Genomic DNA, 54,306 nt, shown 5'->3' with positions numbered 1-54,306 from the left:
TGTGGCACTGCTGTCGCCCACCCTGTTCGGTTCCTTGTTGGCCCAGGGCCTTCTGGTCGCCCCCTTCCGTCACGTGCTGAGCGGTCCAGCCTGGCACTATGCGCTGCTACGCACCGACGACCGCCGCATGGCTCCGAGGCATTTCTGCGCCTGGCTGCAGGAGCAGGCTGGCAATCTGCCATGAAGCGAAAGGCGAGCATTGGATGCGCTGGCCAATTTCGTCGACGCCCGGCGCAATGGCAGCACAGGCCGCGGGCTGAAGGCGTCGCTGGTCCGAAGTGGATTTGAGGTCAGGTGCCGCCTGGCGGCGCGCCCTCAATACGTGAGTTGAGTTTCCTGGCCGCGGTCGTATGTTCGTTGACCGGGGTGGAGGAGAACAAATGCCCATTCGACGAAAGGCGACGGAGGCTGGCATTCTGCAGCCACCCGAGCTTGAACTGTTGGGGCGTGTCTTCGAGCAGCTCAAGCTCGACGGTCAATCGCCAGAAGCACGCGAGGCTCTCGCATCCCGGATTATCGCGAACTATATGGCCGGCGTGGTCGACGAAGCCGAGCTCGTCACGCTTTCGAGGCAGCCGCTCGGCCGGTAGTGCGCGTCCAACCCGCGTTCCGGAATGAAGGGTTTCGGTCCGTCAAATCAAAGGAACAAGGCAGTGCCGACTGACCCACCCATAGAGCGACGGTCGCATAGCCGTAACCTTGTTCTGAAGGAAGCGACAATCCACTCCGGCGACGCCAGCATCAATTGTCTGGTCTGTAACCAGCACGCCCACGGTGCGGAGTTGCGGGTGAAGGCCGACATCGCAATTCCCGACCGTTTCGTTCTTCACGTGCCTGTCGATCAGACCAGCTATCGCGCTGTGGTGCGGTGGAGACGGAAGGAGCGGCTTGGGGTGCAGCTTGATGCGGGAAGGCAGACGTAGACGGCGGTAGCCAAGAACGCGCACGAGCGCGCCGGCCATGCCTGGATGTTCCGCGCCGCGCCCGTGTGACGTTCCGCTCAGTGCAGCAGTGGGAAGAGTCCGGATGTGCCCGGCGTCAGAACCTGATTATGCCTTGTGATTGGAGGAAGTAGAGAGCGACCAGGACAATTGCGACGATTGCGATCCAGAGGGATAGTCGGCTCATAAGGCGATCCTCATTACCAAAACCTGGTTGCGTCCGTCATGTCGGCTGCAACCATGAGACGGATCAACGTCGCAAGGTGCGAACTCGTTCCAGCAATGTTCGGCCGGCAGGGCGATCGCGCAGTGGGCAATGGTCTGAGCGGCGCCCAGTCGGCACTGGTCAGGGAGCGTGGGTCAAAGCAACCGCTTGTCAAAGTTGCGCTGTCGTTTGGTGGTTAAGCTGGCCTTAGCTTGATCACGGTGGCAAGTACGATGCCGGCAACGATGAAGGCTGCACCGACAAGGTCGTAATCGTGCAACCCCTCGCCGAGCAGAAGATAGGCGAGGATGGCGACGAACACCGTCTGCAGGTAAAGCAGCATGCTCGCCCGGCTCGCGCCGAGCGTTTCCACGCTTTTGTTGTACAGATAGTACATCAAGGCGCCGCCGGGACCTGCCAGATAGGCGAGCGCGAGAATGCTGTGGACGTTCATGGCGGAGCGTTCGTCGTTGAACAATTCCCACAGATGGAAAGGCAAGGCGACCAGCGCGCCGGCGCCGAGCAGCAGCACGACCATCGGCAGGAGTTCGATGCCGAATTTCGCACGGCGCAAAAGCACGGTGTACAGGCCCCAGCAGAACGCGCTGCCGACGATCCACAGCTCACCGGCGTTGAGCTTGAGTTGCAGCAGCGCCGTCAGGTTCCCGTGGGCAACGATGAAAATCATCCCGGCGAGCGCAACCAGCGCGCCAAGCGACTTCCACAGCCCGAGCGGCTCGCCAAGCACGAAACGGGCGAGCACCATCGTCATGACGGGCGACAGCGCCATGATGATGCCGGCCGTGGTGGCGTCGGTGTCGTTGAGGCCATGGTAGATCATGCCCTGGCACAGCGTGAGACCGATCGCCCCTACGGCGACGACCTCTAAGGCGCGCGTGCGCAAAAGCCCGATCATCGCGTCGTGATGATGGTGCACAATCGGCAGCAGGATGGCGCAAGCAAGCGTCAGCCGCCAGAAACAGAGGCCCCAGGGCGGCATCTCAGGCGCCACCCATTTGGCCGCGATATAGACACCAGCCGAAAGCAGCCAGCACAGGACTGCGGCGGGATAGCCGGTCAAGGAGGATATGGGCCTGGCCTCGGGTTGGCCGGCTTGATGGGCTATCGGCATTGCCTGCATGTCATGCCTCCCCCTCAATGACGTAGGCCCGACGGGGGCAACATAGCCTGCGTCGTTGGGTTGTGCATCCGTTTTGAACGGATGAGGTCAAAAGGAACCTGCGCTCGACCGCCACACGTCCCTGATGGCGAGGAGGTTCTTTCCAGGCTCGGTTTCCCGGTTGAGAAAGCGTGAGTCGGAAAATCTGGAGTCTGCAAGCCGCAAAATGCGTGTATTCGACCCTGCTAACATTGCCCGCCAGCCGAATGGGTCTAACTATCCTGGGGCAACGGGGGGAATCAGGTGGCTGCCAATCGTCGAAACGACATCCCATCGACCGAGCGAGGGCTAGGACGGATCCTTGCGGCCGGGAGCGCCCATCCGAGCACGGCTCTGCCGACCGTCGCAACTGTCGTCACGACGGTTGCTGCCTTGTATTTCGGTCGCGAGGTTTTTCTCCCGATTGCCATCGCGTTACTCTTGACCTTTGCGCTGGCGCCGGTTGTCTCCGCACTGAAGCGCGTCGGATTGCCTCGGCTTCCCGCAGTCCTTCTCAGCGTCATTGGCGCGTTCGCGGCTCTGGGCCTGTTCAGCTTTATTGTGGCGACCCAGGTCAGCGAGCTTGCCCAGAACATTTCAACCTACCAGACAAACATTCTGACCAAGGTTCGCTCGCTCAAGGAAACGGGCGTTGGTGGCGGCATCATTGCCAGACTGAGCAGCGTGATCGAGCGTGTCGGTCAGGAGATCGATAAACAGGACGTGGCGCCGCCTGCGGCGGACAAGCCCCGGCGCGAGCCTGTACCCGTCGAGATCGTCGCGCGTGAGCGACCTCTGGAGGTCTTGCAAAACATTATCGGACCATTGATCAGCCCGCTGGCCTCGGCTGGCCTGATCATCATCGTGGTCATCTTCATGTTGCTCGAGCGCGAGGATTTGCGCGACCGGTTCATCCGCCTGGTCGGTTACGGGGATCTCCATCGCACGACGCAAGCATTGCAGGACGCCGGCAAGCGGGTCGGCCGCTATCTGCTCATGCAATTGGTCGTCAACATCGTCTACGCCATCCCCATTGCGATCGGGCTTTGGGTGCTCGGCATTCCCAACGCGCTGCTGTGGGGATTGCTGGCACTGGCGCTTCGCTTCGTTCCCTATATCGGCCCGGTGATAGGCGCGCTGCTGCCGTTGTTCCTCGCCTTGGCCGTGGCGCCCGGCTGGTCGCTGGTGCTGTGGACCGCTGCACTGTTTATCGTGATGGAAATGGTAACCGGCAATGTCGTCGAACCGTGGCTCTACGGTTCGCGTACGGGACTATCCCCTCTGGCTATCATCGTCGCAGCGATCTTCTGGACATGGCTGTGGGGGCCGCTGGGCCTCGTTCTTTCGACACCGCTGACGGTCTGTCTTGTCGTGCTTGGCCGACACGTTCCGCAGTTCGAATTTCTCGACGTCCTGTTTGGCAACGAGCCTGTGCTTGAACCCCACGCACGGCTCTATCAGCGGCTCCTGGCCGGCGATCCCGACGAAGCCACCGACCATGCAGAGGAAATCCTCGAGGAGAAGTATCTGATCGATTTCTACGACAAGGTCGCCATTCCCGCTCTCCTGCTGGGCGAGCAGGACCGCATGCGTGGCGTGATGGGCGATCAGCAGCGAAGGCAGGTGGCGGCGAGCGCCCAAATTCTTGTCGCAAATCTTGCCGACGATGCGCAGGAGGAAGCAAGCGAGGAAGATGAGCCGACAGCCACCGCGGAAGGGAGCACGAGCAAGGAGCCGGATGGCGTCGAGGAGGAAGAGATCGAGCTGCCCGATGGCAAGGACATGTCGGTGCTTTGTGCCGGCGGCCGCGGGGAACTCGACGACGCCGCAGCCGCCATGCTCGCTCAGGTGCTGGAGGTGCAAGGTGCGACAGTGGCGAAGGCCAGTTTTGTCGATATGGAGCCGGCAGGTATTCGCCGTCTCGAACTAGAGACGATCGACACAGTCGTGGTCGGTTTCCTGAACCGGGATTCTCTCAAGCATGCTCGCTTTCTGGTGCGCCGACTGAAACGCGCCAAGGCAGGTTTGAGAATCGGAATTGTGTTCTGGTCAGACGCGGAGCAGGGCGATGCCGGGCAACAAGGACAAGCTCTGGCCGCCGACATCAGCGCCGATTTCGTAGCCCACGGCATGGTCAACGCTGTGCTTGGTGCGCTGTCTCCAGCGCCGGCGGTTCCCCTCAAAGTCGTTTCGAAACGCCGCGATCGACGCCGACCGGCCCCCCGGAAACGAGCCCCGGCTCAGGCGACGGCGGCAACGGCCTAGCCACGAAGCCGTTTTCACCACTGGTAAAAATGGTTGGGCAAACCAAAGATCCCTCCAGCAATCAGCTGTGACGAAAGGCGGTTACCCTCAGCCTCAACACTCTACATTTCGCTGTTCTCGATGATGCCGGCTTCGCCATCCCCAATGACCGCGCGCGGGACACTTGACTTCCTGAGCCGAACCCCCGGACCGCCTTCGCCGGTCTCGCCATCGCCCAGGAAAGCGACGCCTGCAAGTTCCAACGCCGATTGAATTGCACTGAGCTTGTCGGCAGTGGGGACACGCTTGCCGTTCTCGAAATCGCGAACTGTACCCTCACTTACATTCGACTTTGCGTCCAACCGCGCCTGTGGCCAGTCAAGCAGCCCTCTTGCCGCACGGCATTGTTCCCGAGTCAGTTGGATCATAGAAATCTCCCCGCTTCGGCAGGATTGCGTGCGTTCCTGCCGAGCCTCAACGATGTTTACGAGCGGTCAGATGGGTCCAATGTTGGCCCAGACCGTGGCGTCTTCGTCTCTGCGGCAATCACCAGAAGGGCCTCAAGCGTCAATGCAATGCCCGACATCAGCGCGGAGATATCGCTGTTGCCGTCTGGCAGCGCCAACTCAGTTGCCCTGGCTTGCATACGGGCGCTGTGTTCGATCAATCTCTGTTTTAAATCGTCGTCCATGCCGTCCTCCGGGGTCAAGGTTTGCGACGCGATGCCAGTTCCCGGAAGACTGCCTCTCGATCGCCCATATGCTTATGCAAAAGAGCAACCGCCTCCTCTCGATTGAGACGGCCCACTTTGCTGATGAATTCCAGCTCGTGGCGCGGAACCGACGCCCGGGTCAGGCGCCCGAGGAATGTCTTGGGCGCTCTATCCGCCGGTGCTGTGTTGTGCGTCATCTGTCGTCACCCACTGAATGCTACGCATCAATAGGTGAGACTGTGTTTTGTTCCGGACGGCCGCGTTTACCCGAGGCGAGCAGGACGAACAGGGATGCAAAGTCCGCCGGCTGGGGCTGGGACATGCAACCAGAATTGCACTGACGGGTTCTTGCTATGATTTTGAACGTGGCCGGCTGCGACCGCCGTCCGAAGGGTGGCCAATTTTCATGGACGTATCGGTTTCTCAAGCCGCGGACGACAACATCAAGGCCGGCAAGAGCGGCTTGCTGCTTGTCTCGGACAATTATGACGCTTTCGCCGTGCGCGTACTGGCGGCACGGAGTGCAGAGCGCACCTTAGACCTGATGTATTACCTTTGGCACGACGACCACACCGGTCGCTTGCTCTTGCAGGAGGTCTTTCGGGCCGCTGAGCGCGGAGTGCGGGTCCGCATGCTCCTTGACGACGTCAATCCGCGCAAAAACGATGCTGCTTATCTGGCGCTGAGCAATCATCCAAACATCGAATTGAAGTTGTTCAATCCAAGCGGCATCAGGAGCGGCCGGATCATGCGTGGTGTCGAAGTGCTGTTGCGGCTCTTTGCACTGACAAGACGTATGCACAACAAGGCTTGGATCGCCGACGACAGGTTTGCCATTGTCGGCGGACGGAATGTTGGCGACGCTTATTTCGATGCGGCAGAGACCAATTTCCGCGACCTCGACATGCTGCTCATGGGGCCTGCAGTACAGCAAACGGCGGCGATATTTGATGCCTTCTGGGCATGCGAGGAATCCAAGCCAATCAAGACGCTTGGTTCAGCGACGGAGCATGAGCAGGTCAAACAGTTCGAAGTGAACGAGTCCGAAACCGAGTCAAAATTCTTGAACGGCATAGGGGAGCGAGGCTCTGTCGTAGAATTTATCGCGGCGAGTAACCACGTTCACTGGGTGGAAGGCGTGCGGGTCATTTCCGATCCACCAGAGAAGGTTCGTGGCTGGAGACGTCGCAGCTGGCTTATGAAAGAGCTGCGTCCCATCATTCAATCGACGCGCGAATGTCTGGAAATTGTGTCGCCCTATTTCATCCCCGGCAAAAGGGGTTCCGCGATCCTGTTGGAGCTCGTCGGTGCCGGGGTTGAGGTTTCGGTCCTGACCAATTCCTTGGCCGCCACAGATGTCGCCGCGGTCCATGGCGCCTACGCAAACTATCGCAAGCGGCTGCTAAGGAACGGCGTCAAACTTTTTGAGCTTCAACCATTCAGCCGTCAGCCGGCAATCTCGGTGTTTGGGTCAAAGGGCGCCAGTCTGCATACGAAAGCGTTCACCGTTGACGACAAAACCGGCTTCGTCGGCTCCTTCAATTTCGATCCGCGGTCGGTGTCTCTAAACTCGGAAATGGGCGTGCTCTTTGAAGATGCGGGATTGGTTGCTGAGTTGCGGGATCGATTCCAGTCAGAGATATCTCCAGAAGCGAGCTACCGGCTCGAACTGAAGCACAATGTCTTGCACTGGCACGGCTGCGACGAAGGCAAGCTGCAGGACTATACGCACGAACCAGAAGCTGGATTCTTTCGCCGTATCCTTGCTGCCTTGGTCCGCCATCTTCCGATCGAATCCCAGCTCTAGCCGGCAATACAAGATTGCGCCGCGGGAGGAGTTGCCCGTGTCCTCTCAAGGCATTCGCCTCTAGCATTGAATGCAAGGGAACGGCCCCACCATGCTCATACCTCAGATTGTTGCAGCTTTACTGTCAGCCCTACGTTATCTGATTAATGATGGTGTTCCACAGGGAGTTTTGATCAATTGAGCGTAGCATTTGCCAAGGAGGAAAGCGCCGAGGCAGCGGCGGAAACCATATTGCCGGCTCGGCCTATCACCGATCGGATCAACCTCGTCACTGAGGCGGGGCTTAAGATGCTGCAGGATGAATTGGCTCGCGCCCAGCAGGCGCTCGAGGCTGCAAACGTGGTGGAAGATGTCAATGAAAGGCGGCGGCAGTCGGCGGTTCCGGTTCGGGATATACGCTATTATACCGAACGCGTTCGTACGGCACAGCTTATGTCTGTGCCGACCTCCAATGAAGTGATCACCTTCGGTCACACCGTTACCTTCGCGCGTGATGATGGCCGCACTCAGACCTTCCGCATCGTCGGTGAGGATGAGGCCAACCCGTCTCAAGCTTCCATATCGCATGGTTCACCGGTAGCCATCGCGCTGATCGGCAAAACCGTTGGAGATGTTGTCCATCTAGGGCCGCGCGAACTCGAGATCCTGTCCATATCTTAGTTGGACATCGGGGGAAGGCGCCCGACCGAATAGTGTTGCAGGGCGGCGTCTCAGGGCGACCAAAGGGCCGAGAGCAAATGCTATTTGCGGGGCTGATACGAGGCGCAACGCTGCCGTGCGCGTCGCGGCACAATCTACAACACGAGGTTCAGGAAGCTGGGTCCCTCGGTAGCCTGCCCCGGCACTTCAAAGCGAACAGCCTTTTGGCGGGCCTTAAGATGGGTCTCTGCGTAACAGTTTTCTATCAGGTTGATTTTAATCAGTTTTATTGAAGGGCTGGCGGAGAGAGCGTCCGCCTCTTTCTGTAACGTGTTGAAATTACTAGAGCTTTGACCTTGCTATTTGCCGTATTTTCCCTATTTTCCGTATCGCGGTTATGGCAACGGGAATCGATATGGCCAAGCACCGGCTTTCCGAAACACGCATAAAGACCCTTCCCGTTGGCATCCATTCCGATGGAGACGGCCTATTCCTCCGAGTAAGGAAGGAGGGCAGTCGCCAGTGGTTTTTCATTTATAGGCGAGCGAGCAAACGTACCGAACTTGGCCTTGGAGGCTATGGTCAAGGGACGGCACCAGTCAGCCTGGCTTTGGCGCGGGAGAAGGCGGAGGCGGTTAGGCAGCGTCTGGCGCGGGGTGACGAGCTTTCCGCGAAGAAGACTTTCGCAGATGTCATGGATGACGTGCTCGAAGTGAAATCATCCGGTTTCCGGAACAAGAAGCACAAAGCGCAATGGGCGATGACGTTGCGAGAATACGCTAAGCATCTGCATAAAAGGCCCATAGCGGACATCACGCGCGATGATGTTGTCGAGACCTTGAAGCCTATTTGGGGAACGATACCGGAAACGGCCGATCGGCTCAGGATGCGAATTGCGTCCGTTATGGATCACGCGAAGGCGAGGGGGCTTTACGTTGGCGACAACCCAGCCGACTGGCGTGGTGGTTTAAAGGATCTGCTGCCGCCACGGCAAAAGCTCACGCGGGGTCACCACGCGGCCGTGGGGTATAAGGAACTGCCAGCCGTCATGAAGGCTCTCCGCGCCGCTGCGGGAATATCCGCGCGAGCCGTCGAGTTCTCCTGTCTGACCGCAGCGCGAAGTGGGGAGGTACGCGGCGCGAAATTTGAAGAATTCGATATGAAGCAGGGTCTTTGGGTCATTCCGCCCCAGCGAATGAAAGCCGGACGAGAGCATCGCGTTCCGCTGTGCGACCGGGCAATCGAGATCATCGAGGCGATGAGGGAAGTCGCGACCACTGATGCCGTGTTCCCGATCAGCGACACAGCGATGGTGAAGGCGCTGCGGAAGGCTACGGGCGATGACTCCACACTTCACGGTTTGCGATCAAGCTTCAGAGATTGGTGCGGCGACGAGACGAGTCATCCCCGCGACGTGGCAGAGGCGGCGCTCGCGCACACACTTAAGGACAAGACCGAAGCCGCTTACAGGCGCTCAGATGCGTTGCAAAAAAGACGCATCCTGATGGAAGACTGGTCGAAATACTGCGATAGCGGCCAGTAACCGCATTTACTATATTGACAAAACTTGTGAAAACGCCTATAGGTGGTAGCAAGTCGGCGCTTGTCGCCGGGACTCGCTTCTCCCGCTTAAATTAACGGCGGCCCTAACCCCTCATCATTGTCAGCTTTTGAAGCGCGCTTTGGCGTGCGCAATTTCCGCGCTTATCAGCGTTGGAATAGGGGAGAACTATGGACCATTCGAACGACAATACACCACGCTTGATGGCGCCTAAGGAGGCGGCTCGGGCCACCAGCCTTTCCCGACCACTTTTGAGTTTGATGGCTGACGAGGGCCAATTTCCAAAGGCAGTCAGGCTTGGCGAGCGGCGTGTTGCATATGTGCGGGCCGAGGTGGATGCGTGGATCGATGCCCGCATCGCGGCGAGGGCGGCTTAGCGTACTCCTACAAAAACCCACCGCGGAGCCAACTGCGGTTCTCCAAATCAGGAACAACCCAACTTGCACATTCTGAGTATTCGACCGGAGCCGCCTGGCGCCGGGAGCGTCGTCGCGCGCTTTGATATCGCGATTACAGATGCCTGCCGGCTGTACGGCCTTAAGCTTGTCCAGAAGCCAGACGGCAGACGCATGACATACGGGCCGCAATCGGGCGGACAGCGCGTCGCGACCTTTGCACCACCGCTTGCCAAAGAAATCACGCGCGCCGCTGGCGTAGCCCTTGGAGGCCTGAACGCCCATGACCGCGACGCAGCCTAAGCCATCGCTAACCCGCGAATATTGGACACACAACGTAGGCGAGCCGACCGGCCCGGTTGCGCAGTTTCGAATGTCGCAGCTTGTTGATTATGATATGCGCCTGACCGACCCGGCGCGCATCGTCTATCGGTTCCTCATTGGATGGTACATGCGCAGCAATGGCGACGCGCTTGCATCCGTCCGGCACATCGTTGCGACCATGAGAACACGTGCCCCGGATGGCGCCAGGCACCTTTCTCGCTCTGCGGTGCAGCGGGCGATTATTCTCCTAATCGAAACAGGATGGCTGGTCCGTCGCTTCACGGGAAAGGGCCGCAGCGGATCACGCTATGTGCCGGTGCTCAACGTGCTGGAGCTTGCCGCACAGGGCAACCTGCCATCGGTAAAAGTTGATAGCGTCCCACTCTACCGGGACACAAACGAGGATTCCGAAGCGTCCCACTCTACCGGGACAGAGGTGTCCCACTCTACCGGGACACAAGGCGACGTAGCGTCCCACATGCTGGGACAAAGACCCTCATACATTAACCCGTCGACAGACGGGGTTACATGTAAGGAGGACAATGAATGCGCCGCGCCTTCAGCGCCGCCTTCGTCCGGCCTTGTGGCCGCCGACGCGGGAACGGCGCAAGGGAAAGAGAAGAAGCCATTCGAGCAACTTTATCACCAGTACGGGGTCCGTGCGGAGATCGGTGCAGCTAGGCGCGCGTATGACGACATTGCTCCGGACGCAGATCTTCATGCCAAGATGATGGAGTCTGCGCGTGCCTGGCGCGAAGCAGCCGGTGAAGGCATTGAGCGGATGCATCTGCGGCGCTGGATAACAGAGCAACGATATCTCGAGGATCCAAAGGGCGAAAGAAAGCCGAAAGAGCGCAAGGCCAAGACCGGCGCGCAAAAGGCATCAGCCAACCCTGTATCTCGTGTCGGCGAAATCATCGAGGCTGATGTGTCGAAAGACGTCTATGGTTCGAAACTCGTGCTTAAATTCGGGTTCCCTGGCGAAGCCACCACTGACCATGCCTTTTACATTAATCATTGCGACGTCAAGGTACAGTCGAAAGGCAACGACGAGTTATTGCGTCTCTGCTACGTCATGAACATCAACACACCTGAAGACGCGGACGAACTGTTGTTCCGTCCACTGTTGGTGACTTCCAAGCCAGACGGGACGTTCGAGTACGACTTCGTTCCCGCCAATCACAACTTGGCGGAAGCCGCATAATGGAACCGGAGCAACTCGAGGAAATCGTGCGCGACGTCCTGGGAGGAAGCAGCATGACGACCGAGCCAGTCACAAAGCGCCGCATCACTTGGGCGGAGCTATGGAAGATCCGACCTGACAGGAAGCCGTCGAACGACAATCAGCGGATGGCGGAGGATAGCAGCCAAGCGTAGGTAGCCACCACGGCTCTCCGAAGTACTGAAGAGCCGTGGCTACCCGCCCCCGCCTGCTATCCGCCGCACCAAGAAAAAGCTAGGCTACCTTTATTTCCTTCATCGCCTTCTCGAAGGCGGTCTTCATCGGCTTGGAGACGTCCTCGAAAGCCTTGGTCGTGGCGGCCTGGAAGTCCTTGGCCTGCTCGACAGCGCTTTCAATCTGCTTGCGAACGAAGGCGGTCTGCAGTTCGGCAAATTCGGAGGGCGACTTGACGGCAATTAGGGCTTCGAAATGCGCGAAGGCCGAGTTGGCGTTGGCGCGCAGAGCCTGGATGGTCTTGAGCGACAGGTCACCGGAAACGGTCTTGGCGGTCTGGAAGCTCGACTCGAGAGCCTTCTGGGTCGTCTCGGATCCCGTCTTGAATTTGGCGAGAACTTCTTTCGACTGCTCGACCCCCTTTTCTGCAAAGGCACTGACCTGGTCGATAGCCTTGGATGCATCAAAAGCGGCGTTGTCGATAAATTCGACAGTCTTTTCAGTGGTCTTGGACATCGTTTCCATCCTTTGTTTGGGCGTGGCTTTTAAAAAGCTTCGCATTTGTATTAGCATTACCTAACGGAAGTTTGCGTGCATTGCAACATTTATGTTGCGCTGCAGCATGATTTATTAACCAACCCGTCCCGCACATTGCGGGAACGGACTGCCCGGCCTGGCCGGTTTCTCGATCTGGGATGACCACCCATCCAACGGGGTCTAGGTATGGCCAGTGGTTACCCGCTTAGACCGCTTCGGGGCTTACCTTGGCTAAACCTGTATAGAAAAACATTTAGCGGTGGGAAGAAATGCAAACCGCCAGGGATCTAGCCCGATCATCAACGACGGACGCGGTCACGGATTCCGCAAAACCCTACCGGCAAGCGCCTCAGTTGGGTTGAATTCTACGCACTGCGGCCGGACTTGCGGCCGGACAACGACAACGAACGGAGGTGTACGGCCGGCAGGTCCGAAGTCGTTCGGCCGGCGGAATGACACGTGGGCCAGTCGTGTCGTGGCCTTGGTTTTCCAGATCGGCACGAGGTGCCAATGGCTCCTGCTCAAGCTCGAGTACGGATCCGGCCGGCGTCCTCGCCGATCGAAGTGGACGGCTAGGCCCGCATCAACCGCAGCCAATACAACGCACCGCTCGATCTGATCGTCCGACATCTCGCAATCGGGAACCTTGTCTCGCACCGACTGAACTGCCGCAAAGGTTGAAATGATGCGTCCGGGAGCAGAGCAGTCGATACATCCAGCGATAGCGTCAGTGACGTCATCAGCAACAAGATAGTTAAATTGGCGAGAGTTGGTTGTGGTGGAAGCTAAGATCCGCTCTAGCATTTCGCCTTCTGAAAGCCCCAGTCGACGCTGGCGCTTGGAAATAAAATTAGCAAGGGCTAATGGACGACGCGGGACGTTATGCACCGTTTTCTAGGGGGGCGGGGGCGCAGTCACAGTGCAGTTCGGGGCGGGCCAGGTCACGTTTGTGGGGGGATAGGGGTTCATATTCGGTCCCGTGCAACCCTCAAAGATCGCAAAGCAAGGCGCAGCCGTCACCCTCTCCGCCACTGACATCATGAATACATCATCGCCGGCTATCTCGAACGGAGGGTGTGAGGTGCCCCACCATGGGGTAGGCGGTCGTCGCTCGTAGGGTACGACGGGGCTAATACCGCTTCGGGGTTTGGCTCTGCAAAAGCGTAACAAATAGAATTTTTGTGGGGATTTTCTTCCGGCAACACTCGCCGCCACCGCTGCCCGGAGCGCATCAGGCGTCGTGCGGAAGGCGGTGCGCTTGGCCAAGGGGCGTGGGACCGGCAGCCCGCCGTTATTCCGTCTTTGGCGGCACTTCTTTCTGTATAGTTTGAGTGTCCGCAGCCTTCGACATATCGGCCTTCTCGACGCTCGCTGTTTTCTGCGTGTCGACCGATGCCTGCACCTTCTCGTGATATGGGCAATCGGCATAGGCGGCGGATACGGACAGGGCCAACGCTGTGGCCACTGCGAGGAATGTTTTCATCGTCATCTCCTCAATCGTTGAAGGCGCAGCGTAAGCCCGCTGGCACCGATCGTAAAATCACATTTGCCACCGGGGGGCGTCTCAAGACCTGTGCCAGTCGACTTCAGATACCGTCCGCATCCTCAAACGCGTTATGCCGCAGGTTTTCATATTATTTTTTCGGAGCGGTAGGGGCGGGTGGCCCCAACGCGCACATTTTTCCAATTGAAAATATGGGGTCGGCGACCTTGCCGCGACATTACCACGGGGTCGTTGGGAGGGAAGGAATGAGAAAAACTGCAAGGGACCCACCCGGTAAGTGCGAGCCCGGTAGCCAAAGCTGCGATCTGCCAAAAGCCGAATCCTACAGCCTAGCCAATCTCACAATCTCCTTTGCTGGCCAACGACCTGCCAGAGGGAATGTTCCATGAGGCGCGGAACTTCTTGGCGTCTGGCTCGGTTATCGATCATCAGCCAGGAGGATCGAAATGCCCGACAAGGAAAACCATCGCGAAACCGGAGCGACGAAATATCCGGCCAGGACCGGTCCAGATCCTTCCGACGCGTTCTCCCAGGACGCAGCTGGCAACAAGAAGCCGAAAGACGGGATTGGACTGACGCGTTCTGTAAACGACGTCGATGACAAGACACACCAGTCAGACGGTCAGAACCCGCCTCGAGCGCGGCCGAGTGGCGAAGAGAAGACGCGACCCTGAATGTCGCCAATCTCAGCTTGATGGGCAGATGGGGGCGGCTTTGCGAAGGGACAGGCCCAGATGGGTTACATGTCGCTGCTCTCGATGATACCGGCTTCACCATGTCGAATATGCGTACGAGGCGCGGCGACCTTTCTGAGCCGGACCCCTGGTCCGCCTTCAGCTGTCTCGCCATCCCCCAGGAAGGCTACGCCCGCAAGTTCCAGTGCCGTTTGCATGGCGGTGAGCTTGTCGACGGCCGGAACACGCTTGCCGTTTTCGAAATCCCGCACCGTTCCTTCGCTTAAGTTGGCCTTTGATCCCAGCCTGACTTGTGGCCAACCCAACAGTCCTCTTGCCGCGCGGCATTGTTCCTTAGTCAGTCGGACCAAAAACATTCCTCCTTGCTTTCGCTCAAGCCGACTTGCACACCGCACGTGGCGCAACCATTTGCTCATCCCGTTTCCAGTCAGAGCAAACGACGCCGCCTTCAAATCGTTCCCAATGCTCGTATCAGGCACTTATGCGAGGTCGTCGAGAATCGCACGCACCTTTTCGGCCAGGTCCTCAAGACTGAATGGTTTGGGCAGTAGCTGGGTCCCGGGATCCAGAATACCATTATGGACGATTGCATTGCGCGTGTAGCCAGTGGTGTAGAGGACCTTCAGCGTCGGGTTCCTTTTGCGCAGAATATCGACGAGCTGACGCCCTGACATCTCGGGCATGACAACGTCGGTGAATAGGAGGGACAATTGCTGCCCGCCTTCAATCAGCTTGATGGCTTCATTCGGCCCGCTTGCCTCGACAACCGTGTAGCCAAGCTCGCGCAACGCCTCAGCCGATACGGCGCGCACGCGATCTTCATCCTCCACCACCATGACGATCTCGGTAGCGAGGCCGCCATCTATCGACCGCGGCTTGCGTTCGTCGGCATCTGGCCGTGCTTGGCCGTAGTGTCTTGGCAGGTAGATCTTGACCGTCGTGCCCACGCATGGCTCGCTGTAAATTTTAACATTGCCACCGGACTGTCGGACAAAGCCGTAAACCTGGCTCAGGCCGAGCCCCGTGCCCTTGCCGACACTTTTGGTCGTGTAGAATGGGTCGAACGCTTTGCTGAGAACCTCGGCCGACATGCCTGTGCCCGTGTCGGTAACGGCAATCAATACGAATTGGCCGGATGCTAGCGCGGACTCGCGAGCATACCGCTCGTCGACATAGGCGTTCGATGTTTCGATGGTCAGCTTGCCACCGGTCGGCATGGCATCGCGCGCGTTGACCGACAGATTGAGCAAGGCGCTTTCCAACTGACCGGGGTCGGCCTTCACTTGCCAGAGGCCGGCGCCAAAGGCGGTCTCGACCTTGATCGTTTCACCAAGTGTTCGCACGAGGAGATCGGTCATACCCCCAATCAGGCGGTTCGCATTGATGGGTTCGGGGGCAAGCGGCTGTTGTCGTGAAAATGCCAGCAGCCGTTGCGTCAAGGCGGCAGCGCGATGAGCACCATCCATCGCGCCTTCCACGAACCGGCCGACATCTGTCTCGCCCTTAGCAAGCTTTCGTTGCAGTAGATTGAGACCGCCGATGATGACGGCCAGCATGTTGTTGAAGTCATGTGCAATGCCGCCGGTCAGTTGGCCAACGGCCTCCATCTTCTGCACCTGACGCAGTTGCTCTTCGGCCTTGGAGCGTTCGGCCACCTCATCGGCAACTCTTTGCTCAAGCGTGGCGTTGAGAGTCTGCAGTGCGGCTTCGGCACGTCGTCTTTCTGCCAACTCGCGCTCCGCCGCCTGGAAAAGCCGGGCATTGTCGATCGCTGTCGCGGCATGTCCGGCGATGCCTAGCAAAGCACTCTCGTGCTCGTGGCGAAACCTGCCAGTGTCCGCGTGGCCGAAAAAGAGACCACCCAGAACCTCGCCGGAGTTTGATACGACAGGCACTGCCAGGTAGGAGCGGACGGGCAGGTGGCCTTTCGGCATGCCCTTGCGCGGCGCGTTCTGGCCGTAGCGCGGATCCAGAAGGATATCGTCCGATCGGACGACACCCGTTCCGAGGAACGTCGTTTCAAACACCGCGGTCGCTCGCGGCATAGGGTAGTTTTGGAACGCAGATCGCGGTGCGCCGGACAGCGCGTAGAGCATGTAGCTGGCGCCCTCATCGTCGAGCACGTTGTAGAAGAACGCGCCAAACTGTGCGCCCGACAGCTGCACGCCGGCATCAGTGGTTGTCTGCACGATCTTATCGAGGTCCAATTCGGCGGCCACGGTCGCGCCGGTATCGTTCATGATCTTGAGGTGGCGCTCCGCCTTCTTGCGGTCTGAGATATCGATCACCGTCCCGATAAAACGAACGGCCTTCCTGTCCTCGAAAATGGCATGGCCACTTGCCGCCACCCACCGTTCGACACCGTCTTCCAGGCCGATCGTTCGATACTCGATGTTGAAGCCTTCTGAGCTGTCTGGAGCGATGGCGCGTCTGACCGCCTCATCGGCTCGATCCCGATCGTCTGGATGGAGGCCAGCGATAAAGGAGCCCGTGTAGGAAACTGGGCTGTCCGACGTGATGCCAAACAATGCACGACACTGGGCGTCCCAGCGCAACTGATCGGCGACCGGATCGTAATCCCAAATGCCGATTGCGGCCGCCTTGGTAGCCAAGCTCAATCGTTCCGCGGTTTCTGCAGCACCCTGATCCGATCTTACCCTTTCGATATGAGCCCAGGATCGTTCAGTGACTTCTGTGAGAAGCGCGAGTTCGTTCTGCGTCCATGTTCGCGGCGCGTTGTCGTGGATCGCCATCAATGCAGTGAGGCGTCCTTCTTTGACGAGCGGCATGCAGATCGTTGCAGAAATGCCGATATTCTGAAACGTCGCGGCTTCTTGCGATGCGAGTTCGGCGCGATTGTCGTTGATGATCAGCGGCAGCCCTTGATGCAGCCTGAGAACGGCAAGGTCGCCAAAATCCTGCAAGCTGTAGTAGCCGACGATGCTGCCTGAGCCTTGCCTGTGCCAATCCCCACGTATCGTAAAGTGGTCCTGGTCGGGCTCCATGTCGGCATATGCGCAAATCGCTACACCAAGATGCTCGCCAAGCATCCTCGTGGTGGTTTCAAGAATGGCGTCCGCGTCGGTGCTTTTTGACGTCTCTTTTCCAAGTGCGTCGAGAAAGCGCAACCGACTTTCATTCTGGCGCAGTTCAGCCTGCGCGCGCCGTCGTTCAACCGCTGTGCGGGTCCGCTCGGCCATCTCGCGAACGAACTCGATTTCCTCCTCGGACCAGGAGCGCGGCCTTTCGTGGTTGAGGTAAAGCAGCGCAACGAAGCCGGCCTGTTCGGTGACCGGCATATTGATAAAGGATTGTGCGCTGATCGCTTTCAGCGCCTCCGCATTGTGGCTTGTCCGTGGATCCGTGTCGGCGTCTTCGCAGACAACGGTGATGCCTTGCTTCAGGTCTTCGATATAGGTTCCGTAGTCGCGGAAATGCAGCACCCCGGCCAAGCTTTTGATGCCGGGTGCGTTCCAATCGCGTTCGATTGAAATGGTCTCCTTGGCCAGATCGATCGTGCCGTAGCCGGCCCGGCTTACTTCAAGCTCCCGACCAATGATTTCTGCTGCAGCGTAGGCGAGATCGTCCGGATCTTCGACCAGCCGGACGACCTCGGCGAGATCCGCGATCGCAGCGCTTCGCCGTCTAGCGCGGAATGTCTCGGTGACGTCGAAGCCCTCGCAGAATATTCCCGTGATGGTGCTACCGCCATCGTAGAGCGGCGCATAGATGAAGGTGAGGTAGCGCGTTTCCTCGGGCTGTTCCGGCGAACGGCGAAAGCGAACGGGGACCCCTTGCGCCTCAAACGTTTCGCCGCTTTTGAACACGTCGTCGAGGCGTTCGAAAAACCCTTGCCCTTCCAGGCTGGGAAACGCATCCCGTATGGTCTTTCCCAGCCATTCGCTGCTGTTGAACACCAGGCGATGGGCATCGTTCAGGAACTCGACCACGTGATCGGGGCCGCTCATTATGATGATGAAGCCCGGGGCCTGTTCGAACAGGTTGAGCTGACGCTCCGCGGCGAGGCGCTCCCGCCGTTCTGCAAGAAATCGGTCCGTCGTTTCCGTGCAGACGCCGAACAGCCCGCAAACCTCTCCGCTATCCGGTTGCACGATCGGGTTGTAGGAGAAAGCGAAGTGTGCTTCCTCAGGGGTGCCGCGCTTGTCAATGCGGATTTCAATGTCGTCCATATGCACCGGTCGACCTTGAAAGACCTGATCAAACATCGGACCGATCGTGTCCCACGCTTCTGCCCAAACATCGTGGCTGGGCAAGCCGAGGGCGATCGGGTGTTTTCTTCCTAGAATGGGGATGAAAGCGTCGTTGTAGAGCCAGATCCGTTCAGAACCCCAAACGACAAACATCGGCTGGCCTGAACCCAGGATCAGGTTAACCAGTGTTCTGAGCTCACTGGGCCATGATGAAACAGGTCCGACTGACGTCTGATTCCAGGGCAATGACCCGATGCGGTCAGCCATTTCGCTAGCGCTGCGAAAAGCAGCACTCGCCATATCCTCGCTGGATCCCACCAAAACGCCCCCCAATATCGAACCGGACAAAACGACGGAACTTGATTTTGGTTGCGCGCAGCCCAGACTTTCTGTTGAGGCCCTTGGCCCGAAGACCGACCAGGGTTTCAGGTGGCCGGGTCTTTAACGGAACCAAGGCTTTGAACTGGCGTTTCTACTTGTTACGGGAGCAGTGACTTTGCAAAAATTGTCAATCAAGCAGCCGACCTCTTCGCTTCCGGTTGAGGACAGATATCGCGTGCTGATTGATTCCATCACCGACTATGCGGTGTACCTCCTCGATGCAGACGGCACTGTAAGCAGCTGGAGCCCAGGCGCGCAAAAATCCATGGGTTACAGCGCAGTTGAGATTATCGGCCAACATTTCTCGGTCTTCTATAAGCCGGGGGACCGGGACGCAGGATTGCCCGCGCTTGCACTGAAAACGGCTGCGTCCGAAGGCCGGTTTGAGGCCGAAGGGTGGCGGCTACGCAAGGACGGAACGGAGTTCTGGACGCACGTGGTAATCGATCCCGTGCGTGGTGCTGACGGCACTGTGGTGGGATTTGCGAATATCACTCGAGACCTGACGGAACGACAGAGCGCTCAACAGGCTTTGAAAAGCAGTGAAGAACAGTTCCGGATATTGGTCCAAAGCGTGGCCGACTATGCCATTTATATGTTGGATGTGAAGGGGTTTGTAACCAGCTGGAACCTGGGTGCCGAGCGGATCAAGGGGTACAAGGCAGACGAAATTCTAGGCGAACATTTCTCGCGCTTTTATCTTGAGGCCGACCGAAAAGCAGGGCTTCCGGAAGAGAGCCTTGCGGTCGCCGCCAAAGAAGGTCGTTTCGAGCGCGAAGCCTGGCGTTTGCGCAAGGACGGAACGACGTTTCTCGCTCATGTGATAATTGATGCAATCCGAAATGACGGCGGGGAACTGATTGGCTTTGCCAAAATCACCCGCGATGTGACCGAACGCAGCAAGGCTCAGAAAGAGCTGGAGCAAACCCGCGAACAGCTTTTTCAAATCCAAAAAGTGGAAGCCATAGGTCAGCTGACCGGTGGGGTCGCGCACGACTTCAACAACCTTCTGATGGTGATCCAGAGCAGCCTCTCAATGATACGCAGGCGTCTCACCAATGATCCGAAACTGGTGTCCCTCCTGGACAACGCTTTGCAGGCTGCGGAAAGGGGCTCATCGCTGACCCAGCGAATGTTGGCGTTTGCACGCCGCCAAGACCTTGATCAACAAACGGTCTCCATTCCCGAACTGGTGCTCGGGATGACCAATATGCTTGAAAGGGCTATCGGTCCGACTATCCCTGTTTTGACCCAATTTCCCTTGTCGCTGCCCAGCACTGTCACTGACCCCAACCAGCTAGAGTCGGTGCTGTTGAACCTCGCAGTCAATGCCCGAGATGCGATGCCCTCCGGAGGTTCGCTTGTTCTTAGCGCTGAGGCTGAGGAGTTGGATGCTTTCAATAGTCACAAGCTTAAAGCAGGTCGCTACGTCCGTTTGTCGGTGAAGGACGTAGGCCAAGGCATGGACGCGGAAACGCTCTCCCGGGCGACCGAGCCCTTCTTTACAACCAAAGGCGTCGGCAAGGGGACTGGTTTGGGTCTTGCAATGGCGCAGGGATTTGCCGAGCAGTCAGGAGGCCGGCTCAAGGTTCACAGTCAACTCGGCGCCGGGACCACGGTGGAGATTTGGCTGCCCGCCGCTACCTCATCGCAGTCTCAGGCCGAGAAGGTTGAGATGCCCGCGATGAAGAGGCCGAACCGGGAAGCGATATCAATCCTAGCTGTTGATGATGATCCTCTTGTTCTCATGAACACGGTCGCAATGCTCGAGGATCTCGGTCATAAAGTTTTGGAGGCAGGGTCAGCGACCCGGGCGCTGGAAATCCTGAAGAGCGAACCGAAGCTGGATTTGCTCATCACCGATCATGCCATGCCCGGGATGACGGGTGCTGACCTGATCGACATCGTTAGAACCGAGCGCCCAGACCTTCCCGCAATTCTTGCCACGGGTTATGCCGAACTTCCGTCTGGCACACAGACAAGTGCGACCCGTCTGGCCAAGCCCTTTTTTGATGAAGACTTGGAAAAGGCAATGGACATCGCCCTTCGGCGATGATGTCGCGATGTCGTCAGTCATCCCACTTCAACGCACTGTCAGACGGTTGGATATGCAACCAGAATTGCACTGACGGGTTCTTGCTATGATTTTGAGCATGGCCGGCTGCGACCGCCGTCCGAAGGTGGCCAATTTTCATGGACGTATCGGTTTCTCAAATCGCAGACGACAACATCAAGGCCGGCAAGAGCGGCTTGCTTCTTGTCTCGGACAATTATGACGCTTTCGCTGTGCGCGTGCTAGCGGCACGGAGTGCGGTGCGCACCCTAGACCTGATGTATTACCTTTGGCACGATGACCACACCGGTCGCTTGCTCTTGCAAGAGGTTTTTCGAGCCGCCGAGCGCGGCGTGCGGGTGCGCATGCTCCTTGACGACGTCAATCCGCGCAAAAACGATGCTGCCTATCTGGCGCTGAACAATCATCCAAACATCGAACTGAAGTTGTTCAATCCAAGCGGAATCAGGAGCGGCCGGATCATGCGTGGTGTCGAAGTGCTGTTGCGGCTCTTTGCACTGACAAGACGTATGCACAACAAGGCTTGGATCGCCGACGACAGGTTTGCCATTGTCGGCGGACGGAATGTTGGCGACGCCTATTTCGATGCGGCAGAGACCAATTTCCGCGACCTCGACATGCTGCTCCTGGGGCCTGCCGTACAGCAAACTCAAGAGATATTTGATGCCTTCTGGGCATGCGAGGAATCCAAGCCGATCAAGACACTTGGTTCAGCGACGGAGCATGAGCAGGTCAAACGGTTTGAAGTGAACGAGTCCGAAACCGAGTCAAAATTCTTGAACGGCATAGGGGAGCGAGGCTCTGTCGTAGAATTTATCGCGGCGAGTAACGACGTTCACTGGGTGGAAGGCGTGCGGGTCATTTCCGATCCGCCAGAGAAGGTTCGTGGCTGGAGACGTCGCAGCTGGCTTATGAAAGAGCTGCGTCCCATCATTCAATCGACGCGCGAATGTCTGGAAATTGTGTCGCCCTATTTCATCCCCGGCAAAAGAGGCACAGCGATGTTGCTGGACCTTGTCGGCACTGGTGTTGACGTTTCGGTTCTGACCAATTCCCTGGCCGCCACAGACGTCGCCGCGGTCCATGGCGCCTACGCAAACTATCGCAAGCGGCTGCTAAGGAACGGCGTCAAACTTTTCGAGCTTCAACCATTCAGCCGTCAGCCGTCAATTTCGGTGTTTGGTTCAAAAGGCGCCAGTCTGCATACGAAAGCTTTCACCGTTGACGACAGGATCGGCTTCGTCGGCTCCTTCAATTTCGATCCGCGGTCGGTGTCTCTAAATTCGGAAATGGGCGTGCTCTTTGAAGATGCGGGATTGGTTGCTGAGTTGCGGGATCGATTCCAGTCAGAGATATCTCCAGAAGCGAGCTACCGGCTCGAACTGAAGCACAATGTCTTGCACTGGCACGGCTGCGACGAAGGCAAGCTGCAGGACTATACGCACGAACCAGAAGCTAGATTCTTTCGCCGTATCCTTGCTGCCTTGGTCCGCCATCTTCCGATCGAATCTCAGCTCTAAGCTGGCAGCGCAAGATTATGACGCCGGGCTCGTCCTCAAGCGTCGCAGTGGCGATTGACCGCTCAATATCCACCCACAATCGGAAGGATTTCGCCGGTGATGTAACTCGAGCATTGCGGCGAGGCCAGGAACACATAGGCCGGCGCGATCTCTTCAGGCTGCGCCGGGCGCTTCATCGGCGTCTTGGCGCCGAATTGCGAGACATCCGCCGCCTGCTTGTCGGACGGGTTGAGCGGTGTCCAGACCGGCCCCGGCGCCACCGCGTTGACCCGGATGCCCTTGGCTATCAGGTTGCCCGACAGCGCGCGTGTGAAGGCGTGGATGCCGCCCTTGGTCATCGAATAGTCGACCAGCTCTTTCGAGCCCTCTATGCCGGTGACCGAACCGGTGTTGACGATGGCCGAGCCCGGCTTCATGTGCGCCACTGATTCCTGGGCCATGTGGAAATAGCCGTAGAGATTGGTCTTCAGTGTGGCGTCGAAATGCTCCTCGGTGAGGTCGGCGAAGTCGGCTGAATGAACCTGGAAGGCGGCGTTGTTGACCAGCACGTCGAGCTTGCCGAGTTGCTTCACCGTGCTCTCGACCGCGCGTCGGCAGAAGGCGCGGCTGCCGACATCGCCGCGCAGCGCCAGGCAGCGCCGGCCCTCGGCCTCGACCGCCTGCTTGGTCACTTCGGCATCCCGGTCTTCGCTGAGATAGACGATGGCGACGTCGGCGCCTTCGCGTGCAAACAGCACTGCCACGGCGCGGCCGATGCCGGAATCGCCGCCGGTGATGAGCGCCACCTTGCCGTCGAGTTTCTTCGAGCCCTGCCAGAACGGCGCGTCGTAGAGCGGCGCCGGTTTGACCTGCGCTTCCTCGCCCGGCTTGGGATGATGCTGCTTGGGAAAAGGCGGCTCGGGATAGGGGCGGGCGCCTGCCTGCATGGCGGCGTCAGGCTTGGCTTTCGCCTTCTTGCGGTCGTCGGCGTCCACCTTGCGCTGCACGCTGCGCTGCTTCCCCGTTGTCTTCGACGTGTCGGTTTTCGTTTTCGTCAACATGGATTGCCTCCTTTGTTGGAGGGACAACGCATGTGGGGCAAAAAGGTTTTCGTCGGGAGCTAGTGGGACGATATCGGCAAGAGCGCTACACTTTTTAGCGGGACCGAAGTGTATCGGCGCCGCTTCTTCCGGATACGCAACGAGCACGACCAGATGCGACTGCATCCGAGTGATACAAGCTGGAACAATTAAATGGCGGGCGAGGGGATCCCTCGCGCTGGGCTCAAGACGCGTAATCAGGGCCCCTAGGTTCTCCCAGGTCAACCTCAAAAACGCAAACGAGACCGGTCGGCTCGAACGTGATTGTGACGGTCCCTGCAGATTTTGGCCCGAGAAGCCTCTCAAGCATTCGTGTACCGAATCCTTTGCGCTCGATTGCCGCGACAGGAGGGCCGTCCAGCTCGCGCCATTCTATTCGAACGTGCTTCCTCTGCTCTTGCCGGCTTGTTACCCAGGAGATCGAGACGGTTCCCTCCTTGCACGAAAGTGCTCCGTATTTGATTGCGTTGGTGGCCAGTTCATGGAAACCCAATGATAGGGACAACGCCAGAGCGGGGGAAAGCCAGACCTCGTCCCCTACGATTTGCAAGCGCTCCGTATTGGCATGCGGTGAAAGTGCCGCCGCGACGACATCCTTCAGATCGGCCCCGCTCCAATTCTCTTGCGTCAGGATATCGTGTGCCTTGGCAAGAGAGACAAGCCTGCTTGCGAGCGAGCGCCCCGCCTCTGGCAAACTCGTGGCATTGCGCAGGGTTTGGCTGGCGATGGACTGAACAACTGCCAAGGTGTTTTTGACACGGTGATTGAGCTCGTTGACAAGAAGCCGGCGCTGTTCTTCGCCCTGCTTACGTGCGGTTATGTCGAGGCTGACCTGCACCGCACCGATGACCTTGCCAGAGGTGCCGCGGATGGGGCGGGCACTCGACAGAAGTGTCCGTTGAACGCCGTTCGGAAGAATATAGGAAAATTCCTGATTGTCTGTCTGCTCGCCGCGCATCGCCTTGCTGAGCGGCCGATCTTCGCGGCTCACAGTATGCCCATCCTGCAAAGCGATCGTGTCGATGACCAAATCAGTCGTACCGAAGGATTTGCGACTGTCGGTAGGCAAGCCCATGAGTTCCGCGGCGAAGCGATTGCGTATCACTTGGCGTGCTTGTGGATCATATGTGAACCAGACCGCCGCAGGAGCAGTCTCCAGGACAGCTTCCAGCTCGAACTCGCGTTCGGCAAGCGCGCGCTCCGCGGCGACAAGTGCGTCAGCAACCACTGCAAACTCTGAGACTGCGGTGGACATGGCGGTGACCGGTCGGCCTTGGCCCAACGCATCAGCGCGGCTAGCCAGATCGCGTGCCGCCTTGGCGAAGCCGTTCCCGACAACGTAGGCGAGTGCGGACGAGATCAGCATCGCCACAAGGGCGAGCGCAGCAATCGCAGCAAGAGATCGCCAAAGGGGCGCCTGGACTACAGAGAGCGGAACATTTGCCGTGTAGAACCAGTTGGAAGCTCCGGAACGGTAGTAGCCGGCAAGCAGTGTCATGCCCTGAAAGTTTCGGGAGGTGAACGTGCCCGAGCGGCCGGCGACCTTCTCAAGATACTCTGGCAAGCCCGGCTTACCGGTCATCTCCTCGTGGAGTGTTGATCGTGCCACATAGGCGCCCTCGCGGTCGCCAACGCCGATCGTCCAACCTTTGGGCACCGCCGGCATCATGACGTCGCGAATGTGGGCGGTGGGGACCGAGACGGCGAGAAGCCATTCTTCGCCTCTGGGGCCACGCACAGGGATCGCGACGGCAATCCGATATTCTCCAGAGGCGGCATAGACGCTGCTGACGATCGGCAGTTTGGATTTGACCTTGGCGATTTCCGATGTCGACAACGCTGTGACGGGCGGCAAAGCGGCGCCGAAGGGCAACTGAGTATTGATCAACTGGTTGCGGCCCAAGTCGCGCAGCAAGATGACTCGATCCGTACCCAGCACCAGGCGAGTGGCTTCCTTGTGCAGCGTCATCAGGTCGCCCCCAGACATAGAGGATGACTTGGACAGGCCTTCGACCACTGTGGCGAGGTTTGTAATCTCGCCTTCGACCACGAGTGATATCTGGCGCGCGACCTGCAGTGCCTCACCCTCGAAACGCGACCGCTCGTTCAAGGCGTATTGGGCGAGGAGGTAAGCGGCAAAGAGCCAGACAGGCACAACGGCCGCCGTTATTAGGCTTAGTAGATACAATCGAGCTGACAGACGAGGCAACTTCCATCCCCACATTGTTCAGGCCGCCAACCATGCTGAGACTAGGCAAGTGCTATCTAGAAAATGAAACTATTTATCCTCGTCCTTAGAAGGGAGGGCTAAGGAAATTGCATTCGCGAGCTGGTGCGGTTCAAAGGGCTTTTGAAGTGTAGTGACTTCTTTAAAGCGCTCGTCCAGCCCACGCAGTCCGTATCCAGTGGCGAAAACGAACGGGATACCTCGCTCCTGTAAAAGCTGGGCCACGGGAAAGGATTGTTCATTCGCCAAATTGACGTCCAGGACGGCAAGATCGAAACTTTCGTCCAGGGCCATCTTTAGCGCAGCGTCAAGGCGCATAGCCGGGCCGAGAAGCTCAAATCCCAGATCCGCCAGCATGTCTTCGAGCAGCATGGCGACAAGTATTTCGTCCTCAACAACGAGGACTCTGAGGCGCCGTTTGTCAGCCAAATGCCACCGCCTTCAATCCCAGGAGCAATGACATCCTAGCGGGCGGAAAGCATGACGATAATGATCATCGGAATGAGATCCGTACGACGCGACGCCAATCTAGACTCCCCCATTATACCCCTCCCACAAATTTGTTAGCGCCCGCTAATAATTCGCAGAAGAATCATTCGTTCCCTCGCAGAGTCCAGTGCAGGGTCCGCAGCGCGCGATTAAGATCCCGCTTTGCGGGGCTCCCCTTTGAGGGGATCAGTTTCAATCCATTGGCGGAAAACCCGCAGACAGATCCTTCCCCGAAAATGGACGGCAAAGCTGCACGCTAGCCATTTGATCTCTTCCTTGCGGCGGCGGGATTCTGGCCAGTTGCAGCCGTGGTCTGGGCATCCTTCGAGTGTGCAGCTATTGCTGGACCTGCGCCCGTAGCCTTACGCATGTCGCCACTCTTCTCTTTCTCGGCCGGCTTTTTGCCACGAAGGCCAGAGAAATATTTTGCGAACAAGCCCATCTTTTCCTCCCTAACATCACCTGCTCAATGGCAGTCTTCTTTGTAGGGAATTGGCTGGACGGTCTTTTGTTCCTTAGCGCAAACGAATGGATGTGGGGAGCTTGATGTCCGCACCGGACAACCCAGGCGTTGAGCATCTGCAGTCGCTTTTGTCGTCTCCTCCCGGCCTGACCTTTGAGATCTTACTTGCGTCGTGAAGTTCCACTCGGACCCGCGGTGCACGGCGCCAACGGCTCATGGGCCGAGCTGGTGGACGAGGTCAGCCTTCTAGTAGGCCCCGCGATTGAACGGTGAGCGGCAGGCCAGAGATGCATCGAGTTCCGAGAACTCGTCCAGCAAAAGCTGCGAGGCTCCGAGCAACGGGCATGTCTGTATGGCGGCCGGTGCGGACGCAATAGCGGCAGGAATATTCGTTTCCGCCAGGGAACTGGTTGCTGTTGGTCGAGTTCAATTCACAACATCAACTCGCGACAACAGGAGTGAAAAATCGTGAACACGCCAATCACCAACGACCTCAGCGGGTCCTCTAATGAGAATGAATGGCAGGACGAGACCGATACCGGCCGGACCGGCAAAAGCAAGGAAGCGCTCAGTAAATTGAAGTCGAGCGCGGCCGAAACTGCAACCCACCTCAAAACCGCCGCTGCGTCGGTTTCGACTGACGCGAAAAATTATGCCGGCTCGGTGGCATCAGATGCTGCTGGGGCGTTCAAGGAAGCGGTGGAGTCGAACAAGACCGCCGGCGCCGACGCGATCGCCAACATTGCCCATTCCGTCAAGGACGCCGCTGATGGGATCGAGAAGCAATCACCTCAGGTTGCTGGCATGGTCCGCACCGCCGCCGAAGGCGTGGAACGGATCTCATCGGATATCAGGGACCGAAACGTCGGTGAATTGCTGGATTCCGTTACCAAGTTCGCCCAGCGCCAGCCTGCGGCCTTTTTCGGCGTAGGCATCCTGGCCGGGGTGGTTCTCACCCGCATCATGCGAAGCTCCGATCGGTCCTGAAAGGAGGAGCACTCCAAATGGATGATGGTTCCGATCGCCGCTCCTTGGGGAGTGTGTTGAGCGAAGGGTTGAGCCAGTTCGCTTCGCTGATGCGGCTCGATCTTCGTCTTCTCCAGGCGGAGATGAAGGTCAAGACGTCGACGATCGTCTCGTCAGGAGCATGCGGAATCGCTGCATTGGCGCTCTTTGTCCTGGCAGCCTTTGCCCTGGTCCAGTTCCTGATCCTCGCGATGATCCAGTTCGGCGTAAATCCGATGGTCGCTTGTCTGGTCGTCGGTGCTTTGCTGGGGGTGGGCGGAGTGCTGTTGCTCTATCTTGCCAAGCGAACGCTTGCCGGATGGACCATCACACCGGTCGAGACCGTCAACCAGGTGCGCACTGACATCGCAGCATTAAAACAGGGGATGCGTTTTGGCTCAACTCAATAAAGAGATGCGAGAGATCATGTTGCAAAGCCGAACAGAGCGCCAGGCTTTGTTTGAGCCGGTCAGAGAAATAAGCCGGCGGCTGCAGCCCCGAAATCTGGTCGATGCGTCGACCCGATACGCGAAGCAGAAGGTTGGGAAGGTCCTTGGCGGTGTGTCCGACGCTGTGAAGGATAACGGCGGCACGGCCGCAGCGGTCGCGTTGGGCGCAGTTGCCGTGTTCGACGCGGGCAGGCGAAGTGCCCGGGTCGCAGCAGGCGCCGACAATGAGGCTGTCGACTTGGTTGCCGGCGCCGCGCATTCGGACGCAGCGTCAATTCGATACGAAGCCCATACGCACAAGGCGGTGACAAACTTGACGCGGGCGAAGGTGCTCGCTGGATCTGCGGGAGGGCTGTTGATCGGCCACATTATTGGCAAGGCGTTTGAGCCCACGGCAAAAGAGCGCGACCTGTTCGGCCAGGCTGGGGCTGAAGCCCGCGATGCAGCGGACGCGTTTCTCGCTGAGCATGTGCATGGTGCGAAACTAGCCGCCGCGCAGGCCTTCGGGTTTGCCAGATACGCGGCTGCATTCCTAGCAGTATTGGCCACTGCCAGCGACTATATCGGCCGCGCTGACGAGCACGACGATGAGCTCAATCGCTGATCGGCCGCAAGCCTGAGTCACCAAACAATTGAAGGATTTCCCATGCAGATTGTTGGTATCAACATTGGACCGGCCGCCGCGTCCTCAGGCCTGCCTCTAATCCGTGTGGTGTTTGAGGGCGAGGGCGGGGAATCTATCGCCGTAGAAATGGCGCGAGGCGAAGACGCTGGTGACGCTCTCGGAGCGATCGACCGTGCAAAAGCACTGCTTGTCCAGACCGCAGCCTTCGAGATGCCTGTCGAGAGGAAAGATGTATCGGATAGTTCTGCGAAACTCGACGACGTCCAAACTAGGGAGGGCAATATTTACATGTTCGAATATCGCGATGGGGACCAGGCCCGTCAGGTTCCCCCTGCCGTGATGCCAAGTTTTGAGGCCGCTCGCGCAGAAGCAATTCGTTGCGCGATCGACATGCTGGTCGATCTGCAACCCGGCGATGACGACCTGACTGGATGGCTGGTACGAATGCGCGATCCCGCCGGCAACGAGCTTTGCACGATCGACGTCGCCCAGGCCGAAGCCGCCCGGCAGGCCAATGACAACACGCCGCTTTGAGGCGAATTGGCAATTGTTGGTGAGGGATGATGGCAGCTCGCGGTCTTGTACACGGCCCTCTCAGCCAAGCGTCGGTTCACGTCTGTGTCGATATGCAAGGGCTTTTTGGCGCTGCGGGCCCGTGGAATATACCATGGGCCAAACATGTGCTGCCCGCCATCGAGGAACTTGTTAGCCGGCATGCGGAGCGCACCATCTTCACACGTTTCATTCCCGTCTCACGACCGGGCGAGGGTATGGGCATGTGGGTTCACTATTACCGACGCTGGGCCGAAGCCACACTCGAAAATATTGATCCGGCGCTGGTGGAGCTCATGCCCGAACTGGCGCGCTTCGTGCCGCCGGCGAAGGTAATCGACAAGGCCGTCTATTCGCCCTGGACGGAAGGCCGGCTCGATGCACTATTCAACGGCATGGAGGTGGATACGCTAGTTGTCACGGGCGGAGAAACAGACGTCTGTGTTCTGGCCACGGTACTAGGTGCGGTTGACCGCGGTTTCCGTGTCATTCTGGTTTCCGATGCCATCTGCAGCTCGGCCGACCAGACTCACGACGCTCTTATGGAAGTCTATCGCTCACGGTTCAGCGAGCAGCTTGAAACCGTCACCCTGAAGGATGTCCTCGAAAACTGGCAGTCGAGCTAGATCGTCGCATCGCCGTCTATCTTGCCGGACACGCGGGGTGTTGAGGGTTCAAGACGATCGCCTGAGCACGTCGGATATTTGGCCAGTTCAGCCGGATCGCATCACACCTGGCTCTTCGAGAGGGGACTCGATAATCCCATCTAAAGAGGCGTTCGGGTCGACAGGCAGCACATCGGAAAAATTGACGGTGGCGACCAGATATCCGGCTTCATCGTAGGCCCTGGTAATTGAGCCCGATTGCTCGGTGCCAGACCCAGGGTCCGCCACGATTGCTGCGCGCGCCTTTTCGATCGCTCTCGGACTGGCCATGTCCGCGCTGGCGAGCTCTTCCTCGAAAGCGGTGGTCTGGCCAGATGTTGTCGTCTCAAAGCGAAACTTCGGCATGAGAAACCTCCTGTTCCTATGCAATGCCCATGTCCGGGTTGCGTTCCAAGGGAACAGAGTGGATGGGAAATGCAGCTAGGATCGCCGCGATCGCAATAGCCTTGCCGCCACGATGGTCAGCACGCCGGTGATCACAATCCACGCCTGTACCTCGCGTTGGTGAATTGTCCCGAGGTTCGATACCTGCTTCGGCGGAGCCTTCTCCGCATGCACTATCCCTTGAAGGTCGGACCGACTGCCGAGACGGACCGAATAGGCTCGCGTGATTTCGGCGCCGAGCAAGAAGATCTCCGAGGAATAGTAAACCCAGAGCAGCACGACCAGGAGCGCGCCCGCTGCGCCATAGGAGGATGCGATCGCACTGGTTCCGATGTACCAGCCGATCAGCGACTTGCCGACGGTGAAGAGCAAAGCGGTCACCACCGCACCAATTCCGACATCGCGCCACTCGAGGGAGCGGTCCGGGAGAATTTTGAAGATCGCGGCAAACAAAGCGGAAATCAGGACGAATGAAACAATGCCGTTTATCGATGCGAGGATGAATGTACCGAACGGCAGATGGTCATTGATAACAGCGCCAAGGGCGGAAATCGCGGTGCTCGCCGCCAATGAGACAAGCAGTAAAAATCCCAACGCTGCAACCAGGCCAAGGCTGGCAGCCCGCGCCCGAACCAGTCGCGACAAGGACATGGCGGGGGGCTCAATCTTCCAGATCTTGTTAAGCGAAACCTGCATTTCGCCAAACACCCCTGAGGCTGTGACGACGAGGGTGACGATGCCTATCAGCGTTGCAAGAGTGCCAGATGTTCTACGAGAAGCGCTTTCGATGGTCGTGCGCAGAAGGTCCCCGGTTTGCGTACCCATCACGCCTGCAATTTCGGCCGACAAGGCAAGTTGAGCTGCTTCATGCCCGAAGACGAGTCCGGCAATCGCAACCACGATCAATAAGATCGGCGCCAGAGACGTCACAGCATAGAACGCCATCGCCGCACCATGGCTAAGTGCATTGTCGTTGATAAATCCGACGATGCTATCCTTGCCAAGAAACCAGGCTTCGCGTGCCACTCGCATTGGAACTCTTTGCCTGCATGAGGAACTAGTGCTGTGTGCTAGGAAAACGAGCCCGCCGCCACGTAGCTGGAACGTGCACATATGGCAGATTGGCGCCCGACGCGATGCTGCCTCAGCCGCGCCGCGCCGCGTCGATCACTGCGACGTCAATTTTCTTCATGTCCATCATCGCGTCAAACGCGCGCTTGGCTTCGGCGCCACCGGCCGCTATCGCCTCCGTCAGGGTGCGCGGTGTAATTTGCCAGGACACGCCCCACTTGTCTTTACACCAGCCGCAGGCGCTTTCCTGGCCGCCATTGCCAACGATGGCGTTCCAGTAACGGTCGGTCTCATTCTGACCGTCGGTGGCGATCTGGAACGAGAAGGCTTCGCTCTGTTTGAACGCCGAGCCGCCGTTGAGACCGATACAAGGCACGCCAGCGACGGTAAATTCGACCGTCAAGACGTCACCCTTCTTCCCGGACGGAAAGTCACTTGGCGCACGATGGATCGCACCCACTGCACTATCAGGAAACGTCTCGGCGTAGAATCGAGCCGCAGCTTCGGCGTCCTTGTCGTACCAAAGGCAAATTGTATTTTTTTGCATCGCTTGGTCCTTCCGATCTCAAGCCAGTTGCACATCAGCGCCTTCCGGGCTGGCAATCTAGGATTTGATACTCGTGGCAGGCGGCTTGGCTCTCCCCTCTCTCAAATCCTTGAAGCGAAGATATGCTGCCGCCGCATAATCGCACCGCGCACGGGAGGGTCCGTTGCTATGCAAAATAACCTCGGCCATCTCCCGGGACAGGCCGTGCTTCTCGGCGAAAAAATTCAACTCGTAAGGGCAGATGTCCGAATCGGGGTCAGCGCTGGTCGTTGGTTTTGCCATCGCACCTCCTTCCTGCCAGCTCGTCATTTGGCAAAGTCGGCAGGTTGCTGCTCCTGGTCCAGGCTGAATTCGTGGACGCTTCCTCCCTCGTCCACGACTCTGAACCAGTGCTCTTGCAACGCCCGTGGCGAAATCACCTTTCCTGTCACTGCCTCGACGGCCGCTAGCGCATCTTCTGCATCTGCATCGCGTGAGGTGACAACTTCATCGCCGTAGAGCTCGTCCACTTGATATCGCGCCATGCCTTCACCTGTTGCCGAGCTGTTTGGCTTCACGCTCCAAGGTTCCACGGTCGTTCCCGTGTTTCTCGATCAGCTCTCGAACCTGGGGGATTGAAAGGCCAAACTTGCTTGCGAAATAACCAACCTCGTATTCCTGGTCGCCGCTGACTTGAGTGCGATCCTGGTAGCCAGTGTTATTCTTGTCGTCTGTCATCATTTGAAACAGCCTCCACAACGCCATCGCTTCTTCGAACGTGCTTGATCGTGATTGGTTTCAACGGCATGCGAATTGTCGGTTTCGGAGCACTCTGAACGTGCAACCGTTGGCGCCCCCCGCGTTAGAAAGGTCGAACCAGCAGGCAACAACTGGTCGCTCAGTGGACCCCTGGGGAGCGACGAGCGCGTTTGCAACCCAACCCTCCTCCGTACGTTAGCCTACGCCGGATAGATTCCCGGCTACTCCAGACCGAGTTGCCCGCTGGCTTTTCATGCCGGCGGGCCTTTTGCTTTGTGATCCGGAACGTCTTTCCACCGAGATTGTTGTGGCTCATCCAGCCCGTGCTCCCTCAGCGCGTTCTGGGGACCAAGATGTCTTCCATCCTGGTCGGCCCGCGCAGCCTTGACCGTCGGCGCGGGCCATCCCATCACCGACTACAGTGTCGGGCACCCTGGGGCCCGACGTTGGAATACGCCGTAAGGTGTAGTTGCCCACAATGTGAGCTTGCCTGCGACGAGAATTCAAACCCCTCGTCAGCCTTTGATGACATTTACGCCCGCTGGCTCGGCCGCGGGCTTTTTCTTATGGCTGACGGAACGTCCGAAGGATCAGCGTAGTTGGCTTAATGCAGTGGAGAGGAACGGCTTTCCCGTCCACTGTAGATCGGACCTCCGTGGACGATCGGAGTCCCGCTGCCGTCTAACCCCTCAAGGTCCGGCAGCGGGGCTTTTTCATCTCGACAAGGCGCGCGGAAAAGCTCGCTCGAGTTTTTCTATCATTGATCGTTCAGTTCGCCGAAACCGCATGCTTTGCAGCGGTACGCATGGTTCGGCTCCTGTTCGGGACGGAGCATCCTGATAGTGCCGCGTTCGACCCAACAGATTGGGCAAGAGAAATTGCCTCCGTAATGTGGCTTGTACATTTTCAGGCGTCCATCGGCGAGATCAGCAGCCTTGAGCCGTTCGGACATCTCAGCCAGGTTTTTATATACCTCGGCGATTTGGCTTCGCAGAGGTTCCCTGTCTTTCACTTGTGCGAGCGCTTGTTCTTTCGCGCGAAGAGTGAGTCTTTTGGCAAACCGCTCCATCGGCTCGGCGCCGTGTCGCTTGCCCGGGATGGGCGGGCGGGGGTCTGATAGCTTTGTCATGGCTATCGAACAACTTATCAGTCGATTGAAATGTTCCCGAACTAATTTAGTGAGTGCTAATTGAATCCGCTCGGCGTCGGGCGGCGCTTTTTGCCCTACGTTCTGATCACCCGACTAAGCAGGCTTCTGCCGCAGCGGCTCTGTGTCTTTCGGCCGGCGGTACTTCGTCACCATCTGGACCGTGGCGGCATCGACTGTCAGGCGTCCCAGCGCCTGGACGGTGACCCGGCCTAATTCCTCGTCAACATGAACGACTTCGCCCTCAAGCCTGATTTTGTCGCCAGGCTTGGCCTTGGGATCGATTATCGAATAGGGAAAGTTTGCAGTCGGGATGTGCAGCGTGACCCGATCGTCGATCCGCTTGCCCACCGTGGCAATGATCGCCACCTCGTCACCGATATTGATCTCCTCCGCCATGCATAAGATTCTTGCACGGCCAACCGGTTAGTCAAGGGGTTGCTAATATATGCACGACAGCGAGCCTCTAGAGCTACTCTTTCCTCGTCACCAAGATAGGCAAGCACGCAACCGGAATCCGGTGACTCTGGCCGGAACGTTTCGAGTAGTGCCCAGCGCCAACGTCCCCGAGGCCCATTCCTCCAAGTCGTCCATCTTTCGAACATGATCGTCAGGATTGGGGAATTAAGTTCTGAGGAGCGAGTATCCGCTCCGCCGCTCCGGGGAACGGTTATGCGCAATCAAGCGGGAGGACGATAGAACTATTCTAATTTTTGTATAGAATCCGGAACTTTCATCCAAACCTCTCGTTTGCTCCATGATCGTTGCTTTGACGGTCTACAAGCAACCGGAGGATAACATCATGAACATCAAGATGATCTGTTTTGGCGCGATGACACTTTCGATGGTCGCGGGCTCTGCGCTTGCCGCCGGCGGGACCGGAACGTCGGCCCTCGACGATCCGGCAAAGATGCAGCCCTTCTACACCGACAACACGATGAAGACGATGGTCGGCAACGACGACTTCGTGAAGGCGTGGAAGGCGCTGTCGCCGGATGATCAGACGGCGATGATGGCGGCCTGCGACGAGGAGGCCAAGAACGCCAACGCCGCCAACGGCCACCCTGAATTCTGCAGCAATGTGAAGGCCAATGGAGGCAGCAAGTAAGCTGGTCTTCCCATCAGTAGCGGCCCCGCCCGCGGGGCCGTTATTTATGTGAGCTTGCCAGCCGCGCTCTATCCGGCAGCAACGCCGGCAGCCGAGCGATTGGCCAGCACCCCATGCATTGCCGCTTACTAGCAGGAACACGCCGACGCTGGCCGGGATGGGTAGGACAAAGGGCTGTCAGCGCCGAGGAAGGAAGCCGAGATCGACGAGGCCCATCGAGCGACCCGCTGGAACCTTAGCGCTGGACCAAGCTTATGGCGATATGAGCACACGCGGGATCAACTTCCTCGATCGCTGGATCGCCAACAACGTTCCTGAGACCGCTAAGGCAGACGCAGTCTGGATGAGCGAGCTCACTCACGAGTTGTACGCCGACGCAAAGGCGTTGGGGATCAAGCGAGAAGAGATCGACGAAGAAGTTGACAGCCTGTATCGGACGCTTGTCGATGCCGTCGTGCACTTCGACCCAGGTGTTCCCGAATGAGCAAACCGGCCGTCATATTCTTAAACAAATGGATGGAAAAACACGATCTGTCCGACGCCGGCGCTCCGAGAGATCAATCGGTCGACAGCCTTTATCGCACGATCTTCGATGCTGGATGGCCAGAATGAGTGTTCGCGGAATGAGGTTGCTCGAAACTTGGGTGGCCGAGCAACGGACGAACGCCGCCGCGACGATCCTGGCGCAGTCACCGACCTTGCAAGGTCGTCTGGCATGCGTTCACGGGGGAAAACCGGCCTTTCTGAAACCCGACGTGAAAAGCTCGAGGCCGAGTTGGTCAGCGAACGGCAGACGTGAAATCAGCCGGACAGTCAGGTCGTGTTTCTTCGTCAGCGCTTCCTCGACCTCAGCGCGTGCCTTCTGCGTCTGGCCCAGATGTGCGTACGCGGCTGCGAGGAAGGCATGAATGAAGAATTGATCGCCGGCCTTTTGATACGAACCGACGGCTTCGGAGTACCTTCCAAGCAGGAAAAGGGAGCTGCCCTTCACTTCCCAGAACCACACCGGAGGTAACGGGTCGCGCAGGAGCGCCGTTTCGAGCACGTTCAGCGCCGTCTCGGCCCGCCCGCCGTAGTTGAGCCAGCTTGCGTAGTCCCCTGCTATGTTCACGTCCAGCGGGTTCAACGACCGCGCTTGCTCGAAATGCACGCCCGCATCGCTGTGCTGGCGCATATGCGTCAGCACCAGCCCCATGCTCTGGTGACAGACGCCATCGCTCCTGTCGAGAGCGAGCGCCGTTCGTGCCGATTCCCAGGCTTTCTGCAGCGTCCGCTGATCGTTGTCGTACCAAAATCGGCTAACAAGGGCCTGTGCGAGGAAAGCGTGGCCTTGGGCGAACGTCGAATCGAGCTCGACACACCGGACGAACAGAGGCTCGGCCTTGTCATTTTCATATCGGTGGAAGTGCGCGCGCCCCTGCAGGTAGTAGTCGTATGCATCCCAATCGGCCGGAGGCTTGCGCCTGGTTCGGCTTGCCGAATCGGCCTCCGCCTGGCCTTCGACCATCGAGGCGATGAGAGCCGCAACCTCGTCTTGCAATGCGAAGATATCGTCGAGGGCCCGGTCGTACCGTTGGGCCCACAGGTGGGTGCCGGTGGCGGCGTCAATCAACTGTGTGGTGATCCGAATACGATCACCGAGCTTTCGCATGCTGCCTTCGACGAGGTAGCGAACTCCGAGTTTGCGATGGACTTCGGCAATGTCCAATGCCGGATGGCGAAACTGAAAAGATGAATTGCGCGCGATGACAAGGAGGGAGCGGAACCTGGCCAGCTCCGTAATTATGTCCTCGGTTATGCCGTCGCTGAGATACTGCTGGTCCTGATCGCCACTCAAGTTGGTAAAAGGCAGCACCGCAATCGACGGCTTGCCGGACGGTGGTATCGGTCTTTGGGAGGCGCCCGCCACCGGCTCGACAGCCCCGGTGAAGCGGTAGCCGATGCGAGGCACCGTGGCGATCCACTCGCCACCGTTGTCAGCCGGACCGAGTGCCTTTCTTAGTGTCGCGATTTGGACGGTAAGGTTGCCTTCCTCAACGGCGGTGCCCGGCCAGGCAGCGTCCATCAGCTCGGCCTTGGTCACGATCTCACCGGGCCGTGCGGTAAGCGCAGCAAGCAGCGTCAGCCCACGATGCCCAACAGCCATCGGGATCTGCTCTTTAAGGAGCGTCCCGAGGTCGGGATCGAATACGAACGGACCAAAAGCGATGCGAGTCCCCTGCATGCGGGCATACTAGACGTTTCCGAAGCTTTCGGAACAGTTGGTAGTGCTGAATTCCTGGCGCGGTCACGTGCTCCAGCCGTGGGATCCTGATTTCGTCGCTCATCCGTAGCGCTTACCAAGAGACGGCGCTTTCAGGGCATCTAGTTGGCCCTGAAGGCGACTGTTGAGCACCATCATTTCTTTAAGCGCCTTTACCGCATCGCCCTTGTGAAGCGCGATGAACTTATCAGCGGCAGCCTGAAGAGCGCCTTCCTGGCGACTATCCAGCGTGACGATGTAGTCCATAGCCTCGATACTCCATCGGTTAGAACAGTGAGCCTTGTGCTGGCGTTGGCGCCTGTTGGGGGAACTTGATCTGCGTGGCGGGCTTTTCGACAATCATTAGGGCATCGTCCGGCGCGGTGAGCTGCAAGCGCTTCGCTTCCGACCAAGGCGCGGTCAGCCAAATCTCCACTTCTTCAGGCATCCTCAGGATGACCGGCATAGCCTTTTCGTGGATCGGTTTAATGAGGGCATTGGGCGCTGTCGTCATGAACCCGTAAACCTCGAAGTCGCCGGGACCGTCCTTGACCTTGCGAACGCCACGCCACGGCGTCCAGAGGCCGGCAAAAAAGAAGACCGGCCGATCTTCATTCAGAGCGAACCAGTAATTCCGCTGGATGCCGGTTTCCGGATCTTTGTCGCCGGGATTCGGTGACGGCTCTGCGAAGCTGGTTACCGGCACGACACATCGGTTCTCGACGCCTACATATTGCTGCCAGTGGCCGTATTGCGGATTGCGTATGTTCGTCRTGCCGTAATCGGCAGTACCTTTCACACGCTCGGCTGGCGTCGGCATTCCCCAAAGAAGATTGGCGGCCTCACGCTGCCCATCCAGCGCGTTACGGACCACCGGGCCGGGCCTGTTCGGATAGATGTCTATCGACGGCTCCAGGTTGCCCAGAATGTCACGCAGAGAGCCCGTGACCTGACGAATGGCCTCTTGAGACGTGGTGATGTTGTAGAGATTACACATGTCTTGCCTCTAGTGGCGAGCGCCGACGGCTCTCTTGCTTTCACGTAGACAGATATCAGTCTGATGGCGAATGGCGTCCGAAAGCGACAAAGCGAGATCGAGGTCTTCCGGATAGTTCGCCAAGCACCACATGGCCGTCAGTTCGGCGATAGCCGCTTTCTGGCTGACATCGGACAGGCCGCGCATTTGCCTTGCCATTTTGTTGACCGCCCGGTGAATGGCAGGGCGCTCTCGCTTTATCGTGGCGTAAAGCTCGGGCTGTTCGGATTCGGTGGCGATGATGGGTTCCATGGCTCTGTCTCCATTTTGCCGACAGTGAACAAAACGAGAACTAAAGAGTCAAGAGTCTCTTGACCAAGAGGAACATGTTCCTCATTTCAGAGGCATGCCGGAGCAACCAGAAAAGTGGCCGAAGGGCGTCCCATGGACGTTATTGCATGCCCACGACGCCGGGCAGGTAGCACGCATCCGGTGCGGGCATTGCAACATCAGACGGTTCTACAAACCGAAGGAGTTGTGCGAGGTGATCGGCAACGTCTCTATCGACAAAGTGCGGGCGAAGGTCCGCTGCGAAAAATGCGGGCGCAACGAATCCATGAACGCGGAGCTTTTCCACCCGGTCGGGCAAGAGGTTGTGACGATCCGCTTTCGGCGACTTGTTGAGATCCGATGGGAGAGGCGTGTCATCTGGAAGGATGAGTGAGAGGGCTGGCAGTTGCGCGCATTCGTACGCGTCCACCGAATGTGACATTAGCGCAACCTGATTGCGCGAACGCACACCCGAACGGAACAGTCGCTTGACGATCGAGGCCGACAGCGCCAGCGTCTTGCCGTCCGGGGGTAAGCGGCGCACGGCTCGTCGAGAGCTAGTAAAATGCGGGGGCCTTCTCGACGAGCCTGCCTCGGACCTGGCGCTCGCTAAGGACATCGGCGGCTGAAACGCCGTTAGGCTGTTAACCCAGATACGCGAACAGCGATGGCCTCAAGCCCGCCACTGTAAATTCGCCTCAAGACGCCTTGCGCTGTTTCCGCTCTCTGTGACGTACAGCCCTTCAGATCGCCGCCGCCCAGTCTCGCCGGCATGTCAATGACCCGGTCCCAAACGCCCCACGTTCCATTGGATTCGATGTGACAGTAAAATCTGTGTTGATGTTGTTCCATACTAGGGAACTTGCAAACCGCGTTTTCGCTGCTTGGCATCGCTGAAGGTAGTTAACCTGCCAAGCGCAACCGTAAACGCCCGGTCGCGCGACTTTCCTCAATGCTACGAAAGAGGCAGATATTCTCAGGGATGGTACGGAGTACACGCGAATGGCTCTCGCGTCATGGACGCGTTCCTTCTTCGCACGGGTGAGGACGCGGTGCTGGTTTTTCGTCGTGCCGAGCAACGCGTCGCCCGGCGCAATGGCGCGTCAGGATCAACGCGGTGCGGCGGCAAAGCAGCATGGCAATCGCCGTCATGGGATGCGGCCAACCGGCTCGTCACAGCGGTAGAGTGGGCAGCGGCCATCACGGGTCTGGACATAGGCCGACATCGGCACCTGCGGCCAGTCGCACTCGGTACCGAACTGTCTGACATAGCGGTCATAGGTGTTCGGGCCGGTGGTCAGCACCACGGCGTGGCGGCTCTGGATCATCTGTTGAAGCTCTCCGCAACTCATCTTGCGCGTGTCCGGCCTGGCGTTAGCTAGGCCGGTCGCGGCAAACATGATCGCTGCCGCCATCGAAATAATTCGGTGCTTGGAAATTCGGTGCGTGGACATGGGCGTCACCCTCGAAGTGATAGGTCATGCGAAACTCGCATCCCGGCACGCGGTTCGGCAACAACCGGCTGGCTACATTTTTGCGGCGCAAAGCGATTGTATATTCGACAGACCCGGCGGATCGTCTCAGAGGATATTGGGTCTTCTGAGATGCTGGCGGACGGGTGGCCTAGGTTCGCTTTTCGTCACGTCCATAGCGGCAGCTAAATTCTCATCCATGGGCTTTTCGTGCAGCCATGGTGATATAGTCAACAGCTTCGGCAACAGCCCATCGGCCCGGTTTGCGGCATGGGCATGAAGCACGCGTAGCAGGGGAAACACGGCAGCGACCTCTCTTGTTAAGGTCGCCTAATGTTGCCTCAGGCTCCGGCTGCCGCCACCCGTTTCCTGCCAACAGCCGGGGCGCTACCCGGCCGTAGGTGGCCGCACCGGACCTGTGCCATTCCCTTGGATGAATTCAGCGGTGATGGTCACAATCGCAGACTTGACGGGCTTACCAATGCACCTCAGGCCCTAGGAGCCTTTGCGCAGCCGGCGACACAACCGATGATAGCTGGGCGCGCTCTGAAGGTCTCGAACTGCGTGGGTAAACAGCACCACGACAAGGAAAATCCCCACGGCAACTGCGAACCCGGTAACGATTGCCATCCAAGCGAACGTCGCTGTCGTCGAGATGTTCCGGGAGATTGGGCAAAACACGCTGCCAGCAGCGAGCCGCCTGGAGACCCATGGCTGCATACGGTCTGAACAGCTGCCGAGGCGTGAACGCTGGTTGGCGCGTCCTCTAATCCACATAACTAGGAAGGCGGCCACCGGTCATGGCAGCCGCCTCGATTTTTAGACATGGTGCGGGCTTAGCTTCCTTGAAGGTGCAGGCTCGATGCCGTCCTCCATCAGAATATCCTTTTTGCGAGCGAACGCGATGAAGACGCCTCGTGCAGTCTCGGGTTCCACATCACCAATCAGAGCGGCTTTGCAAGCGCGCATAGCAGCTCTCTGCTCCGGGCTGTTGCCACACCATTCCGCTGCGAACTGATAGGCATCTGCGACCGTGTTGAGTTGGCGGGGAAAGCCCAATCCCACCCATACCCGGACGGGCTTTTCAAAAGGCTTTGATAGCATCATGACCTCCGTTCTAGGCAGTCACGCCTCCCCCTTGACCACTTTTGCCCGTCATCCACGGCATTGTCATGGACACTTCCTCAAGGATTCTGGCTGCCTTCGCGAAACCGCTGAACGCGTCTCTGGCTGCGGACAGCGGATAGTCGCTATCGAAAGCTCGCTGGCAGGCGCGCAATGCGGTTTGGTGGATGGGGCCGCGCCTGTCCTTCGGCCATTCATAGAGGAATTCCAGAGCGTCCTCGAGACACGCGATTTCCTGGACAAGATTGTTGCCTCTTTTGACGAACACGGCGCTGTCGAACATCCGATCGTTCATATGATCCTCCAAATCAAACGAACCATTGAGTTTTATGGTTTGCGCGGTCCCGGCCAACTGCGCGCATGCGATAGACGCGCGCCAATAGGTTGCTGCGAAGTGATCATCTCCGTTGCTCCGCGATGGGAGCCTCCCAGCCGAGGCCGGGAGGCGGACCGCAGTTCAAAGTGACACAGGATTACGCGGCTTTACGCGCGCGGTCCGGGTCTTGCGTGATCTGAGTGGCGACCGTCGGCGTGTCACCCATGCCGATGCTGATGCGGCGCGGCTTCAGCTCTTCGGGAATCTCACGGACAATGTCGATCGTGAGGAGACCATTCTCAAGATTGGCTGCCTTGATCTTCATGTGGTCGGCCAACCTGAACGATTGCCTGAAGCTGCGGTAGGCGAGGCCCTGATGGAGCAGCTGGCGCCCGCTCTGGTCATCGGCTTTCTGACCAACCACGACTATTTCGGGACCATGCTGGGTTAACTCGACCTCGTCCCGGCTGAAGCCGGCGATGGCCATGGCGATGCGGTAATCGTTCTCGCCGACCTTCTCGATGTTGTAGGGAGGCCAGTCCGGGCGCGTGCCGCTGTCGAGCATGTCGAAAAGGCGGTCGAAACCGACGGTGGTCCGATAGAGGGTATCAAAGGTTCTCATAGCCACATCCTCCTTGAAGCAACATGGGTACAAGGGCGCCGCCCCACGCGGCGCCGCCATTTTTGCCGAGCCTTATGGCCTTGGCGGAAATCGAATTAGGAATCGTCCCAAATGAGTTCAAGAGCATCTCGAAATTTTTTTGGCGGCCACACTTTGGCATCGAGGGAAACCGCACTCTGAGGTTCTCTCCCGACCGACATCTTCAACGTTCGTGACATGCGCTGGCTCCGCACCAGTTGCCCCGCTGCCGCCTGACGGTGGCGGGCCTTTTCGTTGTGTTAGCGGAACAGCATATAAGGCCATCGGTTGATTACGCAGCAGCACTGCTGCTGGCCAAGGTCCGCAAGACTTGGCCGGGCCCGCGTCCTGCCTTGGTCGCGGGCCCGCATCGAAGGCTGCGCGCTGTCACAGGTGGCGCAGGCGAACCGCAGCAGCAAAGGTCTGACTCGTGCACGCATTGGGCCCGGAGGAGCAACAAACCCTTGTCAGCTGAGTTAGCGGTCCAAAGGAGAGATCAGCCCAGATGCCCATCTCAGAAGAACTGCGTGACGTGTATCTTAAATTCGAATGCCCTTATTGCTTTGTTCCAGTCGTCCATAAGGGCTCCTGGTTTAAAGTAATCTCCAATTTCAAATGTGCCGGATGTGCCGAGAATGTTCGGATCGGCTACGGGGACAAGCTCGTCTTTTTTGAACAGCATCAGCAGAGGCGAAACGGGATCGCCAAGGCCGCGCGGTAAGCTCCCGGTTCCTCGAAGGATTGCGACGGCCGTAAGGGACTGATTGACCCAAGCTTCAGCTATTCGTCGACGAGAATTGCACCTTCGTCGGCCTTTGATGAAAGCTCTCGCTAGCTCGCTCGAAAGCGGGTTTTTTGTGCATGGCCGGAACGTCCCGTACCAATACTGCTGTGTCTCACCCGGCACGTGCTCCCTCAGCGTTTGCCGGTGACCAAGATGAATACATCATGGTCGGCCGCCCGCCTTGCCCGAACGCGCGGGCGATCCAGTTTTCACGCCCGTTGGCTTCGATCCGAGGGCTTGAGCGGACACGACTACCCAAACTGGCCCGCTGCCACCTCCGTGTAGATTATTTGTGTGCTCCAGGAACCGCACGAGGACCGCGAAGCTAATGAGACCGCGGACCGAATCCTTCGCATCGGCATCCACTGTTTTGCGCATATTGGGAGTTGCAATGCCTATTTCAGATGACATGCGAGACGAGAATTTGGAATTCGAATGCCCAAACTGCAGGCTGTCTGATCGTTAAGAAGGGCTCTTGGCTAAAGTTATTTCCGCTTTTACCTGCAGCCAATGCGAGACAAGGGTGCGGATTGGTTACCCTGCCAAAGTTGCGCTTTTCGAACGAAAGAAGAAGAGTTCTGATCGGGCCGTCTGATGGAGGGTCAGTCCAATGGCGTCGGTCCGCCTGGGAACTCGTGTTCATTTTCTCGCTCGTCCATGACCCTGATCCAGTGGGGCTCGGCGATTTCGCGCTCGGCCTTCCGCGCCGCGCGTTCGGGGCTGGAAGCCTCAACAATGCGCCATGAACTAACTGTATCTCGATACATTTCGTCGACTAAGTATTTCGTCATTTCCTCTCTCCCGCCAAGTCTCCCGCCAAGTCGATAGCGACGTTAACTCTTGGCCAGGTAGCGACGTTAACTCTTGGCCAGGTCAAAAGTTCCTCTTGCAAAGAGTGGCCGCCATCACAGGCTGAAGGCGTACTCGAAAATGTGGCGGCGTTTTTCGTCCGCGACACGAATCCAGACCGCTTCATTTGTGCGCAAGGTGATGCCGCGTTCGGTTGCCTCCTGCGCTGCCCTTAAAGGGGTTTTCGCATTGACAACGTGGGTAGCGGTGACGGAGTCGCCGTCCATTTCCTCGACATGATATCTCGGCACTATCGAGCGCTCTTCCGCAGCGCCAACGCTGCCCGCTCAAACGTCTCGCGGTAATTTCCGTGTATCACGATCAGATCCTTCACCTGCAGAGGCGTGAGACCGACCTTTTTTGCGAAATACCCGACTTCATAGTCCTCGCTGGACGATACGCGGTCGCGGTCGCGGAAATCTCGCTTGCCCTTGTCATCAGCCATGTCGGTACCTCCCGTGATCAGCCGCAACGCCAAAGACGCGAGTTTTGTTTCCGCGAACCTGCAATTTCCACTTATGGAGCTATTTTAGCTCTATCTAATTAAATCACCGGGTGCGGGTTGGTGTATGTGTTTGAAGTTCATCGAGCCTTTGTCGAGTGCGCATATTCACCCGTAAGCCAGAGAAGGCTGATTAGCGTTGTGACCCGCGCACCAAGCCAACTGTCTAGGCGGCATAGGGCCGAGTAAGGGCTCTGGCCGTTTCCGCAGCCTATCCCGTCAAGAAGTGCGGAACACCATTGGAGGCCTGCATTCGAGAAGGGCAAGATGTGATAGCGCCCCTCGTGACCGCACCCGGGCTAGGAACGAATCCGCTCTTTACTCCCAAGCGCAAAGCTCCATCTACAGCTCGATCCAAGAGGTTGCGCATGTAAGTGTCCCTATCGGATGGCTAAGAAACTCAAAGTGTATCAAACCTCTATCGGCTTCTTCGACCTTGCCGTCGCCGCACCATCGATGAAGGCTGCCGCAGAAGCATGGGGATCGGACCCCGACATCTTCAAACGCGGATTCGCGAAACAGACGGAAGATCCCAAGGTGGTTGAAGCAGCGACAGCCATGCCGGGCGTGGTGCTGCGGCGACCGGTCGGATCGCGCGAGAACTTCACTCAAAAGGCTGCGCTTCCGAGAGCACCCGACGTGGGTCAGCGACCTCCGCAGAATCGTGTGCAACGACCGCACGTTAGCAAGAAAGCCGACACGAGATCCGCAGAGAAAGCGGAACTGAATGCGGCTGCGGCTCTCGAAAAGGAAAAAAAACGTGAGGCCCTCGATCGCGCAAAAGCAGAGGCGGAGAGCGAGCGTGCCAAGAGGCAACGCGAGAGGGTGATTGAAAAGGCCAACGCCATTTTCGAACGGGCTCGTAGCCGCCATGAGAGCACCATGAACTCCATCAGGCATCGACGGGAGGAGCTGGACAAAGAGGAAGCTGACGAGGACGAAAGATGGGTGCGCGAGCAGCAGGTGCACGACGCCTCGTTGAATGAAGCATAGGCGTAGGCTGCAAGCAACGGCGGCGTCCGACCGACCGCATATCAGTTGGCGTCGGCGCAATTGGCCGGCGAGGCAAATTTGCATAATGCCGCCTCACGGTAACCAGTCATCGCTTGCGTTGCGCAGCAGGAACTAAAGCGCCCGACGGGGGTTGGTATATCGAAGGGACCTCGAACCATAAGGATTTGGAACGATGGTCGAAATCTATGACTTTGAAGCGGCCAAAGCCAAGCTCCGCGTGAAGCGTGCGGAGCGTTCCCTTGATCATGCTTCGGACGACGATGCGGGCGTTTGCCTCAGCCTTGCGACGCTCTGTAGTCCGATCGGATCCGATCAGTTGCGCCTTAAGGATGATCCGAAGGTGATGCTCGTTCGCCCACAAAACTGACTTACCACGAACGTCGACCTTGCCACCGCAAGGAGGAACAAAAGCCCGGCAGCGATGTTTTCCCAGCGAAGGGCACTTTAAATCTTTGGAGAACCGAACATGAAAACCACCCTGATTCTGGGCGCGTTGGCGCTTTGCCTGGCAGCGCCTACGGTGGCTTCGGCGGCCTCGGCCGACGTGGTCATCACCACCAACCAGCACCGTTATCACCGCCATCACCACAAGTCCGCAATCGTCATCAACGAGGACGGCCAGCGCCTGCACTATCGCAAGCACGGCACTCAGACTTTCTATGACAACGGCAAACGCCATTGGCATGGCAAGCGCTGGCACCGGAGACACCACCGCTCTGACGTCGTCGTCATCAAGCGCGATGATCGCCCAATGCACCGCCATCGTCACGTCATCATCCAGAACTGATTTCCGTCCATTGCAGGCCCGGCTCTGAGAATGGGCCGGGTCGACTGGGCACAGGAGTCTAGACCATGACCCCGACCTTTCCTCTCAACCCTGAAATCGCCAGGAGCGGGCCAATATATCGCCAGGCACGCCTCGCATTGCTGGAGCACGAACTCATGCGCAGCTTCGAGGACACCGACGCCGCGGCGCAGACGGTCGCGCGAGCGCTGGCAGAGCTGACTAACGCGACTGCGCCCTCACGGCACTAGTTGCGACGCGCTCTGCGATGGTCACCTCAAATGGGTATTCAGGCAACTCCTGCCCGTCTGGCCCGTGAAAAAGAGCACCGATTTGGATGTGCACCCAGTTGAGGGAGCAATCGCCAATCCGCGACCTCATAGGCGCTTCTCTAATATGTGCGCCCATGGGCCGCGACTGATTTGCCAGGTGGCCTGGAACATCTCGAAACATCCGAACTTGTACTATTGCACTGATCATTCAGTGCGTCCCCGGCCCACTTGCCCGCTGGGACAATCCCGGCGGGCCTTTTGGTCCTGGATGAGAAGCCCACTGTCGGCTCCCAGACCGCGGGCTTTGTTGTTATCTAAGGGAACTACAAAAAGCCCGCGAAGTTAGTTTAGCGCAGCGGTATGGGTCCCGCTGCCGGCTGCTCCCCTAAGACAGTCGGGCCCGCGCTGCCCTCACGGCGCGGGCCGCCGCAAGTCAAAATTGTCAGTGGCCCGGAACATCTCGACAGGTCCAGAATTTTAATGCCGCACTGTTCCCCATTCGGTGCATCATGAGAGCCTTGCCCGCCGGTCCAAACCGGCGGGCTTTTTTGTTTGCCTCCAGGAACTGCCTAAATGCAGCGAAGTTGGTTTAGTGCAGCGGTGCGACGTCAAACTCCTCCCGCTGCCGGCCGGTCCCGCAACACGGTCGGGCCCGCGCTTCCATCGCCAGAGGTGCGGGCCGCCACTGGTCAAATTCTCGGGGGGATGTTCCGGTTGAGATCAAGCTGTTCCGGCCGCGCCGATCCGGCGACTAGTATGCATGATTAGGCCCGTCGGTTCGCGCCCGCGGGCTTTTTTGCGAATGGCCGGAACTTCCTTCCAGGGAGGCTGTTATGCCGTTTCCCAGCCCGTTCTTTCAGCGGTCCGTGCTGGGGAGCCCGCGCCGCCTACGCCCTAGGTGAGCGCGGGCATTTCATTTGAATGCCCCGCAACCAAACCTTCCGCCGCTCATTGACAATTTGCCGGGCCAGGCCCCCGGCGCACTCCAGAAGACTTGCCCGCCCGTTTCCGTATTCGGGCGGGCCTTTTCGCGCTTGCTTATTTAGCGTGGCTTAATGCTCCATTTACCAAGCACGCGCATCCTTTTGTGGCGCGGCAGTGTTCCAGTACCGCGCTGCTCAGGCAACAACTCGTGCTCGCTGGACCCCTGAGAGCGACGAGAGCGAGGTTGCAACCGACATCTTCAACGTTCGTTGAACTCGCGCCGGTTTGATCCGGCTACTCCAGACCGATTGCCCGCTGGTTTAAACCGGCGGGCTTTTTTGTTTCCCTTATGGACCTGCGTAAGTGCCACGAAGTTAGCTGGGGGCAGCGCATCTCCTCCCGCTGCCGACTGGTCCCGCAAGACAATCGGGCCCGCGCACCTTTCGATAAGCGGCGCGGGCCGCTCTGCGACTGACGAGCGGACAGCGCGTCCTTCATTTGCCGTTGAACGGTTGAAAATTCAAATGAGCTGCTTCGGTTTCTGACTAAAGCCACGTCGGGTCACGGACGTAGCGCTAAATTGTGGATTTTCCAATCTGGGGCATTTCGCAAAAGACTATCAGCAAGCCTTTGGCGAACTGGTTGGCCCAGGCCGGACACTTCAACTAGTGAAACTGGAAATCGTCGCCCCTCCGGCGTCTGGTCATCGGACCGGCATCCGGTGGCTAAAGCATGTTCCGCGGAACATAATAGACCTGCTCACCTTACTCTCTTATGAGCACACGCGGCACCAACTTCCTTCACAAATGGGCTTTCCAGCAACGTACCCGAAACGGCCGCGCCGACATCATCTCCGTTGCCGAGCTACGCAACAGTTGTTTGCCTACGTCAAAGCGATCGGCCTCAGCAGCGTCGAGATCGAGGAAGACACCAGGCAGTGTCTATGAAACTATCCTCAACGCAATCGTGCATCACAATGCTTGGCTGATTAAAGCCATGCCCTGCAATCCATGACCAGTGTCTGGGTCGCTTTCTGTTGCGTAGGGATCGTGGTGGTACTGGTGGTGGCGTGGTCGATGAAGTTATAGGACTCTAGGCCCCTCTTAGAGCGCCCGGCGACGCAGTGGGCGACCCTAGCTTTGTGTTTCTCCCGCGTGGATGCGCCGGCAATGCGAGGTGCAATTTTGACGGAACATTAGATGCGCCTAATAGTTGGTGCCTGCGGCAGTTGACGTTCACCCGTCACCTTGTCGAAGATCGGGAAAATGCACCACCCGGTCGGCCCGCGCTCTCCGGCATGAGGCGCGGGCTTTTCCGGGAGCAGCCGGCGCCAATGTCAAGATGAGCGAAAGCTAATAGGCCGCGACAGGTCGGCATGTAGATGGATGGGATGCGATATATAGAGGAAATGTCTCGCCATCTGTAGCGCTACCCATTACTCGGTACTTTGCCCATTCTCCCCGAGGGATTAGCCCGGGGCTGTCCTACGGCCAGCAGCCCGGATACGCGGACGGAATGAACGCAGGCTGAATGCGATCGACAGATCCCGCTCCTGACATCACTACCAAGGGTGCGGCGGCAAATGCGGCCAAAAAGAACGTGGTCATCACGTTCAGGAACGCAGACAAAGCGAAGATGCTTACGCCGTCATTAGAGCCTGCAAATTCCATGATGCTTTTCCCCTTACCCTTTCAAACCCACGACATCATGATCCTGCTTCAGCAGGAATTCAAGCAGTTGCTAAAATATGCCAGCCTCACAGCTGAGGGTTCGACTGCCAGCGCCTTGCTGTGATCTGAACCAGCGTCGCATTGCGAATTTCCCTTTCCATCAAGTGCCTGCGACTGGCAAAGCGCACTGTTAAGCACTTGTCGTAACTGTTGATTCAAGCATTGCTGGTATTAGGAGGGTGGGAGCGGCTCCGACAGGCTTGGGTAGGGTTTTGCCGGAGCCGCCTGCGCAGCCGGTAGGGTGAGAATTGACCGCGCCGTCCTATTTTGGGACAGCGCGGTCAATTATTCGTTAAGATGTTGGGGAACTAATTAAGCGCACGCTAATTGAATCGCCTGGGTGTGGGCTGGTTCATGCGTTTGAAGTTTGTCGAGCCTCTTTTGCCGACCTTGGTGGAGAAGCCTCCCGAGGGCGAAGACTGGATTCACGAAGTCAAATTCGACGGCTATCGATCGCAGATCATCATCGACCACGATGTGCGTATCTTCACCCGCAACGGCCATGACTGGACCGCGAAATACCGGGACCTGGCCGGAGCGGCGAAACGGCTCGGTGTCGAGAGCGCAATCATCGACGGCGAGATTGTCGTGCTCAACGAAGCCGGCCTTTCGGACTATCAGGCGTTGCGTAAGGCTATCACTCGGCGGCAGCACGACCTCTATTTCGTGGCGTTCGACCTGCTCCATCTCAATGGGCACGATCTGCGGGATATGTATCTCGAAGACCGGCGCGATATCCTGGAAGGGTTGATCCTGCCTGATGACCGCATCCAGTTCAGCCAAGTGCTGCCTGGAGACGCCAAAGCCATCTTCCATTTGATTGACGAAGCCGGCATCGAGGGCATGGTATCGAAGCGGCGCGATAGTAAATACCGGAGCGGCCGGTCGACTGCCTGGCTGAAGATCAAGAGCTACATGGTGGAAGAATACGACCTCCTCGGCGTCGAGCGAGAGCCGGGCAAACCAGCCTTCGCGCTGATGGCCGATCGGAAGACGGGGCAGTACGTCGGGTCGGCCTTCATCAACGCGCGTGGCGCAATCCGAGACCGCCTATGGAATCGCGTTCAGGAGCACGCTGGGCCGGCGCCAAAGGGGATGAAGCGGCCGGCGACGCAATGGGTCAAGCCAGGACTGATCGGCCGCGTGAAGCACTTACGCGGCGAGGAGGACTTGCGCCATGCTTCACTCCAGGACTTTCGAGAGGCAACGGGGGAGGACAGCCGTGCCAATCAGACGAAGGGTGGCAGAGATCCGGACGGTAAATCGCCTTCATCGTGAAATCACGATGAACGCCAAAAACGCCAAGGGTGAAAGTGTAAAAAAGATCGCCATTCCGACAACGGTGGCATTGGCAAGACGTTCTGCTCGCCTGCAAATCTCGTCCGTATTCAGTTCATCAGGTATGAGCATGCTGATCGAAAAGTCGTCGCATGCAAGGTCGGCATTGTTATCATTTGCGGGGAGGCCATCCGCATTGTCTGGCTGCGGCTTGCTCGTCGTGATTGCTGTCATTGAGTGCTGTCTTTCGAAGAATGGTCGAATGGAAACCCCTGCTCGACGATCGTTATCAATGCGAGAGCCCTTACAAGGTTCCGCCTATGCGTCATGTGAGCCAGGCCAAGTTCTTAAGCGGCGAGCCAACCAAGGCTGAGTGGAGGAGCAGTAAATGCCGGTAGCAAAGAAAGATCAGGAACGACTAACTTATGCGTGGATGTACGGCGTGCAGGCGCAGAAGGATGGCAAAGAGCGTATGGTGCCGCCGTATTGGGTAGAGCACGCCGATGCGTGGCTGCAGGGCTATGACGGGATCCCCTTGGCCGGCATGGGGAAGACGAAAGCAATCAGCGACACGATGGAAGCAGAGGTCGATGAAGCGGCCGTTGATCCCTCTGCGCAATGAGCACGCGCGGCCTGAAGTTTCTCGATAAGTGGGCGCTCAAGCAACTACCCATCGTGGCGCGGGGAGAGCCCCTCGACGCCAGCGACTTGAAAGACCAGTTGATGGGGGCTGGTGGCCGCCGTAGCGCGGCTTACCTAGGGGAATCGAATAGATATTAGAAATCGCTTGAAAGTCCGATTTCAGCGGACCTATAAAACGCTTTCCCATTGCGAAGGCAGCGGCGATGGATAGGGTTCATGTTTCATCTCTCGACTTCGAGGTGCTGCACAGCGCCTTCAAAAAATCCGTCATCGAAGAGAGTATCCCCGAGCAGCGCTGGCGAGAACACGCCGCGCTTTTGATCCGCACCTATAAAGGCAGCGATGACGTCGATCCCGAGTTGCTGGACTGGATGGTACGGAAGTAGCGCTACCCAATCGAAGGCGAAATGGAGCCATCTATCGGAATGTCCTATGATTCGCGCAGTGGGCAAGAAGGCAAAGCAGGGGCGTGAAGAACCAACCGACCGCGAGCGGTTGGCCGAAGCTGACTTCTACGCCCGCAGATGCGGCCTGACTCGTGATGAAGCCTTGAAGCTTTTCAAAGAGGCCAGTCCGTTAAAGACCGGCTCTCCTGGGGCAGGTAAAAGCAAGAGGCGTTAGGTCTTGTAGGTACGACGCCACGCTGCTAGCCCATGGTCCCCTATGGCTAGCCCCTTAGTCTGATTCGATGATTTCAAAGAGACTTGCCGACAACGGCAAAACTGCCGCCGAGTTTCTCGAATTGATGGGGAACCCAAAACGGCTCCTCATCATGAACCACCTGGTCGCTGGCGAATTGTCGGTCGGTGTCCTTGCCAACAAAGTTAAGCTCAGCCAATCGTCTCTCTCGCAGCATCTTGCCAAGCTTCGCGCCTTCGGCCTCGTAGACACCCGTCGCGACGGTCAAACGATTTACTACTTCTGCTCGTCCGGCGCAGCGCGCGAATTGCTAGCCTTGCTGGATGGCTTCCTGGCGATAGGAATACCGCTCAAGGGCTCGGGTCCGCACTATGTTGCGAACAGGCTCCGCCATTGGCGAGTAACAGGCTGAGAAGCACCAGCCTGTCCGCGCGGAGCTATCGGTCACAGAATCGTTAAACCGTTTCGGAACTAATTAAGTGCGCGCTAATTGACGAGCAATGAACCGTATTCTCTTCCTTGCGGCCGACTTCCTTTCTCGACCACCCGGCTTTTACGTGATGATCGTGGCCATGGTGATTTGCACAGCGCTGGTCCCATTCGGTCTCACAAATGCTGTCACCTATGCCCTCTCCGTGGCGGCTATCGTCATTACTGGCGTCGTCCTCATCCAAGGCTATCGTGACACTGCCGCGATCCATGCCAAGCTTGACGAGATCATTGTCGCGCTCAAGGAAACCAGGAACGATGTCGTCGGGCTTGAACATGGGGACCCTGAGGAGATTAAGGCGAAGCTCCGTGAGTTGGAAGAAGAGGCTGGCATTAGGTGAGCACACGCGGCACCAACTTCCTTCACAAATGGCTTTCCGGCAACGTCCCCGAAACGGTCGGCGCCGACGTCCTCTCCGTTGCGGAGCTTACGCAAAGGCTATTTGCCGACGCCAAAGCGATCGGTATAAGCAGCGTTGAGATCGAGGAAGACACCGGCAGTGTCTATGAAACTATCCTGGACGCGATCGTCCATCGGGACGGCGGCTTGGCGACCTGGCCGTGACCCGGAGAAAATGTTTCACGGGGCCGACACATAGCTGTGGCATGGCTTTCGGTGCAGTCCGGTCTCGACATCCCCCGGACGGCTCCCCTTTAGGCTCGGCAGAAGCTCGGGCCGTTTTTTGGGCTTAGCGCTTGTAATTGGGTGAACTTAGCGACGGCAGGCCGCGTCCCCAAACCAAGCCTAGCGCAACCTACCGTCCTCCAACGTACGCGTCGTCCAAGCAAATAGTTGCAGTGGAAAAATGGCCGGCGTCGTGAGTTGGGGACTCGGGTGGGTTGGCGCCGGCCGGGCGGGTTGGGGTTCCACCGTTTAGAAGTATAAGCGGGGCAGTGGCGGCGAGTATGGTGCGATCACGTGAGGTAAGCCGAGCTCGTCAAATCAGGAGGCAACCACCAAGAAGCACCACTAAAAAAGGTGCAATAGCTTTGCGGCTCGCGCACCAAAGCCGATGATTGCTCGGCCATCGTTGGTGGCAAAGTCCCAACAACAGAAAGCTATCCAGCCAAAGAGCAGAAGGGAAAAGCGCATGCGCCAACCCTAAATTAGACGCGTTGAATAAAGGTAAAGGGTCAGCGCTAGCCACCCGTAGGCGGCCGCGCCGGCCCTGTCAGGTTCCATTGAATGAACGGCGCCCTTTTGCCGGTGATTGTCGCGATCGACTTCAGCAGCGGCTCATGGATCTCACGAAGCGCCCGGTAGTGCTCGCAGTGGTACGCCAGGAGCGGCCGGACGATGCTCTTGTGCAGCGCCTCCGCGGCGACGAGAAAGCGCTCGATCTCATCCTGCGATAGGTGGTTGGAAGGTTTGGTTCTGGCCATGGTAGCGAACTCCGTTGGAGGGGATCGCCGCAACAGGAATATAATCCTACATGCCGGGTTTAATGGCAAGATGGCTTCATCGCGGAGTAGCTAAAATTCTCGGCACCTAATTAAGGCAACGCTCATGACACCTGCATGCTCCACGCTGTGATGGCTAGGGCGGCCCCCTTAGCCGTTCTCAGCCCGGCCCGTTGCCGTGGCTCTCACTAAGCTGGCAGCGGGCTTTCTTTGTCCCTAGAGTTTGAAGCCTTCGCCTTCGGCTTAACTGATGCCTTCTTTGCCGGGGCCACCCTTGCCCAGTCCTGCGGCCTTCGCCAGTGCAGAGCGGGTCGCGGAGTACTTTGGCGCTGTCGTGGGGTAGCTGCTGGGCAGATCCCATTTGGCGCGGTACTCGTCTGGGGTAAGGTTGTGCGAACTCCACAAGTGCCGCCTCAAAGATTTAAACTTTTTTCCGTCCTCGAGACAGTAAATGAAATTCGGCGTCACTGAGCGCTTAGGTTCGACGGCTGGCTCCCTCGGCGCGGTCGGCGGCGCGTTCTGGCCACCCAGGCCCGACAATGAAGCGTGCACAGATGCAATCAGTTCGGGCAGGCTAGCTGCCGGCAGGGGGTTGTTGCTCACGTAGGCGGAGACAACATCCGCCGTTAGTTCGGCTAATTCAACTGCGTGGTCGTGGGTGTCCGTCATTCGTTGGCCCCTGTTATGACGCCCGGATATTAGGCCGAGCTAAGGTACACAACCAGAGTCCCGACACGGAGTTCCACCGATTTTTGGCGGAAGACGATGGACGGCGCTGCAACTCGCGGCTGGCGGCGTTGTCAGTCTCGAAATTATTGCAGCCGGCACTACCTACAAATCGAGATTCGAAATCTGCAGCCCGCCGCCGCAACTGGCGGCGGGCCACAGCCGTTCGGTCAGTCGTAGACCTTGATGATTTTCCGGGTGCCCGGATCAACCAGGACCGTGCGGTTGTCGACCACAACGTACCGATACTTGACGTTCGGGACCTCATGAAGTTCCACCGTGTCAGGCAGAGCCGTCCCGATATTGAGTTCGACGCC

At 58.2% G+C, this 54,306-nt stretch carries 64 protein-coding genes (1 of these 64 only partly in view); 32 read left to right on the top strand and 32 right to left on the bottom strand.

Annotated elements, in window-relative coordinates:
- The 3 genes from AC1DZ8_RS23545 to AC1DZ8_RS23535 all read left to right on the top strand — a co-directional run.
- Positions 1-184, top strand: the end of a protein-coding gene (locus AC1DZ8_RS23545; protein WP_477401709.1) for a LysR family transcriptional regulator. 674 nt of this gene lie to the left of the window's left edge; only the last 184 of its 858 coding nucleotides appear in the window; its start codon lies off the left edge, out of view; its stop codon occupies positions 182-184.
- Positions 185-380: 196 nt separating this feature from the next.
- Entirely contained in the window at positions 381-590 is a 210-nt protein-coding gene (locus AC1DZ8_RS23540) for a hypothetical protein (RefSeq protein ID WP_477309704.1), read from the top strand.
- A 24-nt stretch (positions 591-614) separates the two neighbouring features.
- On the top strand, positions 615-923 hold the full coding sequence (locus AC1DZ8_RS23535; protein ID WP_477309705.1) for a PilZ domain-containing protein: 309 nt from the start codon (positions 615-617) through the stop codon (positions 921-923).
- 419 nt (positions 924-1,342) lie between these two features.
- On the opposite strand, the gene AC1DZ8_RS23530 is transcribed toward AC1DZ8_RS23535, so the two are convergent.
- A complete protein-coding gene (locus AC1DZ8_RS23530) occupies positions 1,343-2,287 on the bottom strand; it encodes a DMT family transporter (protein WP_477309706.1) in 945 nt (314 codons plus the stop codon).
- 282 nt (positions 2,288-2,569) lie between these two features.
- On the opposite strand from AC1DZ8_RS23530, the gene AC1DZ8_RS23525 reads away from it, so the two are divergent.
- A complete protein-coding gene (locus tag AC1DZ8_RS23525; RefSeq protein WP_477309707.1) occupies positions 2,570-4,570 on the top strand; it encodes an AI-2E family transporter in 2,001 nt (666 codons plus the stop codon).
- Positions 4,571-4,671: 101 nt separating this feature from the next.
- On the opposite strand, the gene AC1DZ8_RS23520 is transcribed toward AC1DZ8_RS23525, so the two are convergent.
- A complete protein-coding gene (locus AC1DZ8_RS23520) occupies positions 4,672-4,977 on the bottom strand; it encodes a helix-turn-helix domain-containing protein (protein ID WP_477309708.1) in 306 nt (101 codons plus the stop codon).
- A gap of 56 nt (positions 4,978-5,033) precedes the next feature.
- Positions 5,034-5,240, bottom strand: coding sequence for a hypothetical protein (locus AC1DZ8_RS23515; protein ID WP_477309709.1), 207 nt, complete (start codon positions 5,238-5,240; stop codon positions 5,034-5,036).
- A 427-nt stretch (positions 5,241-5,667) separates the two neighbouring features.
- Between AC1DZ8_RS23515 and AC1DZ8_RS23510 the strand changes: the two genes are divergently transcribed.
- The 5 genes from AC1DZ8_RS23510 (at position 5,668) to AC1DZ8_RS23490 (ending at position 11,191) form a co-directional block, all read left to right on the top strand.
- Entirely contained in the window at positions 5,668-7,068 is a 1,401-nt protein-coding gene (locus AC1DZ8_RS23510) for a phospholipase D family protein (protein WP_477401706.1), read from the top strand.
- Positions 7,069-7,245: 177 nt separating this feature from the next.
- The gene (gene greA, locus AC1DZ8_RS23505; RefSeq protein WP_477311275.1) at positions 7,246-7,728 is read left to right on the top strand and encodes a transcription elongation factor GreA; all 483 of its coding nucleotides are present in this window, start codon (positions 7,246-7,248) and stop codon (positions 7,726-7,728) included.
- 394 nt (positions 7,729-8,122) lie between these two features.
- Positions 8,123-9,250, top strand: coding sequence for a tyrosine-type recombinase/integrase (locus AC1DZ8_RS23500; RefSeq protein WP_477310610.1), 1,128 nt, complete (start codon positions 8,123-8,125; stop codon positions 9,248-9,250).
- 188 nt (positions 9,251-9,438) lie between these two features.
- Positions 9,439-9,645: a helix-turn-helix transcriptional regulator gene (locus AC1DZ8_RS23495; protein WP_477310608.1), complete on the top strand. Its 207-nt coding sequence runs from the start codon at positions 9,439-9,441 to the stop codon at positions 9,643-9,645.
- A gap of 301 nt (positions 9,646-9,946) precedes the next feature.
- Positions 9,947-11,191 carry a hypothetical protein gene (locus AC1DZ8_RS23490; RefSeq protein WP_477310606.1) on the top strand — a complete coding sequence of 415 codons (1,245 nt, stop codon included), beginning with the start codon at positions 9,947-9,949 and terminating at the stop codon, positions 11,189-11,191.
- Positions 11,192-11,443: 252 nt separating this feature from the next.
- Here AC1DZ8_RS23490 and AC1DZ8_RS23485 read toward each other — a convergent pair whose 3' ends face one another.
- The gene (locus AC1DZ8_RS23485) at positions 11,444-11,899 is read right to left on the bottom strand and encodes a phasin (RefSeq protein ID WP_477310604.1); all 456 of its coding nucleotides are present in this window, start codon (positions 11,897-11,899) and stop codon (positions 11,444-11,446) included.
- A 1,312-nt stretch (positions 11,900-13,211) separates the two neighbouring features.
- A complete protein-coding gene (locus AC1DZ8_RS23480) occupies positions 13,212-13,403 on the bottom strand; it encodes a hypothetical protein (protein ID WP_477310602.1) in 192 nt (63 codons plus the stop codon).
- 467 nt (positions 13,404-13,870) lie between these two features.
- Here AC1DZ8_RS23480 and AC1DZ8_RS23475 point away from each other — a divergent pair, with 467 nt between their 5' ends.
- Positions 13,871-14,098 carry a hypothetical protein gene (locus AC1DZ8_RS23475; RefSeq protein ID WP_477310600.1) on the top strand — a complete coding sequence of 76 codons (228 nt, stop codon included), beginning with the start codon at positions 13,871-13,873 and terminating at the stop codon, positions 14,096-14,098.
- A gap of 65 nt (positions 14,099-14,163) precedes the next feature.
- Here the strand turns inward: AC1DZ8_RS23475 and AC1DZ8_RS23470 are convergent, their stop codons facing one another.
- Both AC1DZ8_RS23470 and AC1DZ8_RS23465 read right to left on the bottom strand, forming a co-directional pair.
- On the bottom strand, positions 14,164-14,535 hold the full coding sequence (locus AC1DZ8_RS23470) for a helix-turn-helix domain-containing protein (RefSeq protein WP_477310598.1): 372 nt from the start codon (positions 14,533-14,535) through the stop codon (positions 14,164-14,166).
- Between the two features lie 63 nt (positions 14,536-14,598).
- Complete coding sequence (locus AC1DZ8_RS23465) at positions 14,599-18,087, bottom strand: GAF domain-containing protein (RefSeq protein WP_477401752.1); 3,489 nt, start codon at positions 18,085-18,087, stop codon at positions 14,599-14,601.
- 748 nt (positions 18,088-18,835) lie between these two features.
- On the opposite strand from AC1DZ8_RS23465, the gene AC1DZ8_RS23460 reads away from it, so the two are divergent.
- Positions 18,836-20,767, top strand: coding sequence for a hybrid sensor histidine kinase/response regulator (locus tag AC1DZ8_RS23460; RefSeq protein WP_477401750.1), 1,932 nt, complete (start codon positions 18,836-18,838; stop codon positions 20,765-20,767).
- Between the two features lie 137 nt (positions 20,768-20,904).
- On the top strand, positions 20,905-22,305 hold the full coding sequence (locus AC1DZ8_RS23455; protein ID WP_477401703.1) for a phospholipase D family protein: 1,401 nt from the start codon (positions 20,905-20,907) through the stop codon (positions 22,303-22,305).
- Between the two features lie 62 nt (positions 22,306-22,367).
- On the opposite strand, the gene AC1DZ8_RS23450 is transcribed toward AC1DZ8_RS23455, so the two are convergent.
- From AC1DZ8_RS23450 to AC1DZ8_RS23440, 3 genes are all read right to left on the bottom strand, one after another.
- Complete coding sequence (locus tag AC1DZ8_RS23450; protein WP_477309496.1) at positions 22,368-23,345, bottom strand: SDR family oxidoreductase; 978 nt, start codon at positions 23,343-23,345, stop codon at positions 22,368-22,370.
- Between the two features lie 223 nt (positions 23,346-23,568).
- Entirely contained in the window at positions 23,569-25,539 is a 1,971-nt protein-coding gene (locus tag AC1DZ8_RS23445) for a sensor histidine kinase (protein ID WP_477401701.1), read from the bottom strand.
- A 123-nt stretch (positions 25,540-25,662) separates the two neighbouring features.
- Positions 25,663-26,040: a response regulator gene (locus AC1DZ8_RS23440; RefSeq protein ID WP_477309494.1), complete on the bottom strand. Its 378-nt coding sequence runs from the start codon at positions 26,038-26,040 to the stop codon at positions 25,663-25,665.
- 991 nt (positions 26,041-27,031) lie between these two features.
- Between AC1DZ8_RS23440 and AC1DZ8_RS23435 the strand changes: the two genes are divergently transcribed.
- The 5 genes from AC1DZ8_RS23435 to AC1DZ8_RS23415 are packed head-to-tail and all read left to right on the top strand — an operon-like array spanning position 27,032 to position 29,820.
- Positions 27,032-27,550 (top strand): hypothetical protein, encoded by a 519-nt coding sequence (locus AC1DZ8_RS23435; RefSeq protein ID WP_477309493.1) that lies wholly within the window; start codon positions 27,032-27,034, stop codon positions 27,548-27,550.
- Positions 27,551-27,567: 17 nt separating this feature from the next.
- The gene (locus AC1DZ8_RS23430; RefSeq protein WP_477309492.1) at positions 27,568-27,978 is read left to right on the top strand and encodes a phage holin family protein; all 411 of its coding nucleotides are present in this window, start codon (positions 27,568-27,570) and stop codon (positions 27,976-27,978) included.
- Positions 27,962-28,621: a hypothetical protein gene (locus AC1DZ8_RS23425; RefSeq protein WP_477309491.1), complete on the top strand. Its 660-nt coding sequence runs from the start codon at positions 27,962-27,964 to the stop codon at positions 28,619-28,621. Before AC1DZ8_RS23430 ends, AC1DZ8_RS23425 begins: the two co-directional genes overlap by 17 nt.
- A 42-nt stretch (positions 28,622-28,663) precedes the next feature.
- Positions 28,664-29,176 (top strand): DUF6894 family protein, encoded by a 513-nt coding sequence (locus AC1DZ8_RS23420; RefSeq protein ID WP_477309490.1) that lies wholly within the window; start codon positions 28,664-28,666, stop codon positions 29,174-29,176.
- Positions 29,177-29,202: 26 nt separating this feature from the next.
- A complete protein-coding gene (locus tag AC1DZ8_RS23415) occupies positions 29,203-29,820 on the top strand; it encodes a cysteine hydrolase family protein (protein WP_477309489.1) in 618 nt (205 codons plus the stop codon).
- A gap of 87 nt (positions 29,821-29,907) precedes the next feature.
- Here AC1DZ8_RS23415 and AC1DZ8_RS23410 read toward each other — a convergent pair whose 3' ends face one another.
- The 7 genes from AC1DZ8_RS23410 to AC1DZ8_RS23380 form a co-directional block, all read right to left on the bottom strand.
- Positions 29,908-30,204 (bottom strand): hypothetical protein, encoded by a 297-nt coding sequence (locus tag AC1DZ8_RS23410; protein ID WP_477309488.1) that lies wholly within the window; start codon positions 30,202-30,204, stop codon positions 29,908-29,910.
- A 75-nt stretch (positions 30,205-30,279) separates the two neighbouring features.
- Positions 30,280-31,269, bottom strand: coding sequence for a YihY/virulence factor BrkB family protein (locus AC1DZ8_RS23405; protein ID WP_477309487.1), 990 nt, complete (start codon positions 31,267-31,269; stop codon positions 30,280-30,282).
- Positions 31,270-31,387: 118 nt separating this feature from the next.
- Positions 31,388-31,861: a VOC family protein gene (locus tag AC1DZ8_RS23400; protein WP_477309486.1), complete on the bottom strand. Its 474-nt coding sequence runs from the start codon at positions 31,859-31,861 to the stop codon at positions 31,388-31,390.
- A 305-nt stretch (positions 31,862-32,166) separates the two neighbouring features.
- The gene (locus tag AC1DZ8_RS23395; RefSeq protein ID WP_477309485.1) at positions 32,167-32,385 is read right to left on the bottom strand and encodes a hypothetical protein; all 219 of its coding nucleotides are present in this window, start codon (positions 32,383-32,385) and stop codon (positions 32,167-32,169) included.
- Between the two features lie 4 nt (positions 32,386-32,389).
- A complete protein-coding gene (locus AC1DZ8_RS23390; protein ID WP_477309497.1) occupies positions 32,390-32,578 on the bottom strand; it encodes a DUF3606 domain-containing protein in 189 nt (62 codons plus the stop codon).
- 778 nt (positions 32,579-33,356) lie between these two features.
- Entirely contained in the window at positions 33,357-33,668 is a 312-nt protein-coding gene (locus AC1DZ8_RS23385) for a hypothetical protein (protein ID WP_477309484.1), read from the bottom strand.
- A 174-nt stretch (positions 33,669-33,842) separates the two neighbouring features.
- Complete coding sequence (locus AC1DZ8_RS23380) at positions 33,843-34,145, bottom strand: hypothetical protein (RefSeq protein WP_477309483.1); 303 nt, start codon at positions 34,143-34,145, stop codon at positions 33,843-33,845.
- Positions 34,146-34,548: 403 nt separating this feature from the next.
- Here AC1DZ8_RS23380 and AC1DZ8_RS23375 point away from each other — a divergent pair, with 403 nt between their 5' ends.
- From AC1DZ8_RS23375 to AC1DZ8_RS23365, 3 genes are all read left to right on the top strand, one after another.
- On the top strand, positions 34,549-34,854 hold the full coding sequence (locus AC1DZ8_RS23375; RefSeq protein WP_477309482.1) for a hypothetical protein: 306 nt from the start codon (positions 34,549-34,551) through the stop codon (positions 34,852-34,854).
- 262 nt (positions 34,855-35,116) lie between these two features.
- The gene (locus tag AC1DZ8_RS23370; protein ID WP_477309481.1) at positions 35,117-35,338 is read left to right on the top strand and encodes a DUF768 domain-containing protein; all 222 of its coding nucleotides are present in this window, start codon (positions 35,117-35,119) and stop codon (positions 35,336-35,338) included.
- On the top strand, positions 35,335-35,466 hold the full coding sequence (locus tag AC1DZ8_RS23365) for a hypothetical protein (protein ID WP_477309480.1): 132 nt from the start codon (positions 35,335-35,337) through the stop codon (positions 35,464-35,466). Before AC1DZ8_RS23370 ends, AC1DZ8_RS23365 begins: the two co-directional genes overlap by 4 nt.
- A gap of 109 nt (positions 35,467-35,575) precedes the next feature.
- Here the strand turns inward: AC1DZ8_RS23365 and AC1DZ8_RS23360 are convergent, their stop codons facing one another.
- The 4 genes from AC1DZ8_RS23360 to AC1DZ8_RS23345 form a co-directional block, all read right to left on the bottom strand.
- Entirely contained in the window at positions 35,576-37,078 is a 1,503-nt protein-coding gene (locus AC1DZ8_RS23360) for a winged helix-turn-helix domain-containing tetratricopeptide repeat protein (protein WP_477309479.1), read from the bottom strand.
- Between the two features lie 99 nt (positions 37,079-37,177).
- Positions 37,178-37,363 carry a hypothetical protein gene (locus tag AC1DZ8_RS23355; RefSeq protein ID WP_477309478.1) on the bottom strand — a complete coding sequence of 62 codons (186 nt, stop codon included), beginning with the start codon at positions 37,361-37,363 and terminating at the stop codon, positions 37,178-37,180.
- A gap of 19 nt (positions 37,364-37,382) precedes the next feature.
- Positions 37,383-38,093 (bottom strand): SOS response-associated peptidase, encoded by a 711-nt coding sequence (locus AC1DZ8_RS23350; RefSeq protein WP_477401698.1) that lies wholly within the window; start codon positions 38,091-38,093, stop codon positions 37,383-37,385.
- A gap of 9 nt (positions 38,094-38,102) precedes the next feature.
- Complete coding sequence (locus tag AC1DZ8_RS23345) at positions 38,103-38,384, bottom strand: hypothetical protein (RefSeq protein WP_477309476.1); 282 nt, start codon at positions 38,382-38,384, stop codon at positions 38,103-38,105.
- A 232-nt stretch (positions 38,385-38,616) separates the two neighbouring features.
- Between AC1DZ8_RS23345 and AC1DZ8_RS23340 the strand changes: the two genes are divergently transcribed.
- On the top strand, positions 38,617-38,796 hold the full coding sequence (locus AC1DZ8_RS23340) for a hypothetical protein (protein ID WP_477309475.1): 180 nt from the start codon (positions 38,617-38,619) through the stop codon (positions 38,794-38,796).
- A 754-nt stretch (positions 38,797-39,550) separates the two neighbouring features.
- Here AC1DZ8_RS23340 and AC1DZ8_RS23335 read toward each other — a convergent pair.
- The 7 genes from AC1DZ8_RS23335 to AC1DZ8_RS23305 all read right to left on the bottom strand — a co-directional run bounded on the left by AC1DZ8_RS23335 (position 39,551) and on the right by AC1DZ8_RS23305 (position 44,033).
- Positions 39,551-39,856 carry a hypothetical protein gene (locus tag AC1DZ8_RS23335; RefSeq protein ID WP_477309474.1) on the bottom strand — a complete coding sequence of 102 codons (306 nt, stop codon included), beginning with the start codon at positions 39,854-39,856 and terminating at the stop codon, positions 39,551-39,553.
- A gap of 837 nt (positions 39,857-40,693) precedes the next feature.
- Entirely contained in the window at positions 40,694-40,981 is a 288-nt protein-coding gene (locus AC1DZ8_RS23330; protein WP_477309473.1) for a DUF982 domain-containing protein, read from the bottom strand.
- A gap of 10 nt (positions 40,982-40,991) precedes the next feature.
- A complete protein-coding gene (locus AC1DZ8_RS23325; RefSeq protein ID WP_477309472.1) occupies positions 40,992-41,294 on the bottom strand; it encodes a DUF982 domain-containing protein in 303 nt (100 codons plus the stop codon).
- Between the two features lie 178 nt (positions 41,295-41,472).
- Complete coding sequence (locus AC1DZ8_RS23320; protein ID WP_477373356.1) at positions 41,473-41,937, bottom strand: Hsp20 family protein; 465 nt, start codon at positions 41,935-41,937, stop codon at positions 41,473-41,475.
- Positions 41,938-43,341: 1,404 nt separating this feature from the next.
- Positions 43,342-43,530 carry a hypothetical protein gene (locus tag AC1DZ8_RS23315; RefSeq protein WP_477309470.1) on the bottom strand — a complete coding sequence of 63 codons (189 nt, stop codon included), beginning with the start codon at positions 43,528-43,530 and terminating at the stop codon, positions 43,342-43,344.
- A 114-nt stretch (positions 43,531-43,644) separates the two neighbouring features.
- Entirely contained in the window at positions 43,645-43,815 is a 171-nt protein-coding gene (locus tag AC1DZ8_RS23310) for a hypothetical protein (RefSeq protein ID WP_477309469.1), read from the bottom strand.
- Positions 43,816-43,838: 23 nt separating this feature from the next.
- Positions 43,839-44,033 carry a DUF3606 domain-containing protein gene (locus AC1DZ8_RS23305; protein ID WP_477309468.1) on the bottom strand — a complete coding sequence of 65 codons (195 nt, stop codon included), beginning with the start codon at positions 44,031-44,033 and terminating at the stop codon, positions 43,839-43,841.
- Between the two features lie 444 nt (positions 44,034-44,477).
- On the opposite strand from AC1DZ8_RS23305, the gene AC1DZ8_RS23300 reads away from it, so the two are divergent.
- From AC1DZ8_RS23300 to AC1DZ8_RS23275, 6 genes are all read left to right on the top strand, one after another.
- A complete protein-coding gene (locus AC1DZ8_RS23300) occupies positions 44,478-45,083 on the top strand; it encodes a cell envelope biogenesis protein TolA (RefSeq protein ID WP_477309467.1) in 606 nt (201 codons plus the stop codon).
- 193 nt (positions 45,084-45,276) lie between these two features.
- Entirely contained in the window at positions 45,277-45,471 is a 195-nt protein-coding gene (locus AC1DZ8_RS23295) for a hypothetical protein (protein ID WP_477309466.1), read from the top strand.
- A 99-nt stretch (positions 45,472-45,570) separates the two neighbouring features.
- The gene (locus AC1DZ8_RS23290) at positions 45,571-45,891 is read left to right on the top strand and encodes a hypothetical protein (protein ID WP_477309465.1); all 321 of its coding nucleotides are present in this window, start codon (positions 45,571-45,573) and stop codon (positions 45,889-45,891) included.
- A 65-nt stretch (positions 45,892-45,956) separates the two neighbouring features.
- On the top strand, positions 45,957-46,139 hold the full coding sequence (locus tag AC1DZ8_RS23285; RefSeq protein WP_477309464.1) for a hypothetical protein: 183 nt from the start codon (positions 45,957-45,959) through the stop codon (positions 46,137-46,139).
- A 2,475-nt stretch (positions 46,140-48,614) separates the two neighbouring features.
- Positions 48,615-48,878: a hypothetical protein gene (locus AC1DZ8_RS23280; RefSeq protein ID WP_477309463.1), complete on the top strand. Its 264-nt coding sequence runs from the start codon at positions 48,615-48,617 to the stop codon at positions 48,876-48,878.
- A 290-nt stretch (positions 48,879-49,168) separates the two neighbouring features.
- Positions 49,169-50,092 (top strand): ATP-dependent DNA ligase, encoded by a 924-nt coding sequence (locus tag AC1DZ8_RS23275; protein WP_477309462.1) that lies wholly within the window; start codon positions 49,169-49,171, stop codon positions 50,090-50,092.
- Here AC1DZ8_RS23275 and AC1DZ8_RS23270 read toward each other — a convergent pair.
- Positions 50,084-50,326: a hypothetical protein gene (locus tag AC1DZ8_RS23270; RefSeq protein WP_477309461.1), complete on the bottom strand. Its 243-nt coding sequence runs from the start codon at positions 50,324-50,326 to the stop codon at positions 50,084-50,086. The two genes, AC1DZ8_RS23275 and AC1DZ8_RS23270, sit on opposite strands and share 9 nt — an antisense overlap.
- A gap of 154 nt (positions 50,327-50,480) precedes the next feature.
- Between AC1DZ8_RS23270 and AC1DZ8_RS23265 the strand changes: the two genes are divergently transcribed.
- The 5 genes from AC1DZ8_RS23265 to AC1DZ8_RS23245 all read left to right on the top strand — a co-directional run bounded on the left by AC1DZ8_RS23265 (position 50,481) and on the right by AC1DZ8_RS23245 (position 52,427).
- A complete protein-coding gene (locus AC1DZ8_RS23265) occupies positions 50,481-50,714 on the top strand; it encodes a hypothetical protein (RefSeq protein ID WP_477309460.1) in 234 nt (77 codons plus the stop codon).
- A 223-nt stretch (positions 50,715-50,937) separates the two neighbouring features.
- Positions 50,938-51,120: a hypothetical protein gene (locus AC1DZ8_RS23260; RefSeq protein WP_477309459.1), complete on the top strand. Its 183-nt coding sequence runs from the start codon at positions 50,938-50,940 to the stop codon at positions 51,118-51,120.
- 302 nt (positions 51,121-51,422) lie between these two features.
- A complete protein-coding gene (locus AC1DZ8_RS23255) occupies positions 51,423-51,785 on the top strand; it encodes an ArsR/SmtB family transcription factor (protein WP_477309458.1) in 363 nt (120 codons plus the stop codon).
- An 88-nt stretch (positions 51,786-51,873) separates the two neighbouring features.
- Complete coding sequence (locus AC1DZ8_RS23250; RefSeq protein WP_477309457.1) at positions 51,874-52,203, top strand: low affinity iron permease family protein; 330 nt, start codon at positions 51,874-51,876, stop codon at positions 52,201-52,203.
- Positions 52,200-52,427 carry a DUF768 domain-containing protein gene (locus tag AC1DZ8_RS23245; RefSeq protein ID WP_477309456.1) on the top strand — a complete coding sequence of 76 codons (228 nt, stop codon included), beginning with the start codon at positions 52,200-52,202 and terminating at the stop codon, positions 52,425-52,427. Before AC1DZ8_RS23250 ends, AC1DZ8_RS23245 begins: the two co-directional genes overlap by 4 nt.
- Before the next feature lie 575 nt (positions 52,428-53,002).
- Here the strand turns inward: AC1DZ8_RS23245 and AC1DZ8_RS23240 are convergent.
- The 3 genes from AC1DZ8_RS23240 to AC1DZ8_RS23230 form a co-directional block, all read right to left on the bottom strand.
- The gene (locus AC1DZ8_RS23240) at positions 53,003-53,245 is read right to left on the bottom strand and encodes a hypothetical protein (protein WP_477309455.1); all 243 of its coding nucleotides are present in this window, start codon (positions 53,243-53,245) and stop codon (positions 53,003-53,005) included.
- A gap of 261 nt (positions 53,246-53,506) precedes the next feature.
- The gene (locus AC1DZ8_RS23235; protein WP_477309454.1) at positions 53,507-53,932 is read right to left on the bottom strand and encodes a Ros/MucR family transcriptional regulator; all 426 of its coding nucleotides are present in this window, start codon (positions 53,930-53,932) and stop codon (positions 53,507-53,509) included.
- Between the two features lie 227 nt (positions 53,933-54,159).
- Positions 54,160-54,306, bottom strand: a 147-nt coding sequence (locus tag AC1DZ8_RS23230; RefSeq protein ID WP_477401748.1) for a DUF1236 domain-containing protein, incomplete at its 5' end; no start/stop codon positions are given.

Source organism: Mesorhizobium sp. P2_F7, from assembly GCF_056403695.1.
The sequence above is the reverse complement of the archived record's forward strand: the minus strand, read 5'-3'. Positions and strand labels throughout refer to the sequence as shown.

Bases quoted from the DNA above. Each gene is read 5' to 3' on its own strand.
- AC1DZ8_RS23270 (WP_477309461.1), bottom strand. From the start codon at position 50,326: ATGACAGCAATCACGACGAGCAAGCCGCAGCCAGACAATGCGGATGGC.
- AC1DZ8_RS23470 (WP_477310598.1), bottom strand. From the start codon at position 14,535: ATGAGCAAATGGTTGCGCCACGTGCGGTGTGCAAGTCGGCTTGAGCGA.
- AC1DZ8_RS23240 (WP_477309455.1), bottom strand. From the start codon at position 53,245: ATGGCCAGAACCAAACCTTCCAACCACCTATCGCAGGATGAGATCGAG.
- AC1DZ8_RS23360 (WP_477309479.1), bottom strand. From the start codon at position 37,078: ATGCAGGGGACTCGCATCGCTTTTGGTCCGTTCGTATTCGATCCCGAC.
- AC1DZ8_RS23275 (WP_477309462.1), top strand. From the start codon at position 49,169: ATGCGTTTGAAGTTTGTCGAGCCTCTTTTGCCGACCTTGGTGGAGAAG.
- AC1DZ8_RS23260 (WP_477309459.1), top strand. From the start codon at position 50,938: ATGGATAGGGTTCATGTTTCATCTCTCGACTTCGAGGTGCTGCACAGC.
- AC1DZ8_RS23295 (WP_477309466.1), top strand. From the start codon at position 45,277: ATGGTCGAAATCTATGACTTTGAAGCGGCCAAAGCCAAGCTCCGCGTG.
- AC1DZ8_RS23515 (WP_477309709.1), bottom strand. From the start codon at position 5,240: ATGGACGACGATTTAAAACAGAGATTGATCGAACACAGCGCCCGTATG.
- AC1DZ8_RS23420 (WP_477309490.1), top strand. From the start codon at position 28,664: ATGCAGATTGTTGGTATCAACATTGGACCGGCCGCCGCGTCCTCAGGC.
- AC1DZ8_RS23485 (WP_477310604.1), bottom strand. From the start codon at position 11,899: ATGTCCAAGACCACTGAAAAGACTGTCGAATTTATCGACAACGCCGCT.
- AC1DZ8_RS23330 (WP_477309473.1), bottom strand. From the start codon at position 40,981: ATGATGCTATCAAAGCCTTTTGAAAAGCCCGTCCGGGTATGGGTGGGA.
- AC1DZ8_RS23250 (WP_477309457.1), top strand. From the start codon at position 51,874: ATGAACCGTATTCTCTTCCTTGCGGCCGACTTCCTTTCTCGACCACCC.
- AC1DZ8_RS23305 (WP_477309468.1), bottom strand. From the start codon at position 44,033: ATGGCTGATGACAAGGGCAAGCGAGATTTCCGCGACCGCGACCGCGTA.
- AC1DZ8_RS23465 (WP_477401752.1), bottom strand. From the start codon at position 18,087: ATGAGCGGCCCCGATCACGTGGTCGAGTTCCTGAACGATGCCCATCGC.
- AC1DZ8_RS23310 (WP_477309469.1), bottom strand. From the start codon at position 43,815: ATGGACGGCGACTCCGTCACCGCTACCCACGTTGTCAATGCGAAAACC.
- AC1DZ8_RS23495 (WP_477310608.1), top strand. From the start codon at position 9,439: ATGGACCATTCGAACGACAATACACCACGCTTGATGGCGCCTAAGGAG.
- AC1DZ8_RS23415 (WP_477309489.1), top strand. From the start codon at position 29,203: ATGATGGCAGCTCGCGGTCTTGTACACGGCCCTCTCAGCCAAGCGTCG.
- AC1DZ8_RS23395 (WP_477309485.1), bottom strand. From the start codon at position 32,385: ATGGCGCGATATCAAGTGGACGAGCTCTACGGCGATGAAGTTGTCACC.
- AC1DZ8_RS23325 (WP_477309472.1), bottom strand. From the start codon at position 41,294: ATGAACGATCGGATGTTCGACAGCGCCGTGTTCGTCAAAAGAGGCAAC.
- AC1DZ8_RS23500 (WP_477310610.1), top strand. From the start codon at position 8,123: ATGGCCAAGCACCGGCTTTCCGAAACACGCATAAAGACCCTTCCCGTT.
- AC1DZ8_RS23290 (WP_477309465.1), top strand. From the start codon at position 45,571: ATGAAAACCACCCTGATTCTGGGCGCGTTGGCGCTTTGCCTGGCAGCG.
- AC1DZ8_RS23540 (WP_477309704.1), top strand. From the start codon at position 381: ATGCCCATTCGACGAAAGGCGACGGAGGCTGGCATTCTGCAGCCACCC.
- AC1DZ8_RS23265 (WP_477309460.1), top strand. From the start codon at position 50,481: ATGCCGGTAGCAAAGAAAGATCAGGAACGACTAACTTATGCGTGGATG.
- AC1DZ8_RS23235 (WP_477309454.1), bottom strand. From the start codon at position 53,932: ATGACGGACACCCACGACCACGCAGTTGAATTAGCCGAACTAACGGCG.
- AC1DZ8_RS23300 (WP_477309467.1), top strand. From the start codon at position 44,478: ATGGCTAAGAAACTCAAAGTGTATCAAACCTCTATCGGCTTCTTCGAC.
- AC1DZ8_RS23475 (WP_477310600.1), top strand. From the start codon at position 13,871: ATGCCCGACAAGGAAAACCATCGCGAAACCGGAGCGACGAAATATCCG.
- AC1DZ8_RS23455 (WP_477401703.1), top strand. From the start codon at position 20,905: ATGGACGTATCGGTTTCTCAAATCGCAGACGACAACATCAAGGCCGGC.
- AC1DZ8_RS23530 (WP_477309706.1), bottom strand. From the start codon at position 2,287: ATGCAGGCAATGCCGATAGCCCATCAAGCCGGCCAACCCGAGGCCAGG.
- AC1DZ8_RS23430 (WP_477309492.1), top strand. From the start codon at position 27,568: ATGGATGATGGTTCCGATCGCCGCTCCTTGGGGAGTGTGTTGAGCGAA.
- AC1DZ8_RS23345 (WP_477309476.1), bottom strand. From the start codon at position 38,384: ATGGAACCCATCATCGCCACCGAATCCGAACAGCCCGAGCTTTACGCC.
- AC1DZ8_RS23355 (WP_477309478.1), bottom strand. From the start codon at position 37,363: ATGGACTACATCGTCACGCTGGATAGTCGCCAGGAAGGCGCTCTTCAG.
- AC1DZ8_RS23400 (WP_477309486.1), bottom strand. From the start codon at position 31,861: ATGCAAAAAAATACAATTTGCCTTTGGTACGACAAGGACGCCGAAGCT.
- AC1DZ8_RS23380 (WP_477309483.1), bottom strand. From the start codon at position 34,145: ATGGCGGAGGAGATCAATATCGGTGACGAGGTGGCGATCATTGCCACG.
- AC1DZ8_RS23390 (WP_477309497.1), bottom strand. From the start codon at position 32,578: ATGACAGACGACAAGAATAACACTGGCTACCAGGATCGCACTCAAGTC.
- AC1DZ8_RS23375 (WP_477309482.1), top strand. From the start codon at position 34,549: ATGAACATCAAGATGATCTGTTTTGGCGCGATGACACTTTCGATGGTC.
- AC1DZ8_RS23315 (WP_477309470.1), bottom strand. From the start codon at position 43,530: ATGACGAAATACTTAGTCGACGAAATGTATCGAGATACAGTTAGTTCA.
- AC1DZ8_RS23320 (WP_477373356.1), bottom strand. From the start codon at position 41,937: ATGAGAACCTTTGATACCCTCTATCGGACCACCGTCGGTTTCGACCGC.
- AC1DZ8_RS23520 (WP_477309708.1), bottom strand. From the start codon at position 4,977: ATGATCCAACTGACTCGGGAACAATGCCGTGCGGCAAGAGGGCTGCTT.
- AC1DZ8_RS23450 (WP_477309496.1), bottom strand. From the start codon at position 23,345: ATGTTGACGAAAACGAAAACCGACACGTCGAAGACAACGGGGAAGCAG.
- AC1DZ8_RS23285 (WP_477309464.1), top strand. From the start codon at position 45,957: ATGACCCCGACCTTTCCTCTCAACCCTGAAATCGCCAGGAGCGGGCCA.
- AC1DZ8_RS23370 (WP_477309481.1), top strand. From the start codon at position 35,117: ATGAGCACACGCGGGATCAACTTCCTCGATCGCTGGATCGCCAACAAC.
- AC1DZ8_RS23410 (WP_477309488.1), bottom strand. From the start codon at position 30,204: ATGCCGAAGTTTCGCTTTGAGACGACAACATCTGGCCAGACCACCGCT.
- AC1DZ8_RS23365 (WP_477309480.1), top strand. From the start codon at position 35,335: ATGAGCAAACCGGCCGTCATATTCTTAAACAAATGGATGGAAAAACAC.
- AC1DZ8_RS23535 (WP_477309705.1), top strand. From the start codon at position 615: ATGAAGGGTTTCGGTCCGTCAAATCAAAGGAACAAGGCAGTGCCGACT.
- AC1DZ8_RS23385 (WP_477309484.1), bottom strand. From the start codon at position 33,668: ATGGAGCGGTTTGCCAAAAGACTCACTCTTCGCGCGAAAGAACAAGCG.
- AC1DZ8_RS23480 (WP_477310602.1), bottom strand. From the start codon at position 13,403: ATGAAAACATTCCTCGCAGTGGCCACAGCGTTGGCCCTGTCCGTATCC.
- AC1DZ8_RS23255 (WP_477309458.1), top strand. From the start codon at position 51,423: ATGATTTCAAAGAGACTTGCCGACAACGGCAAAACTGCCGCCGAGTTT.
- AC1DZ8_RS23490 (WP_477310606.1), top strand. From the start codon at position 9,947: ATGACCGCGACGCAGCCTAAGCCATCGCTAACCCGCGAATATTGGACA.
- AC1DZ8_RS23280 (WP_477309463.1), top strand. From the start codon at position 48,615: ATGCGATCGACAGATCCCGCTCCTGACATCACTACCAAGGGTGCGGCG.
- AC1DZ8_RS23335 (WP_477309474.1), bottom strand. From the start codon at position 39,856: ATGTCCACGCACCGAATTTCCAAGCACCGAATTATTTCGATGGCGGCA.
- AC1DZ8_RS23510 (WP_477401706.1), top strand. From the start codon at position 5,668: ATGGACGTATCGGTTTCTCAAGCCGCGGACGACAACATCAAGGCCGGC.